Origin of the sequence: Pseudomonas sp. MOIL14HWK12:I1 (genome assembly GCF_000510705.1) — a bacterium.
Lineage (GTDB): Bacteria > Pseudomonadota > Gammaproteobacteria > Pseudomonadales > Pseudomonadaceae > Chryseomonas > Chryseomonas oryzihabitans.
The window spans coordinates 388,764-445,061 of sequence record NZ_KI783307.1 but is presented as its reverse complement, the minus strand read 5'-3'; the positions used below and the strand labels follow the sequence as shown (position 1 = coordinate 445,061).

Sequence of the window (56,298 nt, the reverse complement as noted above, 5' to 3'; positions counted from 1 at the left end):
GACCGTTCCGTGCAGCTGTGCGCCATCACCCAGCAGAAGGACAGCGCCAAGGGTCAGCGCATGCTGGTCACCGAGCTGCGTCCCAATCGGGAAGGCGTGGACGGCATTCTGGTGCTGCCCTTCGGCGTGGCGGTGACCAAGCCGATCTCGCTGCAGATCGACAAGCGCAGCCTGGAGAATCGGCCCTTCCACACCTGCATCCCCCAGGGCTGCGTGGTGCCGGTGGAATTCGTCGGTGACGTCTTCAAGCAGCTGCAGCGCGGCGGTCGCCTGACCGTGACCACCCCGGTCGCCAATGGCGAGACCGCCAGCGAAAGCCTGTCGCTCAAGGGCTTCTCCAAGGCCTACGACCGCGCCAAGGAACTGACCAAGCCGCTGTAAGGCCCGCTCAGGGCGCTGCCGGCTGCTGCGCAGTGCCGCTGGCGGCGGCGCGCTCCACTCTCGACTCTAGGGGACGCCTGGTCGAAGGCGCTACTGCACCGGCAGGAAATTGATGAACAGCAGACTCTGGGCGTAGTTGACGCCGATGCGCCGATAGCGCTCGTCCAGCAACTGGGCGAGCAGGTCCAGGCGGGCGACGATCTTGCCGAATTCGGTGGCGAAGCTGAGGTTGCTGCCCTCCTCCGAGATCTCGTTGGCGAACAGCAGGGGTTCGCCCGCGGCGTTCTTGCGCTGGCCGAGCAGCCAGGTGGCCTTCTCGATGTTGCGCGCGGCGTTGTTGACGAAGCGCGCATCCACCACGTCGGTGATATAGAACTCGGTGCGATTGCCGTGGGCGGCGATGATCATGCTGCCGATGGCATAGATGAAGGCGCCGACGCGATCACCGCGGTAGTCATCACCCAGCACGTAGCTCAGGGCCGCCACGTCCTTGCGTCCGTCCAGCGCCGGCAGGCTGCGCCGCTGTTCGATGGCCATACGGATTTCGCGCTCGGCACTGGCCGCATCGGGCAGCCCGGTCTTTTTCCATTCGGCCGGATTGCGCAGATAGAGCTTGTTCATCAGCAGATAGAGGCTCTGCAGATTGGCCTGCATGGCGAGGGTGGCCATGCGGTCGGAGCTGGTCTGCAGGAATTCGCTGGGGCGGGTCTTGCCGAATTGCCGGGCGATGTCCTGGGCGGACTGACTGGTGCAACCGGTCAGGCTCGCGAGCAGCAGGCCAATCACACACCCGAGACGGGCGACGGCTGTGAAGGGGGTGGCAGACATGGGGACTTCGGCGGCTGGGGGCAGCCGAAGGGTAAAGCCTTCCCTGGCCGGCCTGCTGTGCGGCAGGCCAAGGAATGGGCTTTTCTAGCGGTCAGCCGTTGCTGGGAAAGGCAAACTGCGAAGCCTCCTGGGCCTCGCGCTGCGGCCAGCGCTGGGTGATGGTCTTGCGCCGGGTGTAGAAGCGCACACCGTCGGGGCCATAGGCATGGAGGTCGCCGAACAGCGAGCGTTTCCAGCCGCCGAAGCTGTGGTAGGCCACCGGCACCGGCAGGGGTACGTTGATGCCGACCATGCCCACTTCGATCTGATCGGCGAACAGCCGTGCCGCTTCGCCGTCGCGGGTGAAGATGCAGGTGCCGTTGCCGTATTCGTGGGCGTTGATCAGGGCGATGCCCTCTGCAAGGCTCTTGACCCGCACCACGCAGAGCACCGGGCCAAAGATCTCTTCCTTGTAGATGCGCATCTCCGGGGTGACCTGATCGAACAGGCAGCCGCCGAGGAAGAAGCCGTCTTCATGGTCGGCGACCTTGAGGCTGCGGCCGTCCACTACCAGCTTGGCGCCCGCGGCGACGCCGTCGACGACATAGCCGGTGACCTTGTCCAGGTGCGCGCCGGTGACCAGCGGCCCCATGTCCAGGCCGCACTGAGTGCCCGGGCCGACTTTGAGTTTTTCGATCTCCGGCACCAGCCGGGCAATCAGGGCATCGGCGACCTGGTCACCGACGCAGACCGCCACCGAGATGGCCATGCAGCGTTCGCCACAGGAACCGTAGGCGGCGCCCATCAGCGCATTCACGGTATTGCCGAGGTCGGCGTCGGGCATGACCACCGCATGGTTCTTGGCGCCGCCCAGGGCCTGGACGCGCTTGCCCTTGGCGGTACCACGGGCATAGATGTATTCGGCGATGGGGGTGGAGCCGACGAAGCTCAGCGCCTTGACCTCGGGGGCGTCGATCAGGCCGTCCACGGCTTCCTTGTCGCCATGCACCACGTTGAGCACGCCCTTGGGCAGACCGGCTTCCTCGAACAGCTGGGCAATGGCCAGGGTGGAGCTGGGATCGCGCTCGCTGGGCTTCAGGATGAAGGTGTTGCCGCAGGCGATGGCCAGCGGATACATCCACAGCGGCACCATGGCCGGGAAGTTGAAGGGGGTGATGCCGGCCACCACGCCCAGGGGCTGGAAGTCGGACCAGGTGTCGATGCTCGGACCGGCATTGCGGTTGTATTCGCCCTTTAGCAATTCGGGTGCGGCGGTGGCGTATTCGACGTTCTCGATGCCACGGCGCAATTCGCCGGCGGCGTCTTCCAGGGTCTTGCCGTGCTCTTCGCTGATCAGCTGCACCAGGCGCGCTTCGTTGCTTTCCAGCAGTTGCTTGAAGCGGAACAGCACCTGGGCACGCTTGGCCGGCGGGGTGTTGCGCCAGGCCGGAAAGGCGGCCTGGGCGGCATCGATGGCCTGTTGCAGGGTGGCGGCATCGGCCAGGGGCACTTCGCGGATCACCGCGCCGGTGGAGGGGTTGTAGACCGGTGCTCGGCGGCTGCCGCCGTCGACCAGTTGGCCGCCGATGAGATGCTTGAGGCTCATGAGGGACTCCTTGTACAAGAGGTGGGCGCTCCGCGGCGGGAGCGCCGGAAAGGGGATCAGTCGAGGCGATTGAGGACGTCGCCGACCGCGGCGAAGACGCGGTCCAGGTCCTCGATCTTGGCGTTGAAGGTGGGCCCGAATTGCAGGGTGTCGCCGCCGAAGCGGACATAGAAACCGGCCTTCCACAGGGCGATGCCGGCCTCGAACGGGCGGATCACCGCATCGCCATCGCGCGGGGCGAGTTGCAGGGCGCCAGCCAGGCCGCAGTTGCGGATGTCCACCACGTGCTTGGCGCCCTTGAGGCCATGCAGCGAAGCTTCGAACTTGGGCGCCAGCTCGGCCGCCTGTTGCACCAGGTTCTCCCGCTCCATCAGCTCCAGCGCGGCCAGGCCGGCGGCGCAGGCCACCGGATGGGCCGAGTAGGTGTAGCCATGGGGGAATTCCACCATGTGTTCGGGCGTGGCCTGGTTCATGAAGGTGTCGTAGATGGCACTGCTGGCGATCACCGCGCCCAGGGGCACGGCGCCGTTGGTGACCTGCTTGGCCACGTTCATGAGGTCCGGCGTCACGCCGAAGAACTCGGCGCCGGTGTGGCGGCCCATGCGGCCAAAGGCGGTGATGACCTCGTCGAAGATCAGCAGGATGTCGTGCTGGGTGCAGATCTCGCGCAGGCGCTGCAGATAGCCCACCGGCGGCACGATCACCCCGGCCGAACCGGACATGGGCTCGACGATGACCGCGGCGATGTTGGAGGCATCGTGCAGCTCGATCAGCTTGAGCAGTTCGTTGGCCAGCTCCACGCCGCCGGTCTCGGCCATGCCCCTGGTAAACGCCAGGCCCGGTTGCAGGGTGTGCGGCAGGTGGTCGACGTCCATGAAGGAGCCGTACAGCTTCCGGTTGCCGCCGATGCCACCCAGGCTGGTGCCGGCGATGTTGACGCCGTGATAACCGCGGGCCCGGCCGATCAGCTTGGTCTTGGCCGGCTGGCCCTTGATGCGCCAGTAGGCGCGGGCCAGCTTGACCGAGGTATCAGCGCTCTCGGAGCCCGAACCGGTGAAGAAGACATGATCGAGACCGGCCGGGGTCAGCTCGGTCATCTTTTCCGCCAGCTGGAAGGACAGCGGATGGCCGTACTGGAAGCCCGGCGAATAGTCGAGGGTGCCCAGCTGCCGTGCCACGGCCTCCTGGATCTCCTTGCGCGAGTGACCGGCGCCGCAGGTCCAGAGGCCGGAGAGACTGTCATAGATGCGTCGTCCCTGGTCATCCGTCAGCCAGCTGCCTTCGGCGGCCACCACGATGCGCGGGTCCTTCTGGAAGGCGCGATTGGCGGTGAAGGGCATCCAGTGGGCGCGCAGGTTGAGCGAGGCAGCGACGGGCGGGGAAACGGTCAGCAACTGGTTCATGACAGGGTCTCGGGCGGTGAAGTCGAGTCTGCAGAGTGCGCCCGGTTTTGCGTGAGTTAAAGGGTTTTTTTCTCGCGCTTGGATATCTTGAAACTCACCTTATTGGCGAGAGTCCTCAACCAATCGAGACTTTCTTGCAGGGGAAAACGTCTCTCATTAGTCGGATACTGGAATGGATGAAACCCCCTTTCCAGAGGCGATCATCCGTGCCAACTCTGCACCGCCGAAACATCTTGAAACCAAGAAAATTGATTAGTAATCAGTGACTTGCCTGAAACACTTTAAGCTGGCCGCCTGCCACCGTAGTCCCGTGGCGCCGAGGCCCCCTAGCCTCACCTCTTTTCCCGGCGCGTAGTCCTGCCGGGCGCGGTAGCCTGTCCGCCGTCTCTACCGCGCATTCAATCTTCCGCTTTCGCTAACCCGTGCCCCTCTCCCGAGGCAGAGCGCGTGGTTTACCTATTCCCCAAGGAAACCTCTCCCATGCTGATTCAGCTCAACTGGATCCGCGGCCTGGCGGCCGTTCTCATCGTTTTCCACCACATGACCGTGGGCAGCTACCAGACCACCGAACACCAGCAGATCGCCCTGAATCTGCTGTCGCTGGAAACCACCTGCATCTTCGTCACCCTGTCCGGCTTCTTCTTTCGCTACAACCTCGGCAAATACAGCTACCAGGTCTACCTGAGCAAGAAGCTGCAGAACGTCATCCTGCCCTACCTGCTGATCTCGATCCCCGCCGTGCTGCTCTATGTCTCCGGACTCAAGCAGGAGCACGAGTGGATCGACATGAACGCCTTCCATGACTGGCCGCCCTTCGCCCAGACCGCCCTGCTGCTGGCCACCGGCGCCCACCTCGGTCCGCTGTGGTTCATTCCGGCACTGACCTTGATCTTCCTGCTCGCGCCGGTCCTTGAATGGATCGTCAAGCGTGGCCTGCTGCCCGCGGCGACCATGGTCGGCCTGCTGTATTTCCTGGTGTCCGACCGTCCGGCCAACGATGCCGATCCGCTGCTGGCGGCGCTGCATTTCCTGCCGATCTACCTCTGCGGCATGCTGGCCTGCGAACAGCGCGAGCGCCTGCAACGACCCCAGGCGCGCTACTGGCTGCTGGCGGCCCTGGTGCTGCTGAGTGGCGCGGCGGTGCTCGACAGCGCCTTCTACGGCCTGCAGAAACTGGTGCTGTGCCTGCTGCTGTTCGCCGTCTTCAGCCAGCGGGTCAAGACGCCGGAACGTGCCGACAGCCGCCTGACCAGGGGCATGGCCCTGCTCGGCGCCTACAGCTTCGCCATCTACTTCCTGCACGGCTACCTGGCTGGCGCCTACCGGGTGTTGGGGCGCCTGCTGGGTGAGCAGAATTTCGCCCAGTACCTGGGGACCCGCCTGTGCCTGACGCTGATCACCCTGCTCTGCTGCATCGCCGCGGTCTGGGTGGTCAAGCAGGTCACCCAGCAGCGCAGCCGGGTGCTGATCGGCGCCTGAAGCCGGTCGCTGGCGCCGCTCCCGACGGCGCCTTATGCTGTCCCGCATTTGCGGTGGCAGCCATGAAGACGACGCGCAAGGCCCTGCTCGCCCAGGTCGGCGATTTCGAGATCCGCCTGCTGCGACTGTTCAAGACCGTGGTGGAATGCGGCAGCTTCACCGCCGCCGAAGGCCGGCTGGGCATCACCCGCTCGGCCATCAGCCTGCACATGAACGATCTGGAAAAACGCCTGGGCATGCGCCTCTGCCAGCGCGGGCGCGCCGGTTTCTCCCTGACCGACGAAGGCCGCGAGGTGCTCAAGGCGAGCCAGTCGCTGTTCGCCGCCCTGGAAGGCTTTCGCAGCGAGGTCAACCAGCTGCACCAGCACCTGCGCGGCGAGCTGAACCTGGGCATCATCAACAACCTGGTAACCCAGCCGCGCATGCGCATCACCCATGCCCTGGCCGCGCTCAAGCGCGCCGCGCCGGGGGTGGTGGTCAACATCGGCATGACCCTGCCCGGCGAGATCGAGACCGGCGTGCTCGACGGCCATCTGCACCTGGGCGTGCTACCGCTGATCAATGCCCTGGCCGGGCTGGACTATCTGCCGCTCTACGAAGAGCGCGCCCTGCTCTATTGCAGCCGGGCCCATCCACTGTTCGCGGTGGCCGATGTGGCGCTGGACGAAAGCGTCCTGGCCGCCCAGGACGCGGTCGGCCCCAACCATCTGCTCAACCAGGACGGCCACGAGCGCCATGCCGCGCTGAATTGCACGGCGCGGGCCTCGGATCGCGAAGGCGTAGCCTTCCTTATCCTCACCGGCTGCTACATCGGCTACCTGCCCGACCACGTCGCCCAGCCCTGGGTGGTGCAAGGCCAGCTACGAGCCCTCAACCCCGAACGCTTCCATTTCGACACCACCCTGGCCGCCGTCACCCGCAAGGGTCGGCGGCCGAATCTGGTGCTGGAGCGCTTTCTCGAAGCCCTGGCCGAAACGGTCTAGTTGGCGCTGCGCGTCGGGCGGACGACGATCTCGTTGACGTCCACGTCGTCCGGCTGCTCGATGGCGTAGCGCACCGCGCGGCCGATGGCATCGGGTTGCAGGGCGATGGCGCGGTAGCTGTCCATCATCGCCTGGGCGGCGGGATCGGTGATGGTGGAAGCCAGCTCGCTTTCCACCACGCCCGGATGGATGCAGGTGACCCGCAGATCGTCACGTTCCTGGCGTAATCCCTCGGAGATCGCCCGCACCGCATGCTTGGTGGCGCAATAGACCGCCGCCGTGGGCACCACCGACAGGGCGCCGATGGAGCCCAGGTTGATGATGTGTCCAGCGCCGCGGGCGGTGAATTCCGGCAGCACCGCGGCGATGCCGTTGAGCACGCCCTTGATGTTGACGTCGACCATCTGCATCCACTCTGCGGTCTTGAGCGAGGCCAGGGGCGACAGCGGCATGATGCCGGCGTTGTTGACGATGACGTCCACCCGGCCCCAGCGTTCGCGCGCCGCTTGGGCGAAGGCGGCCACGTCGGCGCTGTCGGTGACGTCCAGTCGGCGGCAGGCGGCCTCGCCGCCCGCAGCGTTGATCTCGGCCGCCAGGGCTTCCAGCCGCTCACTGCGGCGGGCACCGAGCAGGAGCTTGCAGCCGGCCGCGCCCAGTTCGCGCGCGATGCCCGCACCTATGCCACTGGAAGCGCCGGTGATGAGTACGACCTTGTCGATAGCCATGGAGTGTTCCTCTCGAAATGGGATGGTTTGCCCGGACGATCTGCTCGTCAGCTGCCTGCCCTGTCGGCACGGCGCCCTTACAGGCTTGCCACCACCTTAGCGAGGGGTCATTGTCGTGGTAACTCCCCCTTCCCTGACTGCCATGGTTAGCTGGACTTACCAATGCCTAATGATCTGAATCTGCTCAAGGTCTTCACCGTGGTGGCCACGGCCGAGAATTTTCGTGTGGCGGCCGATCGCCTGGGCGTTAGTCGCTCGGCGGTCAGCCAGGCCATTCGCCGTCTGGAAGACGAATTGGGCAGTTCACTGGTCCAGCGCACCACCCGCAGCGTGCGTCTTACCGAAGCGGGCGAACGCCTGCAGCGACAGGTCGCCGGGCCCCTGGCCGGGCTGCTGGGTGCCCTGGAAGACGCCAGTCACGCCGGCCCACCGCGGGGGTTGTTGCGGGTCGCGGTCACCTCCATCGCCGAGCGCTTTCTCGACGGGCCGCTGCTGGCCAGCTTCGTCGAGGCCTATCCGGAGGTGACCCTGGACATCACTGTCACCGACGAGGAATTCGATATCGTCGCGCGGGGTTTCGATGCCGGCGTGCGACTGGGCGAGGTGATCGAGCAGGACATGATCGCCATCCCGGTGACCGGGGCGCAGCGCGAGGTGGCGGTGGCGACGCCGGCCTACTTCGCCCGCCACGGGCGGCCGCGGCACCCGCGCGACCTGGCGGACCACCGCTGCATCGGCTGGCGTCCGGCTCCGGAGGTGGCGCCCTGGCGCTGGGAATTCAGCGAGGACGGCCGCGCCTTCGACGTGGCCGTTTCGCCGCGGATCACCACCAACGACATGCTGCTGATGGTGCGCACCGCCCTGGCCGGCGGCGGCATCACCTTTGGCATGGAGGACACCTTCCGGCCCTATCTGGCACGTGGTGAACTGGAGCGGGTGCTGGACGACTATCTGCCGCCCTTTCCCGGCTTCTACCTCTACTATCCGAACCGCCACAACCTGGCGCCCAAGCTGCGGGCACTGGTGGAGCATGTGCGGGGGTTCAGGGAGCAGAAGGAGGGGTAGCGCGGGGTTTGGGCTACCCTCACCCCGGCCCTCTCCCGGAGGGAGAGGGGGCGCCCGCCTGATACCGCGTAGCGTGGAAAGCGGCGCCGCCTTTTCCACCTGTGCTAAGGCCAACCCTGTTGGGCCTCGGCGATGGAGCCGCCGCAACCCGACCTACGCACCCTTTAGGTTGGGTTGAGCAAAGCGAAGCCCAACCTCACCCATCAGGCCGTAGTGTGGAAAACGGCGCAGCCCTTTCCACCTGGAGCTAATTCAGACCTGTTGGGCTTCGACGGTGGAGCTGTCTCAACCCAACCTACAGGACAAGCAGGTTGGGTTGAGCGCAGCGAAGCCCAACCTCACCAACCAGCCATCAGGTCCCCAGGATCCACTGATCGATGGCCTGGGCCAGGCCATCTTCCTGGTTGCTGGCCGTCACCCGGTCGGCTGCTTCGCGCACCACCGCCCCGGCCTGGCCCATGGCGATGGCCAGGCCCGCCTGGCGGAACATGGGCACGTCGTTGCTGCCATCGCCAATGGCCGCGGTGCGCGCCACGGGTACGCCCGCGGCCTGGGCCAGTTCGATCAGGGCGTCGCCCTTGTTGGCCTTGGGATGGGTGATGTCCAGGTAATAGAGCTGGGAGCGCAGCACCGTGGCGCCCTCGCCCAACCGCTCACCCAACTCGCCTTCCAGGGCTTCCAGGCCGGCGTGATCGCTGCCGGCGGCAACGATCTTGTCGACGCGATCCAGGTAGGGTTCGAAGGAGTCCACCACGGTCGGTCCATAACCCAGTGCCCGGGTCTCGCGGGGGACGTAGGGCCCCTCCCCGTCGCGGGTCAGCCAGAGGTCGTCGGCGAACAGCCAGACCTCGAAGGCCTCGCGGTCCAGGCGCTCCAGCACCTGGCGCGTCACCTGCTCGGCGAGGCGATGAGCGCGGATCAGGGTGCCGTCCGCTTCCACCAGATTGCCGCCGTTGAAACCGGCCACCGCTTGGTCAATGCCCAGTTGCCGCACCAGCGGCAGCAACGCCCGCGGCGGGCGGCTGCTGATCAGGGTAATGGCCTTGCCGGCCGCCTGCAGGCGCTTTACCGCGGCGATCACCGCCTCGCTCAGGCTTTTGTCGTCACGCACCAGGGTGCCGTCGATATCCGACACCAGCAGGTCGATGGGGATCAGGTCAGCGGATGCCATGAGCGGCCGTCCTTCTGCAGGAGTTCATCGGCACCGGCGGGACCGGCACTGCCCGCGGCGTAGCTTTCCACTGCGCCGCCCTGTTGCCAGGCGTCGAGGAAGGGTTGCACGGCGCGCCAGCCGTTCTCGATGTTGTCGGCGCGCTGGAACAGGGTCTGGTCGCCGATCAGTGAGTCGTAGATCAGGGTTTCGTAGCCGGTGGAGGGCTGCATCTCGAAGAAATCGCTATAGGCGAAGCCCATGCGGATGTTCTCCAGTTCCACCAGGGGTCCCGGGCGCTTGGCGTGGAAATCGAACCACATGCCTTCGTCGGGCTGGATCTGGATGATCAGGTAGTTGGGCCGCATCCGGTCGATCTTGGTGTCGCGGAACTGGGCATAGGGCGCGTGCTTGAAGCAGATGGCGATCTCGGTATCACGCGCGGTCAGGCGCTTGCCAGTGCGCAGGTAGAAAGGCACCCCGGCCCAGCGCCAGTTGTCGACGAACAGCTTGAGCGCCACATAGGTCTCGGTCTGGCTCTCGGGATCGACCCGCTCTTCCTCGCGATAGCCTTTGACGGGCTTGTCGTTCATCGTCCCGGCGGCGTACTGGCCACGCACCGAGTTGGCCAGGGCCTCCTCGGTGGTCTGGGGACGGATGGCGCCGACCACCTTGGCCTTCTCGTCGCGCACCGAGGTGGCGTTGAAGGAGGCCGGCGGCTCCATGGCGACCATGGCCAGCAGCTGGAACAGGTGGTTGGGTACCATGTCCCTGAGGGTACCGGTCTTCTCGTAGAAATCGCCCCGCGACTCCACGCCCACGGTCTCGGCCGCGGTGATCTGCACATGGTCGATGTAGTGGTTGTTCCAGAACGACTCGAACAGGGCGTTGGAGAACCGGCTGACCAGGATGTTCTGCACCGTCTCCTTACCCAGGTAGTGGTCGATTCTATAGATCTGCTTTTCCTCCATGTTCGCCAGCAGGCGCTGGTTGAGCGCCTGGGCGCTCGCCAGGTCGGCGCCAAAGGGCTTTTCCACCACCAGCCGGCGGTAGGCGTCTTCACGCTCTTCCAGCAGCCCGGCCTTGCCCAGACGCTCGGCAACGTCGCCGAAGAAGCGCGCGGCGGTAGCCAGGTAGAAGACGGCATTGTCGGTGTCGGCCTGGGCGATGCGCTCGCCCACCGCCTGGTAGGTGGCGTCTTCGAGGAAGTCGCCCTGCAGATAGCGGATGCGCCCGCGCAGCTGGCCCCAGAGATCGGCATCCAGCGCCTCGTCCCGGGACTTGCCCTTGGCTTCGGCCTGGTCGCGGATGAAGGCTTCCAGCCGGTCGGCGAAACCTTCGTCGGTGTTGGGGTTGTGATCGACGCCGATGATCTGGGTGCGGTCGTCGAGCAGACCGTCACGCAGGAGGTTGTACAGCGAGGGGATCAGCAGTCGCTTGACCAGGTCGCCATTGGCGCCGAACAGAAAGAGCGTGGCCGGCGGTGCGGTGGGCGCCTTGGTGCAGGAGCGGCGCTCTTGGGCGGCGGTGCTGGGGGTGACAACAGGAGAATCGGTCATGACAGGGCCTTATCCGCGAGGGCGGCTGATGCCGTCCCCCGGGACGCGGCCCGTGGCCGCTCCACAGGGGAACGGCCGGGGTTTTATTGCGGGATTTCGACGTGGCCGCCGAAGCCGAATCTCATGGCCGACAGCAGCTTGTCGGCGTAGGTGGCTTGCTGGCGGGAGCGGAAACGCGCATAGAGGGCGGCGGACAGGACGTTGACCGGTACCGCTTCCTCAATGGCCGCCTCGATGGTCCAGCGACCTTCGCCGCTGTCGGCCACAGAGCCGGAGAATTTCTCTAGGGCGACGTCACCGGCCAGGGCCTGGGCGGTCAGGTCCAGCAGCCAGGAGGACACCACGCTGCCACGGCGCCAGACCTCGGCGATGTCGGCCAGGTCCAGGTCGAAACGCTCGTCTTCCGGCAGCTTGTCGCTGTTCTTCATCTTGAGGATGTCGAAGCCTTCGGCATAGGCCTGCATCAGGCCGTATTCGATGCCGTTGTGCACCATCTTGACGAAGTGACCGGAACCGGCCGGACCGGTGAAGATGAAGCCGCGCTCGGCACGCTCGTCCGGGGCGTTGCGGCCACGGGTACGCTCGATGCTGCCATAACCGGGGGCCAGGGCTTCGAAGATGGGCTCCAGGCGCTCGACGGCTTCGGACTTGCCGCCGATCATCATGCAGTAGCCGCGCTCCAGGCCCCAGACGCCACCGGAGGTGCCGACGTCGACGTAGTCGATGCCCTTCTCGGCCAGGGTCTTGGCGCGACGGATGTCGTCCTTGTAGTAGGTGTTGCCACCGTCGATGATGACGTCGCCGGGAGCCAGGCGGTCGGCCAGCTCGGCGATGGTCTGCTCGGTCGGCTCGCCGGCCGGCAGCATGACCCAGATGGCCCGCGGCTGAGCCAGGGCGGCGATGACACCGTCCAGGCTATCGGCGGTGACGGCGCCTTCCTTGCCGAGGCCGGCCACGGTTTCGGCACTGCGGTCATAGACCGCGACTTCATGCCCATGCTTCATCAAACGCCGTGCGATGTTGCCGCCCATGCGGCCCAGTCCGATGATTCCCAATTGCATGCTGATGACTCCTTGAGGTCAGGCGACCGCCGCCTCGACCAGTTCGACGATTTGTTGCAGGCCGGCGTCGATGTCGCCGCCCTTGATATGCACGCGCAGGTAGCGCCGTCCCCGTTCGGCCAGCACCTCGAGGTCGCCCTTGGCCTGGGCGGCCTCGACGACACCAAAGCTCAGACTCCGCCCTGGAATCTCCAGGTCGTTCTGGGCATCGGCGGTAATCTGGATGAACACACCCGAGTTCGGACCGCCCTTGTAGGCCTGTCCGGTGGAGTGCAGAAAGCGGGGGCCGAAGCCGCCGACGGTCGCTACGCGCTTGCTGTCGCGAATGCTATCACGCATGGCGCTCAAGGCCTCCTCATGCACGGCATTGCGCTCGAGATAGGCCAGCACGGCGAGATAGTCGCCGGGCTGCAGGCGCGCCAGGTGCGCCCTGATCGCCGCGCGGGCGGTGTCCTGCCCCTGCAGGTCGGCATCGCCGAACAGGGCCAGGGTACCCTCCTCCAGCAACGGCTCGTCGCCGGCAAGACGCCCTTCGCGTTCGTAGCCGTCGGTAAGGGCGCGGGTCTTGATCTTGCTGGCTTCCACGTCGGGCTGATCGAAGGGATTGATGCCGATGACGGCACCGGCCACCTCGGTCGCCACCTCCCAGCGGAAGAATTCCTGGCCGATCAGTTCGGCGCGGGCGAGACGGATGTCCACCACCGGATGCCCGGCTGCGGCCAGGGCTTGCAGGCGACGGTCGCGCTCGGCGTCTTCTTCGCCCGCCAGCACCAGGCTGACGAACACCCGATCCGCCCCATAGACGGCTGGCTCGCCGAGCGGCTCCAGGTCCACCGGGATGATGCCCTTGCCCTGCTTGCCGGTGCTCTCGGCGAGCAACTGCTCCAGCCAGGCGCCCAGGCTGGCGACACCCGGCGAGGCGATCAGGGTGACCTTGTCGCGTCCGGCACGCACCGCCTCGCCCAGGACCACGCCCAGGCGGATGCCGGGATTGATGGCCGGTGGCGCACTGGGGCTGCAGGCCAGCACCATGGGCTGGGTCACCTGGAAGAAATCGGCCACCGAATGGCCGAGCAGCGCCAGGGGCACCATGCCAAATACCGACAGCACCGAATAGCGTCCACCGATATGGGGATCGCCCTGGAAAATAGCCCGGTAGCCCTCGGCCGTGGCACTGGCTTCGAGCTTGGAGCCGGGATCGGTAATGGCGACGAAGCGCCGCTGGGCTGCTTCCGCACCCAGGGCCTGCTCGACAGCCTTATGGAAATAGGCGCGCAGGATTTCCGGCTCCAAGGTCGAGCCGGATTTGCTCGACACCAGGAACAGCGTCCGGTGCAGGTCCAGTTGCTCTTCCAGGGCGGCGATCTGCGCCGGATCGGTGGAATCGAGCACCTTGAGCGTGAGCCCGCCTGGCGCGGTGCCCAGGGTATTGGCCAGCACCTCCGGACCCAGGCTCGAACCGCCCATGCCCAGCAGCACCACGGTATCCAGGCCCTCTTGCCGGGCCGCTTCAGCCAGGGCTGCCAAGGCTTTGGGGTCAGCCTGACGGCCCTGGGCCGCGGCCAGCCAGCCGACCCACTGGTCTTCGTCGCGACCGGTCCAGAGCGAGGCATCGCCCTGCCACAGCCTACGGGACCAGCCTTCACGGCGTGCCTCGTCGAGACGCTTTTCCACCGCTTCATTCAGCGCATCGGGCAGGCGATAGTCCGCGGTATTCAGGCGCTCACCCAGGAAATCGAGGCGCTTCTGGCCGACCGCGCCCAGCAGCGCATCGGCGGCGTCCTCGAACTGGCGGGCACCGTCCTTGACCAGCCGCTTGGCCACGCCATCCAGGTCCAGCCCGAAACGGGCCGTCGCATCCACCACGCGCTGCGCGGCTTCGATGTCGGTGCTCAGCATGGGAGCCGCCGTGCCATGGTCACGGAAGGCATCCATGGTTTTCGGCGGCATGGTGTTGACGGTATCCGGACCGATCAGCTGATCGACATAGAGGGTGTCTGGATAGGCCGGATCCTTGGAGCCGGTGGAGGCCCACAGCAGACGCTGCGGGCGCGCCCCCTTGGCTTCCAGGACCTTCCAGCGCGGCGACTGGATCAACCGCAGGTAGTCCTGATAGGCCAGCTTGGCGTTGGCGATGGTGACCTTGCCACGCAGCCCGCCCAGCTCGGCGTCCTCGCCCTTGCGCTCGTCGATCAGCTTGTCCAGCACGCCATCGACCCGGCTGATGAAGAAGCTCGCCACGCTGGCGAGACGGGAGATGTCTTCACCGCGATGCAAGCGGGCTTCCAGACCGGCGATATAGGCTTCCGCTACCGCCATATAGGCGTTGCGATCGAACAGCAGGGTCACATTGACGTTGATCCCCTCTTCGATCAGCTTGCGGATGGCCACGGCACCCTCGGGCGTACCCGGCACCTTGACCATGAGGTTGGGTCGGTCCACCGCCTGCCAGAGCCGGCGCGCCTCTTCCAGGGTGGCACGGGTATCCAGCGCCAGATAGGGCGAGACCTCCAGGCTCACGTAGCCATCGCGGCCTTCGAGGCGATCGTAGACCGGCCGCAGGATGTCGGCGGCCTGCTGGATGTCCTCGATCGCCAGATGCTCATAGACATCCACCGGCTCGGCATCGGCCTTTTCCAGAAAGGCCTCGAGGCTGGCGTCATAGTCACTGCCATGCCCCATGGCCTTCTCGAAGATCGACGGGTTGGAGGTGACGCCGGTGAGGCCGTCACGCTCGATCAGCTTTTGCAGTTCACCCTTGGCGAGGAACTCGCGGCTGACGAAATCGAGCCAGACCGCCTGGCCCTGCTCCGTCAGCTGTTTGAGTGGATTGCTCATTTGGCACTCCCGGAGCGTTGTGCCTGTTCCTTGGCCAGCTTGACCACGTTGTCCACAGTGTAGCCGTATTTGGCCTGCAGCTTGCCGATGGGCGCCGAGGCCCCGAAGGTGCTCATGGTCACCGAGGCACCCTTGCGCCCGATATAGCGCTCCCAGCCGAGGGGACCGGCCTGCTCGATGGCGACGCGCCCCAGCACCTCGTCGGGCAGCACGGACTGCTTGTAGGCCTCGTCCTGCTCTTCGAACAATTCCCAGCAGGGCATGGAAACCACCCGTGCCTTGACCCCTTCGCCCTTGAGCTGCTCATAAGCCTGCATCGCCAGGCCCAATTCACTGCCGGTAGCCATAAGGATGACCTGGGGCTTACCACCCTCGGCATCGGCCACCACGTAGGCACCCTGAGCGACCCCTTCGGCACTGGCGTACTTCGAACGATCCAGGGTCGGCAGCGGCTGGCGCGACAGCACCATGCAGGAGGGTCTGTTGGTCTGCTGCAGGGCGATCTTCCAGGCCTGCACGGCTTCGTTGGCATCGCCCGGACGCAGGGTCAGCAGGCCCGGGGTGGCGCGCAGTTGCGCCAGGTGCTCGATGGGCTGGTGGGTCGGGCCGTCTTCGCCAACGCCGATGGAGTCGTGGGTGAAGACGAACACCACGGGCAATTCCATGATCGACGCCAGGCGGATCGGCGGCTTCATGTAGTCGCTGAACACCAGGAAGGTGGCGGTGAAGCTGCGCAGGTAGCAGAGCGCCATGCCGTTGGCGATGGAGCCCATGGCATGCTCGCGAATGCCGAAGTGCATGTTGCGCCCCGCAGGCTCCCGCGCGGAGAAGCTGCCGGCGCCGTCGAACTTGAGGTTGGTCTTGGTGGACGGCGCCAGGTCGGCGGCGCCCCCGACCAGCCAGGGGATCTGCTCGGCGAAGGCGTTGAGCGCCTTACCGCCGGATTCGCGGGAGGCCACGCCCTTGGCGTCGGCGTCGAAGCTGGGCAGCTTGGCGTCCCAGCCCTCGGGCATCTCGCCAGCGCGCATGCGCTGGAGTTCGTCGGCACGACGCGGATCGTCCTGGCGCAGGCGGTCGAAGGCGCGATTCCAGTCTTCGTAGAGGCCGCTGGCCCGTTCCAGCAGGGCATCCCGCAGGTGATGACGGGCTTCGTCGGGCACCAGGAAGTCGGCATCTTCCGGCCAGCCATAGGCCTTCTTCGCCAGCTTGATCTCGTCCGCGCCCAACGGCTCGCCGTGGGCCGCCGCGGTGTTCTGCTTGTTGGGCGCGCCATAGCCGATCAGGCTGTCGACCACGATCAGGGTCGGCTTGCCGGTGTTGCCCTTGAAGCGATGCAGGGCGGCGGCCAGGGCCTCGGCGTCGTTGGCATCCTTGACGTGCAGGGTGTGCCAGCCATAGCCACGGAAGCGCTCGGCCACGTCTTCGCTGAAGGCCAGCTCGGTGTGGCCCTCGATGCTGATGGTGTTGTTGTCATAGATCCAGCAGAGGTTGTCCAGCCCCAGGTGGCCGGCCATGGACGCTGCCTCGCCGGTGACCCCTTCCATCATGTCGCCGTCGCCGCAGAGGACGTAGACGTCATAGTCGAACAGGGTCACGCCCGGCTGATTGAAACGCGCCGCCAGCCACTTCTGCGCCAGTGCCATGCCGACGCTGTTGCCGCAGCCCTGCCCCAGCGGACCGGTGGTGGTCTCGATGCCGGTGGTCATGCGGTACTCGGGGTGGCCCGGGGTCTTGGAATCCAGCTGGCGGAATTGCTTGATGTCCTCCAGGCTGACCGCTTCCTTGCCGGTCGCGGTGCCGTGCTCGTCGATCTCCTTGACGCCTGCGAGATGCAGCAGCGAATAGAGCAGCATGGAGGCATGGCCGACCGATAGCACGAAGCGGTCGCGGTTGGGCCAGTCCGGATGCTCGGGGTGATAGCGGAGGAAGCGGCTCCACAGCGTATGACCGACCGGGGCCAGGGCCATCGGCGTACCAGGGTGGCCGGAATTGGCCTTCTGTACCGCATCCATGGACAGGGTACGGATGGTATTGATGGTCAATAGGTCGGCGTTGGAGCTGGAAGGTGCGGTGGAACCCATGGCAAGCGTCCTCGTGCTGGCAGGCGCGCCACCCGCGGCAAAAACGGCAAGCACCGTCCATGAAACCGTTTTCAGCACAAGCAGCGCCTAGGAGAAGAAAGCAAAGCGGCCGGACGGGGTCCGGGACGGCGGGGGCAAGCTTCCTCTGCGACCCCACGCCGCAGTCGCGATCCTTTCTCTAGAACAGCGCCTTAGACGGTTGGTTCCCTCTGGGTAGATAGCCGGCTATCGACTTGCGCGCTCAGCAACCGGCGAGCAATTCCTGCTCCACGTCCAGCCCGGCATCACGCATCTGCGCCAGCTTGTACCTGAGGGTGCGAGCACTGATGCACAGGCGCTCGGCGGTCTCCTTGCGGCGGCCGCGTTCGGCCTTCAGGGTATCGAGGATCACCTGGAATTCCCGATCGCGCAGATCGGCGTCCAATGGACGCATGGCTTCGGCCACGCCTGACGTCGGTACGGGCGCTGCGACAGGCGTCTGGGAGACACCGGTCGCCAGCCAGTGCAGTCCGAAATCCTCGGCCTGGAGCTGGTGGCCCGGTTGCAGGATCAGCGCCCGCTGCACGGCATTGTCCAGTTCGCGCACATTGCCCGGCCAGGGATGCTCGGCCAGGGCCTGGCACGCGGCGGCGCTCAGGGCCGGTACCGGACGATTCATCCGCGCGGCCTGGACAGCCAGCAGCCGTTCGGCCAGGGGCACGATGTCGGCCGGTCGTTCGCGCAGCGGCAGCCAGGCCAGCGGAAAGACCGACAGGCGATAGAAGAGGTCTTCACGGAAGCGCCCGGCGGCCACCTCCTCCGCCAGCCTGCGGTTGCTGGTGGCCACCACGCGGATGTCCAGCGCCAGCGGCTTGCGCGCCCCGACCCGCTCCACCTCGCGCTCCTGCAGGACCCGCAGCAGCTTGGCCTGCAACCCCAGCGGCATCTCGGAGATCTCGTCCAGGAGCAGGGTACCGCCCTGGGCCAGTTCGAACTTGCCCGGCTGGGCGGCGATGGCGCCGGTGAAGGCGCCCTTCTCGTGCCCGAAGAGGATGGCTTCCAATAGGTGATCGGGGATAGCGGCGCAGTTGACCGCCACGAAGGGGCCGTCCGCCCGCGCCGATTGGTCGTGGATGAAGCGCGCCAGCACCTCCTTGCCGGTGCCCGATTCACCGGTGATGAGCACCGTGGCCTCGCTCCGGGCGACCCGGCTGGCCAGCTCCAGCAGTTGCCGACTCTGGGGATCGGCTGCCACTGGCTGCCGCGCACCGGGCGCGCGGCGCCCCTGGGGGCAGCAGCGCGCCAGTGTGTCCAGCAGCAGGCGCGGCTCGAAGGGCTTGACCAGATAGTCCGCCGCCCCGCCGCGCATGGCCTCGACGGCGCGTTCGATGCTGCCGAAGGCGGTCATAAGCAGCACCGGCAGCGCCGGATCGCGCAGCCGGATACTGGCCAGCAATTGATGACCGTCGATGCCGGGCATGTTGACGTCGCTGATCACCAGGCCGAAGGGCTCCTCGGCCAGCGCCAGCAATGCCGCCTCGCCGCTGTCCACGGCGCGATAGCGGTAACCGCCGAGCTCCAGGGTATCGGCCAGGGCTTCGCGCAGGGCGCGGTCGTCTTCCACCAGCAGGATGGGCAGGGTCATGCCGAGGTCTCCTCGCTCGCCAGCAGGGGCAGGATGAAGGTCACCACCGTGCCACGCCCCACCCGCGAGCGCACGGTCAGCCGGCCGCCGTGGGCCTTGGCCATCGCCAGGGCGACCGGCAGGCCGAGACCGGTGCCGGTGGTCTTGGTGCTGAGAAAGGGCTCGCCCAGGCGCTGCTGGACCGCCAGCGGAATGCCGGGACCGCTGTCGCTGATCGCCAGGCGCAACTCGCCGTCACGGCGATGGAGATGCACCTTGAGTCGCGCCGAGCCAGCGCTGCCCGCCATGGCCTGCAGGGCGTTGTGGATGAGGTTCAGGGCGGCGCCTACCAGCATGTCGCGGTTGCAGGCGAGCAGCCCGCCCTGGGCATCCAGTTGCCAACGCACGGGGCAGTGGCCGAGATGAGGGGTCGCCGCTTCGCGCAAGGCAGTGAACAGCGCGCTGGGCGTCAGTCGATCCGCCAGGGGCAATTCGCCGCGAGCGAATACCAGCATGTCGCGGACCTGGTTTTCCAGTTCGTGCAGCCGCTCCTTGAGCCGGCTGGCGAAGCGTTGTTGCTGCGCCAGGGCCAGGCCGCCCTCCTCCAGATGGCTGGCATAAAGCAGCGCTGCGGTCAGCGGGGTACGGATCTGATGCGCCAGCGAGGCCATGGTCCGACCCAGCGCCGACAGCCGTTCATGCCGCGCCAGTTCGCCCTGCAGGTGACGGGTTTCGGTGAGGTCGTTGAGCAGCACCAGCTGTCCCGGCTCGCCATCCAGGGAGCGGATGGCGATAGACAGCCGCCGGCCGTCGCGCAGGGACACCTCGTGGCCGTCGTCATGACGCGGGGCAAAGGCCCGGGCGATCACCGTACGCCACAGCTCGCCTGTCAGAGGCTCACCGAGCAGGGCCTGGGCCACGGGGTTGGCATCACGCACGCGCCCGGCGCCGTCCAGCACCACGATGCCGGCGGGCAAGACGTCGAGCAGATTCTGCAGCCGACTGGCCAGGCGCTCCTTTTCCGCCAGCTCCTGCAGACGCTGGGCAGACACCCATTCCAGTTCGCCCTGCAACGAATTCATCCGGGCTTCGAGCAACTGGAAGGATTCGCTCAGCTGGCGCGACATCTGCCCCAGGGCTTCACGGGCCTGCGCGGAGGCGGAAGCCTCCACGGCAGCGTCGGCAGGGACAGCGGAAGAAAGGGCTTGCGCAGGCATCGGCTGGGGCTCGCGACGGACAATTGACATTGTCCAGGCTGGAGCAAGACCCATGCCGCCCTGGCGCCAAAGCGCCGTAGCGTGGAAAACGGCATGGCCTTTTCCACTTGCCACGCTAAAAAAGAAGGTGGATGAGGCTGCGCCGTCATCCACCCTACGTTGACCCATTCAGCGCTACCGAAGGATCGCTAGATCTCTTCGTCGAACTCGTCGTCGCGACGGCCCATGCCGTACTTGCGCATCTTCTCGACCAGGGTGGTCCGGCGGATGCGCAGTCGCTCGGCGGCACGTGCCACCACGCCACCGGCATCGTCCAGCGCCTGCTGGATAAAGCTCTTTTCCAGGTTGGCCAGGTAGTCCTTGAGATCCAGGCCTTCGCTCGGCAGCAGCGCCGAGGACGACACCTCGACCGTCCCGATCCCGGCCATGGCTTCGCGCTCCTGCAATTCCTCGCGAAGAGACTCCACCATGGGATCGGCTTCATCTTCCACGTAGCGGAACTTGAGCGGCAACTCGGCCACGCCGATGACGCCATAGGGATGCATGATCGCCATGCGTTCCACAAGGTTCGCCAGTTCGCGGACATTGCCCGGCCACTCGTGGCGGCACAGCGACATGATGGCCGCCGAGTTGAAGCGGATGGAGCCCCGCTTCTCGTGTTCCATCCGCGCGATCAGTTCGTTGATCAGCAGCGGGATGTCTTCACCCCGTTCGCGCAGGGGCGCCATGTCGATGGGGAAGACATTGAGGCGGTAGTAGAGGTCTTCGCGGAAGGTGCCCGCGGCGATCATCTGCTCCAGGTTCTTGTGGGTCGCCGCGATGATGCGCACGTCCACGCTCTGGGTCTTGTTGCTGCCTACCCGCTCGTAGGTCCGTTCCTGCAGCACGCGCAGGAGCTTGACCTGCATGGGCAGCGGCATGTCGCCGATCTCGTCGAGAAACAGGGTGCCGGTGTTGGCCAATTCGAAACGACCGGCGCGACTGGTGATGGCGCCGGTGAAGGCGCCCTTCTCGTGGCCGAACAGCTCGCTTTCCAGCAACTCGGCCGGAATGGCGCCGCAGTTGACCGGCACGAAGGGCGCCTCGCGGCGCTTGGAATGGAAGTGCAGGTTGCGCGCCACCACCTCCTTGCCGGTACCGGATTCACCGAGGATGAGTACCGTGGCCTCGGTATCGGCCACCTGCTGCATCATCTTGCGTACGCCCTGGATGGCGCGGCTGGTACCCACCAGGCTGCGGAACAGCTCGGGCTCGCGCTGACGCCCGCGATCCCGAGCCTGGTCGTACATCTCGCGATAGACCTGGGCACGGTGCAGGGAATCCAGCAGCTTGTTGTAGGCCAGCGGGTATTCGAGGGAGACCAGCACGCGGCGGCGGACCTCGTCCGGCCATTCCGGCTGCGCCGCTTCGCCGAGCAATAGCAGCGGGACCATCTCGTCCCAGGCCACCACCTGCTTGAGCAGCTCGACGCTGTTGCCACGGCTGTCGACGCGACCGACCAGCACACAGCTGACCTGCCGACTGCTGTCGAGCGCCTCGAGGGTGGCCTGCCAATCGGAACTGGTGCAGGCGAGATGAGCTTCGCCGAGAAAATCGAGAATGACCGAGACCGCCTTGCGCCGCTCGGCTTCATCGTCGATCAGAAGGATCTTGGTTTCACGCCACATGTCCCTGCCCCAATTCGGCTTGTCGGTTCGCTACGCGCAGGTGTCGCCTGCATCCAAGTGCCAACTGGTCGGCATCTTGCGCAAGTTAAGACAAATTGTGATGCGGGGTCAATTTTATGGCGGCGAAATATCCAAACTTTGAATTACCGTCCAACAGATGACAGTCAACCGAACAGTTGATAGACCTTGGCGGCCTGATTCGACTTGTTGAGCTTGGTCAACTCTTGGGCGGTAGCGTCCCGCTCTGCCTTGCAGCTCTGCAGCAAGGAGGCATAGAGCGCCAGCAGGCGCTCGAGGCTGGCACGCAGGGCTACGGCCTCGTCCCCCGTGGCATACATGGCTTCGTCGACGAACAGCCGGCAATCCAGATCCAGCTCGGCGATCCGCGTCCAGTCTCCGGCCTTGAGCGCAGCGGCCATCTGCTCATAGACGAGCTCGACGCGTTCCACCGGGGTCTTTTGCATGGCGACGTTCATCGGTCGACTCCAGATCAGGGGGCAATGGCATCCCAGCCGGATTTGATCTCGCGGATCAGGCCGGATACTTCTTCAAGGATAACAGGATCATTGTTGCGGTTGGCTTCGCTGAGCCGGCGGATCATATAGTCGTACAGACGATCCAGGTTGGTGGCGATCTCACCACCCTGCTCGAAATCGAGGACGTCCTTGAGACCGGCGATAATGGAGACGGTCTTGCCGATCAGCTCACCCTTCTCCGGCAGCCAACCACGCTCCAGGGCACCTTGCGCCTTGGCCAGACGATCCAGCGCGCCCTGCATGAGCATCTGGATCAGCTGATGAGGGCTGGCTTCAAACACCTGCGCCTGCAGGCCGACCTGCTGGTATTGGCGCATGGCTGTCATTGCGTTCATGTCACGACCTCTGTGTGTTTCCGATAGCTATTTATCGGTCGTCACCGGCAGAACTTGACGCTGGGTTAGGCAAATTCTCTCGCGTCACGAGCTTTTCGTGGCGAAGGGCATGGCTGCCAGGGAAGAGGCCAACTGGGACGCCGTATTGGATAGCTGCGAATAGGTCGAGTCCATGGCGTTGTACTGTTTGTAGAGGCGCTCCTGAAGCGAGGTCATCCGAAGGTTCAGAGCCGTTTGCTGCTCAGCGACCTTTTTGCGTACATCAGTTAGAGCCGATGTCCGCTGCTCTAGAACACCGCCAGATTGAGTATAGACGTCGAGTTTGCCCTTCATCCGTGCGGCCAAACCATTGTCACCGGTGAAGAAGCTGGCGAGATCGGAGAAGTTGCCGCTGACCATCGAGCTCAGCTTGGTGTCGTCAATCGCAAGCGTTCCATCTTTCTGGGTAGTGATACCCAGGTCAGCAAGCGCCTTGATCGAACCAGTGCCCTGCATATTCACCAGTTCGTTGCGGATGGTACTGGTCAGGGTCCGGGTAGTGGCATCGCCTACCAGCGCGCCGGTAATGGGCGCGCTGTTCTCGCCAACGCTCGTGACAGCCGTCTGAGTCTTGATGACCCCCATGAGCTTGTTGTAGGCATCGACGAATTTCTTGACGTTGCCCTTTACTCCCGATTCGTCCTGGCTTACTCCCACAGTCATGGGAGCGTCCTTGTCCGTCTTGGCCTTGAGAGTAAAGCTGACACCTTCGATGGCATCATTGACGGTGTTGGTCTTGCTGGAAACCTGCAAGCCATCGACTGTCATGAGCGCACTCTGGGCTCGCGTCAGCATACGTGCGGCAGCTGGATCGCTTGGCGTGGGCGGGTCCGTCACACTGCTATCGGTAGGCTTGGCAGAGGGCGTGAATGCTAACTTGGAAAGACTTTGGCTGCCGCTGCCATCGTCGTTTGCCACTGACACCGCAATATCGTTGCCATCGCCGGATTGATTGCTGCTAAGAACCAGACGCGCGCCCTGGGTATCGCTGACGATGGTAGCGCTTAGTCCCTGAGATTTGCCTGCAGCGTTGATGGCATCGCGGACGCCTGAAAGGGTGTTGTTGGTGGAGTCAATGGTGATGCCAGGGATAGAGGTATCCCCTACCTTGATATTCAAGGTGCCCTTGCTAAAGGCTCCCGAAGCGCTCACGGCCGCAAGAGCGACCTTACTGCCAACGGCCAGTTGCTTGACCTCAACCTGATAGCTGCCAAGACCGGCGCTTTGGCTGGCAGTTGCCGTCAGCACATCCGACTTGGAGGTGCTGACGGAGCGCGCTAGGAAACTGGAGGGACTATTGAGCGTGGACAGAGCGCTCTGGAACTCACTGATGGCGCCCTTAAGCGAGCCCACTGCCGTAAGCTGCGCTACGGCCGTGTTTTCGGTTTTCGTAAGCTGATTTTGCTTTGGCGCTTTTTCCGCCGACACCATCGTCTTGACGATCGTATCGATGTCGAGCCCCGAGCCACCAATGCCAGATATGCCTGCCATGTTTTCAATCCCTCCCCGCCAACGTTTCGTCGTTGTGGATCTCTATCTACAAGATCCGTGCCGATCAGGCTTTGGCCTCGAACATCAAACTTCGAAAGTCATCAAGCTGTTTGGAAAGCTTCAAGACTTCCTCGGTCGGAATCTGTCGCACGAGCTTGCCTGAGTCGCCGTCGATCACCTTGACAACTACCTCACCGGTAGAATTGTCGACGCTAAAATCTAGATTGCGATGATCGTTCTGTAGCTTCGATTTCAATCCAGAGACAGCACTTTCCACATCATCCTGCTTGACATCCGCAGACGATGTTTGGGCTTTATCCTGCTCAGTCGCCGCTGCTTTCTCCGGTGACGAAACGGCAGCCACCCCGTTTCCGCCCAGATTTACGCCAGAGGCGGGCACCGCGGCAAAACCCGATGTTTTGACGATGTCCATGTTTTGTCCTCACAACGGATGAAAGGGAGAAGAGGCGTCCCTCTTCTCCCTGCCTTACCTAGCCAGCTACTGGCCTTACTGGAGCAGGCTGAGTACCGACTGGGGCAGCTGCTTGGCCTGGGCCAGAATCGCAGTACCGGCCTGTTGCAGCACCTGGTTCTTCGACAGGTTGGCAGTTTCCGCGGCGTAGTCAGTATCCTTGATACGGCTACGAGCAGAGGTAGCGTTCTCAGCGATGTTGGTCAGGTTGCTAATGGTGTTATCGAAGCGGTTCTGCACCGCACCGAGGTCTGCACGCTGGCTGTCGATGCCATTGAGCGCCTGATCGATAACGGCGATGGCCTTCTGCGCACCGTCGGCAGTGGAGATATCTACTTTATCGACGGAGTTGAGCTTGCCAGCGGTTTGGCCGAACAGCGTTGTAGCCCCAGAGACGGAGTATTGACTCGAAGAGTCCAGCTGAACGTAGCCCGTGATGGTGCTGGTACCAGTGCCCAAAGCAGCAGGGGTAGTCACATTTTTACCATCTGCCCCTTGAACGCCAACGGTAAGCTTGTCCGGGTTGGTACCTGCAATTTCTACGTTTTCACCGGTGGAGGAACTAACAGTCAAGTTGCCTTTATTGTCCAAGTTAGCGGTGATACCGAGCTTGGACGAGTTGGCATTGAGCTGGTTCGCCAGATCTGCGGTGGAGGTCACGCCAGCGAGAGTTACTGCATCCCGACCGCCTACTTTGAAGCTGACAGAAATGGGAGAAGTGCTGGCAGAGCCGGACACGGCAACCGAGAAAACAGTTCGCGCAGTGGCAGTCAGGCCTTGGACCGAACCATCAAGTGCTTTCGCTGCGTCCTTGGCACTGAGAGCCGCGGTGAGGTCTACCTTCTTACTTTGACCGCCACCCGTTACAGTGACAGCGCCCGAAGTGGCAGCAAAACGATTAGCAGCCGCAACGCCTCCGGAGACTTTAGCCGAGACACTGCCAGCCGCAGAACCAGAAGCCGGCGCCATTTGATAGGAGCCAATGGCAGTTGCAGAGGTGTTCTTCAAGCTTACATCAATGGTTTCATAAGCATTGGAGCCTACCTGGAAGCTGGACGTACCAAAGGAGCCATCGAGCAGCTTGCGGCCACCGAACGTGGTGGTTTCAGCGATACGGGTGAGTTCCGATTGCTGCGCGGACACTTCTTTCTGCAGGGCGGCGCGGTCAGCATCGCTGTTGGAACCGTTGGCGGACTGCACTGCCAGATCGCGAATACGCTGCAGGATGTTGGTGGACTGCTGCATGGCGCCTTCAGCGGTCTGCGACAGCGAGATACCGTCATTGGCGTTACGAGTCGCCTGGTTCAAACCGTTGATCTGGTTGGTCAGACGGTTGGAGATCTGCAGACCGGCGGCGTCATCCTTGGCGCTGTTGATGCGGCTACCGGTGGACAGGCGCTGCATAGAGGTAGATAGGGCATTCGACGAGGATTGCAGGTTACGCTGGGTGTTCAGAGAAGCAATGTTGGTATTGACGGTAAGGGCCATGGTGGCGTCCTCCAGTAGAACCTTGTGTGCCTGAGCATGCGAACGGGGCCTGCTTGCTCAGGCGCCCCTGTATTTCGCATTCGTAAAGGCTATCGGCGCTACTGGAAAAAGCTTTAGAAAAAAGATGGCCCCCTGTTGCTTTGCACCTAGCTAACGTGCCTACCGGCAGAAAGCGGCAATCAGGCCACCAGAAGCCCTTGAGCCTCTAGCAGCCTGGCGTCAGGTTCAATCCGGCAGCCAGACGCCTTGCCACCTCAGCAGATTTTCCCCCTCCAGCATCCAGTGTCGATGCACGACCTGTTGTAGCAGGTCACCCTGCCGCTCCGCGGCATCCAAATCGGACAGGTGCAAGCGGATGGCATCAATCCAGTCACGGTAGCGGTTTTTTACGCGTGTAACCGGCAGGTCTCCCCGATAACACAGGACATCGCTGCAGATGACTGGAAGCCCCAAAGCCCCATACTCCAACAATCGCAGGTTGCTCTTGCAGTCGTTGAATTTATTTTGCTCCAAAGGAGCAAGGGCAAGATCAAGATTCAGCGCTGCAAGTCGTTTGGGATACTGATCAATAGGCACGCCATAGTGATACTCGTGGACATAAGGCAGCAGTTGATCAGGACACATGCCAAAAAATACCCACTCCACCTCATCTACCAAGTCGCGAACGACATCGGCAATCAGCTCTAAATCTCCTGCATGGCCGGCGCCACCGGCCCAACCCACTCGTGGCTTTCTACCCGCGCGACGTTGCCCTTCTAGCCCACTCCACCAACGTGTAGGCAAGAAATTGGGCGCGATTCGGATGTCATCATGCAAATCAGCAAAGGCTTCGGCCAGAGGCGCCGTGGAGACGACAAATCGATCAGTCAGACTCAATGCGCGACGAAGGGAGCGGAGAATGTCTTTCGGCATGTCCGCCCGGTGATAACTTTTGAGCGGTACGCCAGGCAAATAGTCATCCAATTCGTAAATGCGGAAGGCGCGATTAAACGCCTTCATACTCGCCATGGAGTCGAGCTGCTCAGTCGTAATCTGCCTTTGTAGAACGATGACATCGGGGTCAAGCCGAGCCAACTCTACAGGAGAAAGAAAATTCTCACTGATGAGGCCTTCCGCCAATTCTGCCTTTTGCAGACTGTTGAATGGCTCACGAACACGATAGTGGCCGCACCCAGAATCATCTGCCGGACAGCATAGAAAACGTGGCAACAGCGACTGAGTGAACGGCTGCCAAGCGGCAGCCTTGCCAGGATCAACGCCAAATCCTGCACCGTTCAGATCCAAATGACTATTATAGGCTGGATCGCGTGCCAACAAAGGCAGCCAACGCTTATACATGACATCTTGTTCACCTTTGAAGCGTTTCCGCTTGGCTTCCGCAGGTGTCATATCAACGTTATTTTGACTTACGCTACCCTCATGCAGCAGCAATGAATAAGGTGTCCATACCGTAAGATAACCTGCCTGACCGACCTTTAAACACAAATCAACGTCATTATAGGAGACTTTAAAATCCCCTTCGTCCATACCACCAACACCATCGTAGACAGACTTGCGAATCAGTAAGCAGGCTGCAGTTACGGCGGAATAGTTTTGATCCACCATCAGTCGATGCATGTAACCGGAAGCATCACCAGGCTCACCAATAAAAGGGTGATCCGCAGGCCCATCCAGACCCAACACCACCCCCCCATGTTGAAGTCGTCCATCCGGGTACAAAAGCTTGGCGCCGACGATACCCACTTCTGGTCGCAGCGCATGGTTCAATAGATTATCCAGCCACTCGGGCTGAATAACAGCGGTATCGTTATTCAATAACAGCAAATACTCACCACGGGCCTCACGCGCGGCAAGGTTGTTGATTGCTGAGTAATTGAAGGCGTGCGGATAGCGCAATACCCTCACTTGATCACTACCTAAGGCTTCCAAACCCTGAAGCCAAGTACGGGCATCCAAAGATTCGCTATTGTTATCAACGATCAGAATTTCATATCGTTGATACAAGGTCTTTTCGAGTAGGCTTTCCACACATCGCTGCAACATCGACAGCTGATCTTTGGAGGGTATGATAATTGAAACAAGTGGCCGACTGTCTGACAGGTAAAGAATGCGGTTGAAAAATGGCAAGGTGCCTTGGTGAGTTTCATGCGCCACTTGCAGTCGATCCAAATGCGCCGTTACCAGTGCGGCACATCTCCCCCCCACATCTGGATTCGCTAACCATGTACCGAAAGAGATTCCTGCATGGACAATGACCTCATCCAAGTGCCCAATGCTGCCCAGACCAAAGGCCTCAGCTGAGCGAAATACGAGGTCGTGTGGAGCTAATTCACCAAACGTCGCGTTTAAGCCACCTATCTCCAAGGTACGGCGCCGCTCGAAAGCTAGACTCCGACCAACGTAGGGATAGCTACGCATCATATCGAGATTGAAATCTGGCTTGAACAGTGGACCTTGATAAATATCATTGCAGAGCTGATCTTCATCGCCATAGTAGACGACGATGTTGCTATCTGCGCGAATTCGATCTGCGAGAAGTAGAAGCGCAAAAGGATCCAGCTGATCGCCCGCATGGAGCAACTGAATCCAGTCACCATCCATCTGTGCAATTGCTTCTGCCAACATCACCGACCAGTGGTCACTGGCACTCAACCACTGAATGCCTTCATCGATTCCATGAGGAGCAGGACGGGATGAGAGTACATACACCTGTGCGGGGGGATACAGCTGCTTTGATTGAGATCTCAGCGACTGTAGCACTTCACCTTCGAAATCAGCATCGTCAATGATTACCAAGACAAACGATAGCGGCGTACCCCAAGAATCTACTCGCTCTTGCAGAGCCTTTAGGCTGGTTACGTTGCGCTCGCGCATCCACTGTGAATAGTTGAAGTTTATATCACTCTCACCATCGGAGTCCTGATAGCGATAGCGGTCTGCCCTCCAACGGCCTCCTTCAAACTGGACGAGCCCCGTTTGCGCATTAAGCTGACCTGCCTTAGTCATCCATTTTTCGGAATATTCAATATCCAGCTGCTGGCAAAGCTCAAGTACGCGGCTTTCTACATTTGCAGCAGGTAACGCCTCTGCAAGATCAATGGCGATAACTACAAGCGAACGGAAAACCACTAGCTCCAGGGGTAAGGGTTGACTGTAATGCCATTCTCGATCAATCAGGTGACAGCGTCCATGCTCATCAAGAATCAAATTGGCAGGAATGGCATCGAGCCAGTCCGGTGGCAAAAAATTATCCACAGCATTGTCGCGCAGCGTCTGAAGCCAACATTTGAGCAGGCGAAAAGCACGAGGGCGCTGGCCTTTAAAGAACGCCTGCTTGATTTGAGCTCCCAGATTGGACCCACTGACATACTGCTCGTGCGTCATTACCTGACGTATTACGCTACGATGTGAATTTTCCTTGGCAGCAGGCATCATCTTTTTCTTGACGACGCTGATGCCTGAGGCCTCTTGCTCAACAAACTCAGTCACACAGTTGTAAGCAGGGGCTCGATTATCAGTAAATTTCTGGGCAAGCAAATTGGAACGAACGAAACGCTCGCCGTCATCTAGCCTAGCGCAGATCAGGAAGGAGTTTGCCAATTCACCGAGTAGTCCTTCAGCACCCAAAGTCTTCCACGCCAACGGCAAGCTGAACTGCGGCTGCCCAACGCCAAAGTAATCCCGATTTTCGAGAGACCCGATCAAGTCACTGGCATTAAAATCCTCATGAACAACAGCACGTTCCGAAAGGATAACTTCGGGCATCTTGTAATCGGGATAGGGATAACTGAAGTCTATATACCTGAAGCCAGCCTTCTGCAAACGCTTACGGAGTTGCCGTTTACCAAAGGTGGTAGCCTCGTGAACGCCATAACGATCTTCCACTCCATAATAGGGTATGGCGCAGTGATCCTCACTCAGTCCGGCGAGGTACTTCAATCCCACCTTATTCTCAATCGCAAACACCAGCAGACCGCCGGGCTTGAGTGCCCCTGCTGCCATTTTAAGCCCGGCAACGAATGGGTCTTCAGCATTAAGATAAACGGGAGAATACTCCAAAACACCAATCAGAGTTACAATATCGTACAGCGGCTCAAACTCAATATCTTGAAAGTTCGAGTGGAATACTTTGACGCCCTCATGATTGCGTACGCGCTGAGCGGCAATGCTGGCGCGCCGCGGAGATCCTTCCACTGCATCTATCTGACATCCCGCTTCGGCTAGAGCCTTCGTGATGGCGCCACAGCCACAGCCCAGCTCGAGCACTCTTGCTGTGCTGTCCAGACTATCCAGCCAGCGCATGAGATTAGCTCGTCGAGGCGAGAAGTGATACTCGCTTGGCCAGTCGTCGATCTGCTCAATCAGCTCCTGGGAAAAGACATCGACATTGTCCGCGTTAGCCACGATGCGACCAATCTTTTGCTCGGTGGCATCGCCATCAGAATAGCCAAAATGAGTCTGGTGACCAGCACTCCATACTCCGCTTTCGCTATCTTGAACAAACTCCGACAGCTTTAAACGCTTTGACGCCGCTCGCAGATCCATCTGCCCCTCGGCAGTAGACAACGGCTCTTGCGGTAGCGGCTCACCGGCCAATGCGGCCTGCAGCACATCCATAATCAAGGACGCGCTCTTGCCCAAATGAGCAAAATGGCGATCGCGCAATGCTCGTGCATTCCGCTTTGCTTGCAGAGGATCGGCAAGTAGCTGCTCAACAGTGCTGCGCAGACCTGCACGCGTGGACTTGAGTACCAGATCGAAGGGCACGCAAGCTGGACGCGGCGGGTCACGGTCAGGAATCATCCAGTCGCTGATCGATACAGCAGGGACATCCAGCAGCGCCGCTTCGATCAGCACACTGGACTCATCGGAAACCAGGACATCAGCAAGCCCGAGACAATAGAGAATACTGACTTTGGGATCGACAATATGAACATTGCTGGCGATGCCCTGGTGCAAGGCATTCATGGCATTAATGTTGTCCCATACCTGCTTGTAATCAGGTGACCAGGGCGCTTGTTTGAGTAGCAAATTGACTGGTAGATCGATCAACGCTTTGACAAAGTCGTCTTGCTTAGCATCGTTCTCCCAACTAGGCGCATAGAGCACCGTCTGAGGATGCTCCAGTCCAAGGCTGTCACTTAGTTTGGCGGCTTCCACAGCAAAGCGCGCCTTATCTTGGTAGACCAGATCGGCCTTCGGCCAGCCGACGTTGAAAACACCCAGCTTTGGCCAGGCAGTCCGCTGATCGGCCTGACTGCTCCAACGTTCTGCCCAGGCCGGACCTGGCACTAGACCTATATCAAAGTGGTGCCATGGCTCCGTTTGCCAAAACTCTGGCCATATGTCATGCCGCTGCGCGAGATCATGCAGCATTATGATGGAAAAGTCGGCATTGGGCCGGCAGGCGTGCTGGCAATAAACACCGATTTGTACGCGCTCGGTAAGATCGGAACTAAAATTGACAGCGAAGCCCCGCCGGGCAGCCTCTTCGGCAATCGGCAAAACAGCCTGGCGCTCGCAATCATCGCTGTGAAAGAAGGTAATGCTGTTTAGAATTCTGGACATGATCAATCCGCTACAGTCGCGCAGTGCCTGAGTGACGGGTCAGCGCAAGGTCGATATTCGGTGTAAAGAAGCAGTTGAAACGGTAGCTGTTCTGAGCGTAGTGGGGAATAAATTGCTCAGTGATCTCACAGCCGTAGCCATGCCGACGGCCTTGCTCGACGAACCAGTCACGGTTGAAATAGAGGTGCTCATATCCACGATATTTGCGCTCGTATTCTTCCTCACTTAGGAGGTCGCGACGAATGCGTTCAGCTCTTTCGCGATGGGCCTGATCTGGCACCTCCAGTACCGCCACCGCGCCCCTGGATTTGGCGAACATGATGCGCAGCACCTGCTCGGCATAACTCAAATCCGGAAAGTAGTGGAACACGCTGTTGGCGAGCACTCGATCATAGTGCGGCTTGACCGCTACCTGGTTAGCCTCTACCACGTCGAAACAGCCAGTCGGAATGGCAAGGCGCGCCTGGGCCACCAGGCTATGGGCATAGTCCGCGCCCCCCACCTGCATACCGCGTTGAGACAAAGGATAGAGCAAGGCTGCGGCTCCGCAGCCAATTTCGTAGACGTGCTGCCCTGCGCTCATCGCTAAACGCTCGCAGATTCGTTCGACATAGATAAGCCAGTCGGACGCGGTGATACGCCCTGCCCCGCTGTCGAACCCATCCAGGTCAATAAGACCCTGCAAGATGTCGTCAGCCTGCCCTAGCTGACGGCGGTTCCAGACGTCAAGCCAGCTCATATATGGCCCTGTTCGCTGATACCGCCTCGTTTCGCCATTATCCGAGGATAGATGCGTTCCTGGACCCTGGCACGATGTTCCTCGGTGTCTATTTCAGACCAGACAAGATCATCGATGAGCAGACAATGCACGGCGGATTGTTGCGCGGCAGCTACTAGTGCTTGCTCGTATTCCAGATGCAGGGTCTGTTCGAATACGCGTTCCGCATGACAACACATCAACTTAAAACAGCGCTGGTCCAAGCGGGTAATCCCGACTAGTTCGCCAATCACGCTGCCTTTGAGTTCGTTTCTCCGCTTGGAAAGGTTGGTGAGCTGTACGCCTTGGGCTTCCACATAGACTTCGTCGTTGGATCCTGTCGCGCCCGACACCAGCACCAGGCTGGATTCCGCCGCAGCGAGCACGGCTCGTAGTGCACGTGGCTCGTAGACCAAGTCGGACTCGAGGAGTAGAAAATCCTCTTGGATATTGCTGCGTGCCCGATACAGCGAGTTCATACTGCCGGATATGGCATAGTCCGGGTTGTGTACCAGCTCGATGATGCCCGGGTAGCGCACGGCCAAATCTTCGTAAAAGCTCGCGAGATGCCCCACTACCAGAATGATGCGCCTGATACCCGTCTGCAGAAGGCTGTCGACGGATTCCTCGATAATGGGCTTGGTACCAAACTGGATAAAGCCCTTGGGCTTTTCCAGGCCAGCGCCACCCAGTCGGCTTCCCCGCCCGGCTGCCAAGACAACGGCAAGTTCGATCACATTATTCATATAGCCGACTGCCCTAGAAGACTTTGAAAAACCTCGCAGCAACGTTCAACATCCGCATCCCCGAGGTCGCCCATCGTCGCTATCCGAAAGACCCGGGACGCAAGTTGGCCTTGCCCGGCGTAGATGGTGAAGCCTGCCTGCTTAAGTCCGGTATGCAGCTCGGGGTAACTGCATCCAGGCGGCAGATGGTAGGCCGTGAGCATACTGGCACTGGACTGCCGATCAAGAAATGCACGTACTCCCAAATCCGCCAGTACCCCACGCAGACGATCAGTGATCTGTTGATAGCGTTCGCGCCGGCGTTGCCATCCGCCTTGCTCGTCAAGTTCGCGCAGGGCTTCATCCAACGCATAGTAGCCTTGCACAGACTGGGTAAAGGGCGACCAGCCATCGCGTTGTAAGTCGACATAACGCTCGAGGTCCAAATACAGGGACGGTGAATTACCACGCGGGGTAGCCAGAAAATCGCGTCGACCGAGTACGAAAGCGACGCCAGGTATGCCATGCAGACACTTGTTCGCGGTCGCCGCAACCGCCAGCGGACGCCAACGATGAAAGTCGATACGTTCTCCGCCAAAGCTGCTCACTGCATCGATCAGCAATCCGACGTTACGGTTGCTGCAAAGCGCGGCCAGCTCATCGAGATCGTTCAAACGCCCCGTTGTCGTCTCGTGGTGTACCACGGCCACACAGGCAATGTCTGCATGGGCATCAAGCAGCTGACTTACCGCAGTCAGATCTGGAGCCGCGCCCCACGCCTGACGTGACTCAAAGAAGGGTTTGCCCTGGCAATCGAGCATCAGGGCCATACGCTCGCCATACACGCCATTGCTGATCACAAGGGTGGCGGCCTCACGCGGCGCAAAGGTCGCAAGCATGGCTTCTACGGCACAACTTCCCGAGCCGGTCAGGAGGACCGCAAGGTGTTCCGTGGCGTCATAGAGAGTTTCCAACGATGTTCGTAGCCCCAGGCTAAGAGTCGCGAACTCAGCCTCTCGATGGCATAGATCGTCTTTTTGCAGCGCCGCTCGTACTCGCGCAGACAGAGTAACCGGGCCAGGATTCAGCAAAATCATGACGCGCTCCTAAAATCGCTACCAGTCACTGCAATGCACTTATGGCTGTAGAGGGGAAAGGCCTTCGACGTGCACCCGCAGCCGCTGGGTAACCTCTGCGGGCGAGATGGTGGGCCGTGGTAGATCGCCTGGAACGCCTGGAACGAGATAAGCCCGGACAAAGGAAGCGCCTACCAGCGGTCTGCTCAGTAGCTCGAATAACTGCTCAGGTCTCGCCACATCCAGATACTGCGCATAACCCGCGCAGGCGGCCATCCCGCTCCAGTTTAAAGCATGACTGATAGTGCCTTGCCCGCCGGTCGATTCGTGCATCCCATTATCCAGCAGGAGGTGCAGCACATTTGGCGGGCACTGGAAACCGAGGGTGGCCATGGCACCCATTCGCATCAGTAGCGCTCCGTCGCCATCCAACACTATGACGCGCCGCTCCGGGCAGGCCAAGGCTAGACCAAGACCGACACTCGAGGCACAACCCATGGCACCCACAAGGTACAGTTGATTGGCCCTATCCCCGAGCGCATAGAGTTCACGGCTGCTGTAGCCCGTAGTCGCCACCAATAGGTCGAACTCAGTGGTCGCATCCTGCACGGCCTCGAGCATCTGGCGGCGGCTCACCACGGGGGTGATTTCCGGCGACGCGAATAGCGAAGGCCGTGGCGGTGCTTGGAGTAAGGGCAAGGCCGGTGCGGGACAATCGGCCACGCTGCCCTTGCGCATCACCAGGCAATAGGGCCGGCTACTACTTTCCATATGCTGTACGGCAGCATCCAGACTAGGCCCGATGTCATGCTCATCACGCGGAAACCAGGCCCAGGGGATTTCCATCAGGTCCAACATCGCCTGGGTGATGCGACCCATCAAGCCGTGTTGAGGCTCGTCGGTGCCCCCTTCGGGATCACCGCGCAAGGTAACGATCAACAGGCAAGGAATTTGGTGAGTATGGAGTAACGACGTTAACGGATTGACTGCGTTACCCAAGCCTGAATTCTGCATCATCACAACCGAGGAGATCCCCCCGATGTAGGCGCCTGCGGCGATGGCAACCGCATCCCCTTCGTTGGCTGCGCCTACATAGGTGAGGGTTTCATCGTTGATCACCCCGTTGATGAGGGGTTGCAGGAAGGAACAGGGGACGCCGGTCCATAGTCCGAACCCCCTCGCCTGAGCGGCGGCAATAAAAGACTGGGAAGCTATCATAGAAAATCTTCTGCGTTCTGCAGGTCATCAGGACTGTCTATATCCAGCCAGTGCCCGGTCAGATAAACCACGCGCACCTTGATTCCGGACGCTACCAGACCATTGAGCAGCGCGGTCATCTTGGCGCTAGGATCGGCGGCGATCAACTTTTCTCCGAGCTCAAGCACCGCTTCCAACTGGCCAGCCAAAATCTTGAAGAAACCCATCCATTCGCCATGGATGGCATCGGCATCCAGATGCTTATCCACCCGCTTCAAAAAGGATGGACTTCCATAATTCCGTCGTGAATAGGCGAGACTTGCATTGACATAATCAGCGTCGCGATGACGGTTGGCACTGTCCTGCCATGCGGTATCTACCACCATCACCAAGTCGCCAGGCGTCTCGCACAGCACCTCGACGATATGCCGACGAAACAGAACGTCGCCATAGGATACGATCACCCCGTCCGGCTTGGGCCCCATCGCAGTCAAGCCCTTGCAGAATGAATACAGCTCCCCTGTACTGGCATAGTCGTCATTGTCGATACAGCGGACGCCAGAAATATCGACGGCCTCCTTGCGATAACCCCGGACCACGTTGATGTCCTTGATACCACTACGGTTAAATTCGGACACCATATGACCTAGCAAAGGCTTTCGACCTATGGTCAGCATGGCTTTTGGCCGAGACTCAGTCAAAGCCCCCAGCTCGCTGCCACGAGAAGCCGCCAGTACCAATGCCGCCGGCATGCGCGTATCACCCGGCAAATAGCGCTTCTCGGCTTCCTCCAGGGCATCCGCACCCTGTAATCGGAAAACTTCGCTAACACTCGCAATGGTCGACTCCACCTGAACAAGGGATTGCTCCCTTACCAGAATCGACGCAGCCTGCTGCATCGCCTGAATGCTGCTGCGAAGAATATGGTTGGCCCAGATGGCCATCGAGATTCCATGCTCACGAAAGACTTCGGTGGGCGTCGCATAGTATTTGGTGGGCACGATGACGACCGGACAGCGGTCGCCCCACTCGCGCTTGAAGGAGAGGATTTCGCTCGGTACGGCAAGAGCGCTATGGATGAGAATGGCGTCGGCCCCGGCGGCGTGGTAGGCCTCTGCCCGAATGAGGGCCTCCTGCAGCCCCCACCCTGCGATAAAGGCTTCCACTCGCGCAACGATGCTGAAATCGTCATCCGATTGTGCATCCTTGCCGGCCTTGATCTTGCCGCAGAATTCATCGATTTTCGCCAGTGGCTGTTGATGGCCACCAATGAAGCTATTGGTCTTGGGGAAGATCTTGTCTTCCAGGCATACGGCGGCAATATCGCGTTGCTCGAGCTTTTTCACCAGACGCTGGACATTGTTGAAGTTACCGTAGCCGGTGTCTCCATCCAACATGATGGGGATACGCGCCGCGTCAGACATGAACTCCAGCATGTCCAACACCTGCGTCCAGCTAGCCTCGTTGTTGTCACGCACGCCGTATTGTGCCGACAGACTCAACCCACTCGCCCAGATACCTTTGAAACCTGCCTCTTCGACGATCCTGGCGCTAAGGCCGTTGTGCGCCTCACAGATGAACTCCAGATCACTGGACTTCAACAACTGCCTGAACTGCGTGGTTCTATTCATATCCTCATCCTTAAAGCGCAATGATTGCAGCGAGTCTGATCAGGCAGTCATGCATACCAATGTCAAAATGGGAGGAGCTCAAAAGCAGGTTGTCGCTTGAGTTTCCCGCACTCCACCGCCTGAATCTCAACCGGCGGAAGGTTCGTTCCAGGTAACCCGGCAGCAGCACTCGTCGTGGCGACCTGAACCGGCAAGGATGAAGCATGAAAAATACAGACTGGCCGGCCCCTCTCGCGAATCGCGACTCTTTCAACAGCAAAGTGTAGCCAATCAATGACGAGCTGCTGACCGACCTTGTAATAAGATCCAGATGCAAAGCCGTCAACTCAGATAATTGAACAGACTCAGCTGGGAAACTTTCACGAAGCTCTGCTGCGTCGCCTGTAGTACGGTGTTCTGCAGCGCATAGCGGGACAAAGCCTCAGCATAGTCCAGATCTTGAAGATCCGATTGCACCGACTTGTTGACCAGGCTGACGTCGGCGATGAAGTCGCTTGTTGAATCGATGACGTTGAGGCGTGCGCCGACCTTGCCGCGGATGCCGTCGACCTGGGTGTAAGCCGTGTCCAGGTTGCTCAGAGCGACAGCGGCGCTATCGCGCACCTTGTAGACACCTTCGGTACTGCCGTCACCGCTCTCCAAGGCCTTGCGCAAGTCGGATACCACGTTGAGCAGACTGCGCTTCTCGTTGGCGGTGTCGCGGGTGATCTTGAACTCGTCACCGGCTGCCGGTACCCCATCGATCTGCACCTTGACGCCTCTAAAGCGGATGAAGTCGCTGGTGGAGGGATTGCCATCGACGCTGTCCGCCTTGAGCTGGCCAGCCGGCGGATTGGCCGGGTCGTAGGCCGCCCATTCGGCGGCGGTAGGCGCCTTGGACAGGTCGTAGATGACGTACTTCTTGTCATCGAGGAAATGGATGCCGACGCCATCGGTAGCGACCGGCGGATTGCTGGCGGGAAAAGTGGAATCGTAGGCTATCTTGTCATCCACCAGGCCGAGGGAGATGCGCCCGGTACCCGTGTTGCCAGCCACCGGCGTGGTATCCACGCGATTGGCGTTGAAGTTGTTCTCGAAGGCGTCCTTGCCGCTGTCGCTGATGGGCACGAAGGTGGAGCTGGCGATCTGCACGCTGCGCTGGCCTTCGTCGCCGTTGTAGCTGTAGGTACCGTCGGCATTGCGCACATAGGGCTGGGTGTCGCCCATGGAGCCGGAGAACAGGTATTTGCCACTGGCATCCTTGCTGTTCATCAGGTTCATCAGCTCGTCTTCGCGCTGACCGACCTCCTTGGCCAGGGACGCGCGATCGGTTGGATCCAGGGCACCGTTGCCGGCCTGGACGGCGATCTCGCGGATGCGCGTCAGCACGGTTTCCACCGAGGTCAGCATGGACTCCTCGGTGTTGAGGCTGTTCTTGGCGGCGGTCATGCCGGTGTTGTACTGACCGTTGAGCGCCTCTTCCTGGCTGATCTGCAACAGCTTGACCGAGGCCACCGGATCGTCCGCCGGGGTCAGGATCTTCTTGCCCGTGCTGATCTCTTCCTGAGTCCGGGTGACGCTGCCGTAGTTGTTCTGCAGGCCGCTGATGCCGTTGTTGAATGCCTGGACGGTAGAGATGCGCATGGGCGGGTTCCTTATCTGAAGGCGCCGAGCAGGGTATCGAACAGCGACTGGGCGATCTTGATGACCTGCGCCGAGGCACCGTAGTACTGCTGGAACTGGACGAGTTTGGCGGCTTCCTCGTCGAGGTTGACGGCCGACAGGGAGTCACGATTGTCCTGGGACTGCTTGAGCACGGTTTCGCTGGCGGCCGAATCCACTCGTACCTGGGCGGCCAGGGTACCGACACGCTCCACCAAGCCGCCGTAGGCGTTGTTGTAGGTGGTGCCGGTGTTGCCATAGCCACCCATGGTGGGCTTGGTCTGCAAGGCCACCAGGTTCAGCGCATTGCGGTTGTCCGAAACCGCGCCCTTGTTGGTTCCCAGGGTGAAGCTGTCACCGGATTGGGGCACGCCGCTGATATTGAAATCGTAGGTGTAGCTGTTGTTGGTGGTCGGATCGGTGTAGGTGAGGCGAACGGCGTTGGTCTGACCATTGGTGAGACCCGTCGTCGAAGGCGACACGTAGCTGAGCGTCGCGCCGGTCGGCAGGGTGCCATCCAGCTGGTTGGTAGTACTGTTGAAGCTCAGCTTCAGGCCATCGGCTCCGAACAGCCGCCCGAAGTCGGCGGTATTGACCGGCGACACCGTGCTGGTCAGCGCCGGCTGGGTGATGGCTCCCGTACCGCGGTTGTTGGTCGTGGCCGCGGCCTTGGCGGTGCCAGCGAAACCCAGCTGATCGGCTTGCGCCAGATCCACCTTGAGTTGGGACGCGCCGCGACGTGTCGGCTGCAGGCTGAAGACGTCGCCGGCCTGGGCCTTGGCGAGCTCGGCGGCACTGAATTGCACCTTGAAGCCCTGATCGTTGCCATTGGCATCCGTCAGCGTCAGGGTGACCGGATCGGTACCGCTCTTGTTGACCGTGAGCGCCGCGTTGTCACTCGCGCGACGCGCCGTGAAGCCGGTGCCGTTGTAATCGAGGCGGTAGTCGCTGGGCGAGAGCTTGCTGGTATCGGTGATGCTCAGGGTCGCGCTGGCCGAGCCGGTGTTGGAGGCCCGCCCCATCACCCGTAGACCGATGCTCTGGGTGTCGTTGATATCACCGAACAGTGCCGAGCCGGCATTGCCGGACAGGTCCAGGCCCTGCCCCAGCTGCTTGTTGACGGTATCCGCCAGGGTCAGGGACAACTGGCCCAGGCTGTTGTAGGCATGGTCCAGCGCCGTGTCGCGATAGGACAGCAGGCCGCCCATCTCGCCGCCGCTCAACTGACTGGTGACGTTCTGTTCGGTGGAGCCGGAGGTCAGGACGATCTGGAAACGCGAGGGATCGTCGGTGCCGGGCTTGGCCGTCATGCTGGACACGGTATTGCCCACCACCAGCGGCTGGCCGGTGCCAACGAACAGGTTCAGCGCGCCGTCGTCCTGCTCCACCACCTGCAGCCCGACCATGCCGGACAGCTGCTTGATCGCCTGCTCACGGGAGTCGATGAGATCGTTGGGCGCACCACCGGCAGCCTTGGAACGGGCGATGGCGTCGTTGAGACTGCCAACGCTCTTGGCCAGGGCATTGACCTGGTTGGTCAGCGCCGACAGCTGATCGTTGATCTGGCCGTTCTGCTTGTCGATCTGGTCGTACAGGGTGTTGAACGACTTGGCCATGCCCTGGGCCTGGGCCAGCACGGCCTCCCGCGCCGGGATCGATGAAGGATCCTGGGCAGCGGTCTGCAGGGTGGCAAAAAACTTCTGCATGGCCGGGGTGATACCCGTCGTGCTGTCGGACAGCAGGCCGTCGAGCTGAGAGATCTGGCTCTTGAAGGTCTGCAGCTCGCTGTTCTGGCTGTTGGCCGAGCGCACCTGGCTGGTGAGGAAATCACTGGCGAGGCGACGCACATCCACCGTCTGGGAGCCGGAACCGACATAGCCCGAGCCATTGTACTGGGCGATGTTGGTCTGCTGGATGGTCTCCTGCCGCGAATAGCCGGGCGTGTTGACGTTGGCGATGTTGTGGCCGGTGGTGGTCAGGGCGTTTTGCGTGGACCTCAGGCCCGACAGACCAATGGAAAGTAGATCAGCCATGGCTCACCTCAACCGCGGGACGGACTGGTGCCCAGGGAGGCGACCGTCTGATAGGTGTTCATGTTGCGAGCGATCTGGATCACCTTGCGTGCGTAGTGCGGATCGGTGGCGTAGCCGGCCTGCTGCAGGCCCTGCATGAAGCGCTCGGAGTTGCCGTTGGTGGACAGCGCCTTGTCATAGCGGTCGTTGCTCTGCAGGAAGTTCACGTAGTCGTGGAAGCTGTCCGCGAAGGAATCGTAGGTGCGGAACTTGGCGGTCTCGGTCACGGCCTTGCCATTGACGAATTCCTGGGTCACCGCGGGGGCGCTGCCGCCGTCCCAGCCGTGGGATTTGATGCCGAACAGGTTGTTGCTGTTGCTGCCATCGGCCTGCTTGACCATGTGCTTGCCCCAGCCGGTTTCCAGCGCCGCCTGGGCGACCAGGTACTTGGGATCCACGCCCAGACGCTTCGCCGCGGCTTCGGCCATGGGCATCATGGTGTCGACGAATTCCTGACGGGTGCGGAAACGGGTCTTGCCGGTGGCAGCGGCGCCGTCCACGCTGGCGACGGCCTCGGTCGCGGCGGCCGGCTTGCTGCCGGGTTGCGTGGCCTGCTGGCGCCAGGCGCTCTGGGCGGCCGCGACGTCCTGGAAGCTCTGCTTGAGGGTGGCGCCCTGCTCGGCCGCCCCGGAAATATTGGCGGCGGTACGCTCGGCCAGACGCCCGGGCAGCGCCAGCCGTCGGGAATTCAGCGCGCTGGAATCGTCACGCCCGGACGCTACGGTAGTGGCCGGCTTGAGGCCGTGGCTCGCCACGTCGTTGAGCTTGGCGTTGCGACCGGCGGCCAGCTGGCCTTCGGTGGGCGCAGCCTGGCCAACCTGGGCGAAGGGATTGGGGCGGCTCGACGGCTGGGCGGTCTTGCTCAGCTGACGTTCCAGCACGTTGGCCAGGCCGATACCGCCGCCATCCCGGGACAGGGAGACGGCCAGCTGCTGGTCGTACATGTCCTGGTACTGCTTGGTGGTCTCGCTGGAAAAGGGGCTGTCCTTGTCCGCCAGCGCCTGATTGGCGCTGCGCATGGACTTGAGCATCTGGCTCAGGAACAGCGACTCGAATTCGCCGGCGACCTTCTTGACGTTTTCCGAGCTGTCGCGGTCCTTACCCTTCATCTGGGCCAACCGATTCAGGTCGGTGAAGGCCCCCGAATCCTTGACGTTGCCGTAGTTGCCACCCAGACGAGATTCCATCGCCCGTTCTCCTTAGATAACGATCAGATCGGCCTGCAAGGCGCCGGCCTGTTTCAACGCTTCGAGAATGGCGACCAGGTCGCTGGGCGCAGCGCCCACCTGATTCACCGCTCTCACGATCTCGTCCAACGTGGTACCCGGACCGAACTTGAACATCGGCTTGGCCTCCTGCTTGGCCTTGACGGTCGACTGGGGAGTCACCACCGTCTGCCCACCCGACAAGGGATTGGGCTGGCTCACCTGGGGGTCCTCGCTGATGGTCACGGTCAGGCTGCCCTGGGTCACCGCCGCCGGCGAGACCTTGACGTTCTGGCCGATGACGATGGTCCCGGTACGGGAGTTGACGATGACCTTGGCCACCGCCTGTCCCGGATCCACTTCCATGTTCTCCAGGATCGAGATGTAGTCGACGCGCTGGCTGGGATCCACCGGCGCCGTGACGCGAATCGATCCGGCATCAACAGCAGATGCAACACCCGCGCCAAGTGTCTCGTTGATCTTGTCGACGATGCGCTTGGCGGTGGTGAAGTCGCTGCGATTGAGGTCCAGCGTGATGCTGTTGCCCTGGTCGAAGCCGCTCGGCACCGGCCGCTCGACGGTGGCGCCATTGGGAATGCGGCCGGACGACGGAACGTTGACGGTGATCTTCGAGCCATCGCGACCTTCGGCGTCAAAACCACCCACCACCAGGTTGCCCTGGGCGATGGCGTAGATCTGGCCATCGATCCCCTTGAGCGGCGAGAGCAGCAGGCTGCCGCCTCTCAGGCTCTTGGAGTTGCCGATGGAGGACACCGTGATGTCGATGGTCTGGCCGGGCTTGGCGAAGGCCGGCAGATCGGCATGGATGGACACCGCGGCGACGTTCTTCAGCTGCGCGGTGGTACCCGGCGGTACCTTAATGCCGAACTGGGCCAGCATGTTGTTGAAGGTCTGCACGGTGAAGGGCGTCTGGGTGGTCTGGTCGCCGGTACCGGGCAGACCCACCACCAGGCCGTAGCCGATCAGCTGGTTGGTCCGCACGCCCTGGATGCTGGCGATGTCCTTCAGCCGATCCGCCTGGGCCAGGGGCATGACCAGGGCCAGGGCGGCAGCGGCGATGAGGGTCTTGAACATGGCGCTCATCCTCAGAAGGGCATCAGCGGGCTGCCGAAGAACTGGCTCAGCCAGCCCGGCTGACTGGCATCGGCGAAGGCGCCGGTGCCCGAATAGGTGATCCGCGCATCGGCCACGCGGGTGGACGACACGGTGTTGTCGGTGGCGATGTCATCGGCGCGGACCATGCCCTGGATGCGCATGAGTTCGTTGCCGGTGTTGAGCGTCAGCCACTTCTCGCCGCGGACCACCAGGATGCCGTTGGGCAGTACCTCGGCGATGGTCACGGTCAGCGAACCGGACAGGCTGTTGCCCTGGGCCGCCGTGGACTTGCCGGTGTTGGAGCGATTGCCGGAGAAGCCGGCGTCCAGGCTCAGGTCGCCGTCGGCCAGGGGATTGGGGATCTTCGGCTTGGCCCCGAACAGCGAGGTCAGCCCGAGGGTCGCCTTGCTGTTCTTGGCGACGTCGGAACTGGCGTTCTTGCTGGCCTGGGTCTTCTCCTGCAGGGTGACGGTGATGATGTCGCCCACGCGGAAGGCCTTGCGGTCGGTATAGAGATTCTGTTCGAACCCCGACTGGAAGATGGCGCCGTTGTTCTGCGCCGCCGGCACCGGCGTGCGCGGCAACACCGGAGCGTAATAGGGATCGTCCGGCTTGGCGGCCGGGGCTACGCATCCTGCGAGTACGAGCGCTCCCAGGAGCGGGGCGACGGCGAACAGAGGTTTCATGGAGCGCGTCCTCACAGGGGATTAGAGCTGTTGACTGACGAAGCCGAGCATGTCGTCGGCCGCTTTGATGACCTTGGAATTCATCTCGTAGGCGCGCTGGGTGGTGATCATGTTCACCAGCTCCTCCACCGTGCTCACGTTGGAGTTTTCCAGGGTGCTCTGTAGGACGGTGCCGAGGCCGTTCAAACCCGGGGTGCCAACCTGGGGCGCGCCGCTGGAGGCGGTCTCGCTGAACAGGTTCTGGCCCACGGCCTGGAGACCGCCCGGGTTGACGAACTGGGCGATCTGCAGGTTGCCGATGACCTGGGGCGCGGCCTGGCCGGCGGTGGTGACCGACACGGTGCCGTCTTCGCCGACGGTAAAGGTCTTGGTATCGGCCGGCAGCACGATGGCGGGCTGCAGGGCGAAGCCGTTGGCGGTGACGAGCTGGCCATCGGCATTCAGGTGGAAGGTGCCGTCACGGGTGTAGTTGATGGTCCCGTCGGGCATGGTCACCTGGAAGAAGCCGTCGCCGTTGATGGCCATGTCCAGCGGCTGGTCGGTGGTCTGCAGCGAACCCTCGGTGAAGTTCTTCTGGGTGCCGACGATGCGCACACCGGTACCCAGCTGCAGGCCGGAAGGCAGCTGATTGTCCTGGGTGGACTGGGCACCCGGCTGGCGCCGGATCTGGTACAGCAGGTCCTGGAATTCGGCGCGGTCGCGCTTGAAGCCTGTGGTGGACACGTTGGCCAGGTTGTTGGAAATGGTGGTGAGGTTCATGTCCTGGGCGGACAGACCGGTCTTGGCGACCCACAGTGACGACATCATGATGGTATTCCTCGAAGTGCCGGTTTTACGTCGGCGCTAGCCTTGATCAGGAGAATTGCAAAACCTTTGCCAGCGCCGCGTCGTTGTCTTCGGCGCTGCGCATCATCTTCACCTGCAGTTCGAACTGGCGGGACAGCGACAGGATCGAGGTCATCTCCTCCGCCGCATTGACGTTGCTCGACTCGACGAAGCCGGATACCAGGGACACGTTGGCATCCATGGGCGGCGCCGCCTGGCCCTGCTTCATGTGCAGCAGGCCGTCGAGCCCCTTTTCCATATGCTTGGTGTCGGGGTTGACCAGCTTGATGCGATCGACCTGGGCCAGGGCATTGGCCGCCTGACCGGAGCCGCGAATGGTGATGCTGCCGTCCTGACCGATTTCCACCTTGGAAGCGGGCGGCACGGCGATGGGTCCGCCATTGCCGAGCACCGGCATACCACTGCCGGTCCGCAGCATGCCGAGGGGGTCGATCTGCAGGCTGGAGGTACGCACATAGGCCTCCTTGCCGGAGGGATCCTGGACCGCGACGAAACCCGGCCCCTGGATGGCCACGTCCAGATCACGCCCGGTTTCCTGCAGCGCGCCGGGCGTGAAGTCCGTCGCCGGCCGTTCGCTCATGGAATAGACGCGCGACGGCATGGTCTCGCCGAACACCTGCATCGAGCGCGCCTGCTCGAGATCCTTGCGGAATCCCGAGGTCGAGACGTTGGCCAGGTTGTTGGCATGGGCGCGCTGGGCCATTTCGTTCTGGCTGGCGCCGGTCATGGCGACGTACAGCAGCTTGTCCATCTGATCCTCCGACGGCGGCAGATTGCCGCCAAGCTTGCGTTCGGAGGTTCTTTAGCAAGGCCCGTTCCAGAAAACGAAAAACCTGCTGAATCAAGGGCTTGAAAATAGAAAAGCCTCCCGAAGGAGGCTTTTCCTGACGTCTGAGCGGCAAGCCGTCAGAGAAACGACATCAACGCAGGTTGATGATGGTCTGGGTGATGGCGTTTTCGGTCTCGATCGTCTTGGCGTTCGCCTGGTAGTTGCGCTGCGCCACGATCATGTTGACCAGTTGCGTGGAGATGTCCACGTTGGAGGCCTCCAGCGCACCGGATTGCAGGGCCCCCAGGGTGCCGGCCCGCGGGGTGCCCACCACCGGCTGGCCCGATTCGGAAGATTCGGTCCAGGAGGTCTTGCCCATGGGCGTAAGGCCCTGGACGTTGGCGAAGTTCGCCAGCACGACCTGGCCCTGCACCTTGGACTGACCATTGGTATAGCGCGCGAAGATCTGGCCAGTGTCATCGATCTCGAGGCCCGACAGCTGGCCGGTGGTGTAGCCGTCCTGGTTGACGCTGGTCACGGCAAAGGCGCTGCTGTACTGGGTCGAGCCACGCATGTCCAGGGTGATGCCAGCCGGATTGGCCACGGCGCCGTTGGAGGACCAGGTCGCCGGGGTGCCGCCGTTGGAAATGGCCGGTACCCAGTTGTCCAGCTTGAGCACGCCCTCGAAGGTGTTGGTGGTGGCGTTATTGACCTGCTTGAGATCGGTCGAGGCCACATTGGCACCGTCGAGCGCACCACTGCTGGTGAACGGCAGAGTCACGGTATAGGGGGTGGCGACCTTGGTGGTCGCATCCTCCTTGGTGGGGTCGCCCGGATTGCGGCCGTCGATCAGCACGTTCATGGTCCAGGAGTTGTTCGCGCCCTTGACGAAATACTGCGACAGGACGTGGGCGTTGCCCTGGCTGTCGTAGATGTTCACCGAGGTCGAGGAGTTGTAGCTGGTCGGATCGGACGGATTGAACGGGGTGGTGGTCGGCGTCGTCTGGGTCGAATTCAGATTGACCGTCTGCTTGATCGAGCTGGACGCCTTGGGCGCCTGACTGGCGGTCTCGATGCGCAGGTCGCTGCGCACGCCCGGCTGCAGCAGGCCCTGGTCGTTGGTGGTATAGCCCTGCAGCCTGTAGCCGTTGTTGTCGACAATGAAGCCTTGCTTGTCGGTGCCGAAGTAACCGGCACGGGTGTACTGGATAGCACCATTGTTGCTGGTGACGAAGAAGCCGTTGCCGTTGATGCCCATGTCCAGCGCGTTCTGCGTTGAATCGATGGTGCCCTGGTTGAACAGCTGGCCGACGTTACCCAGCAGCACGCCGCTGCCCTGGGCATTCTTGCCGGTGCCCAATACCGAGGCGGCATAGAGATCCTGGAACTCCGCCCGCGATTGCTTGAAGCCGACGGTGCTGGCGTTGGCGATGTTGTTGCCGGTGATATTGAGGTCACTGGACGCGGCCTTGATGCCGCTCAAACCGATATTGAAAGACATGCTGGATTCCTCTCGTGTGCCGCGCCTTACTGGCCGACCGCCTGGACTTTGGAGATGCCGATGCTGCCGACGCCGGCAAGGTTGAGTGTCATTTCGCCGCCGTTCTGCCCCAGCGTCACGCTGTCGACGTTGGCCGGCAGACTGGTCTTCATGGCCGTGGTGGTGTCGTTCACGTTCGCCTGGGCCTCGAAGCGGTAGGTGCCGGCATCCAGCTTCTTGCCGCTGGCGTCGGTGCCATCCCAGGTGAAGTTCACCAGGCCGCTGGACTGCTGCCCCAGATTCAGCCGATTCACCTGACTGCCCGCGTCGTTGTAGACGTTGACCCAGACGTTCGGACTGGACGCGGTCAGATTGAGCGCACCCTTGAAGTCCGCACTGGTATCCACCTTGACCTTGTCGGTATCGACGATCACCTTGCGGCCCACCAGGGTGGACGCCTGCAGCGCCTGGGAAGACTGACTGCCGGAGAGGATCGAGCTGACGCTGGTGTTGAGGTTGGTGATGCCCTCGACGGTACTGAACTGCGCCAGCTGCGCGATGAATTCGCCGTTGCCCTGGGGCTCCAGCGGATTCTGGTTGTTCATCTGGGCGACCATCAGCTTGAGGAATTCGTCCTTGCCGAGCTGGCTGCTCTTCTTGGTCTCGCTACCGCTGCTGTCACCCGTGGCACTCGTCTTGTTGACGGAGTACTTGTCGAGCACCGATTGAGCGGTGGAATTGGTCGTGCTTATGGCCATGGCGCCGGTTCCTTACTGACCGAGGGTCAGTACCTTCTGCATCATCTGTTTGGCGGTATTCATCATTTCCGCATTGGTCTGGAAGGCGCGACTGGCCGAAATCATGTCGGCCATCTCTTCCACCACGTTCACGTTGGGGTAGTAGACGTAGCCGTCCTTGTCCGCCATCGGGTGGTTGGGCTCATAGCGCTTCTGCACCTCGCTCTGGTCCTCGACGATGCCCTTGACCTCCACCCCGACCCCGGCCTGGCCCTGGTCGTCGAACAGCGAGGCGCCACCCTGGGCGTCGTTGAGCTGGGCGGCGAACACCGGATGCCGCGCCTTGTAGGTCTGGTCGACGCTGGAAGACACGGAATCGGCGTTGGCCATGTTGCTGGCCACGGTATTGAGGCGAACGTTCTGGGCGCTCATCCCGCTGCCGGCGATGTTGAACAGCGAACTCAGGGACATGGCTATTCTCCGCGCAGGGCCGACATCAGCCCCTTGAACTTGCTATTGAGCAGGGTGAAACTGGCCTGGAAATTCATCGCGTTCTCCGCGTAGTTGGCCTGCTCGACCTGCGCATCCACGGTGTTCTGGTCCACCGAGGGCTGAGTGGGGATGCGATATTTCAACGCTGAGTCGCCCATGCCCATGTCGAAGCCTTCGGCAGCGATATGGCGGCTGTTGGTGGTTTCCAGCTGATAGTGGCCGGAAGCCCCCGGCGCGCTCTTGGCCGCCTGCTCCGCCATCACGGCGCTGAAATCCAGATCCCGTGCCTTGTAGCCCGGGGTGTCGGCATTGGCGATGTTGTTGCCCAACACCTCGGCACGCTGCGAACGGAAGTTCAGCGCCTGCTCGTGCAACCCGAGTGCTTTGTCGAAACTGATGCTCATGTCGAGAGACCTTTGACGTGGCTTGCAAGCGATTTAGCAAGGCCCGTGCCAGTCTCCAGCATCCATCTAAATCAAGGGCTTAGCGCAAGGTGGCAGTCAGAACGACGGCAAGCGGCAAGGTTTTTCCGCCGTCCTTGCCGGGCCCCGAGGCCGGGGCGGCAAAACTTTGGCGCAAAAGAAAGGGCAGACCTGGGTCTGCCCTTGGGGTGTCCATCGACCGGCCTACTTGGCCTTGTAGATGATGCCCGGATTGCACTGCACCATCTGATAGAGATCCGGCAGGCCATTGAGGGCCTCGGAGGCGCCCAGGAACAGATAGCCGCCCGGCTTGAGGGTGCCGTGGATGCGCGTGAGGATGTCCTTCTTCACCTCGGCGGAGAAGTAGATCAGCACGTTGCGGCAGAACACCATGTCGAACTTGCCGAGGCTGGCATAGCTGTCCAGCAGATTCAGCGCACGGAATTCGATGCGGCTGCGAATCGCCGGCTTGACCGCCCAGCGCCCCGGCTGCTGCACGTCGAAGTAGCGCTGCAGGCGCTCCGGGGACAGCCCCCGACCGATCGCCAGCGAATCGTATTCGCCGGACTTGGCCGCGGTGAGAATGGCACCGGACAGGTCGGTCGCCACGATCTGCATGCCGCCACGCCCCTGCCCTGCCGCACTGCGCTCGAATTCGTCCATGGTCATGGACAGCGAATAGGGTTCCTGACCCGAGGAGCAGGCCGCCGACCAGACCCGCAGGCGCTGGCCGAAGGTGTTCTTGGTCAACTCCGGCAAGAGGCGGTTCTTGAGCACCTCGAAGGGATAGGTGTCGCGAAACCACAGGGTTTCGTTGGTCGTCATCGCATCGATGACCTTTTCCCGCAACCCGCCACGGGGCTGCATCTGGATGCGCTGCACCAACTCCGACAACGTCTTGATCCCTTCGGTCTCCATCAGCTTGTTGAGCCGACTGGAGACGAGGTACTGCTTGTTGTCACCGAGCAGGATCCCGCTGGATTTCTCGAGGAAATCACGAAAAAGCACAAAATCCGCGTTGACTGCTGACACTGCCGCTCCGCCTTCTGGATACCGGGATAGAGACGCCTTCACCTAGTGACTGTCGACCGCGTTGATGCGCTCGGCTACCCGGGAGGCAAGATCATCGGGGCGGAACTTGGCCAGGAAGTCGTCCGCACCGACCTTCTTGACCATCGCCTGGTTGAAGACGCCGGACAAGGAGGTATGCAGCAGTATATGCACTTTCTGCATCCGCGAATCATGACGGATTTCCGCCGTCAGGGTGTAGCCATCCATTTCCGGCATCTCGATGTCGGAAATAATCATCAGCAATTCCTCTTCCGGGCGCTTGCCTTCGGCCACCATGGCCTGGAGGTAATTCAGGGCCTGGCGGCCGTCGTTGAGGGAGATGACCTCTACCCCGACGGTTTCCAGGCAGCGACTCACCTGCTTGCGGGCCACCGAGGAGTCGTCGACGATCAGGACGCGCTTGGTGACGGCCTTGGCCTGTACCACTTCGCTGATGACGCCGGCCGACACGGTTTCGACGGACGGTGCGACTTCGGACAGGATCTTTTCCACGTCGATGATCTCGACGAGCTGGTTGTCGACCCGGGTGACGGCGGTTAGGTAGTGATCACGACCGGTGCCCTTGGGCGGCGGGTTGATGCCTTCCCAGTTCATGTTGACGATCCGCTCCACCGAGCGCACCAGGAAGCCCTGCACCTTGGTGTTGTACTCGGTGATGATCACGAAGCAGTTGTTGATGTCTTCCAGCCCACGGCGACCGGTGGCCATGGCCAGGTCGATGATGGGAAAGGTGCCGCCGCGAATGCTGGCCACGCCCCGTACCACCGGACTCGATTTCGGCATCACGGTGAGTTTGGGGCACTGCAGCACCTCCTTCACCTTGAAGACGTTGATGCCATAGAGCTGCGAGCCGTCCAGGCGGAACAGCAGCAGTTCCAGACGGTTCTGGCCCACCAGTTGGGTACGTTGGTTGACTGCGTCCAATACACCAGCCATTTGGCGACTCCTCTCGTTGCCACGGACCGGTTGGAAAACTCGGCACAGGGCTTGCTTAGATGTGACTCATGAAGATCGAAGCGACGTGTTTCCGACCTATGAAGACTTCTTGCCGCTGGGCTGCGAATCTTGTGCTGATCCTGACATGCCTGGGCGGAAAGGCCTATGCAGAAGGCGACTACACCTCATCTGACGAACTTATCGGCGCCGTCGAAAGTTTTCTTGAGGAGCGCGTGCAGGAATATTTGCTGGAGACCAATTCCAACGCGCGCCATGAAACCCAGATCAACTCGCTGGATTCCCGCCTGCGACTGGCCGCCTGCGACAAACCCCTGACGCTGTCGCAGCAGGGCAATCCAATGCCGGTGGGTCGGATCAACGTCAAGGTACGCTGCGAGGGCGGCAGTCCCTGGACGGTATTCGTGCCCGCGCAGGTCAAGCTGTATCGCCCAGTGGTGGTCACGCTGCAGCCCCTGTTGCGTGGCGCGGTGCTGGACAGCCAGAACGTGGCGCTGGTGGAGCGTGATGTCGGCACCCTGACCCAGGGCTACCTGACCAGCCTGGAGCAGGTGATAGGCACCCAGCTGAAGCGTCAGGTGGTCAGCGAGCAGGTCCTGGCGCCGTCCTTTATCGAGCAGGCCGAACTCATTCGCAAGGGCGAGCAGGTGGTCATCAATGCCCGCAGCGCCTCCTTCAGCATCCGCATGCAGGGCGAGGCCCTCAGCGCCGGCGCCAAGGACGAGGAGATCCGCGTACGCAACCTCAGCTCCAACCGGGTAATCCACGGTCGGGTCGTCGATCAGGGCCAGGTGGAGGTAGCCCTTTAGCGCAGGAGCCAAAAGAGGTACCTTGAACGTCCGCTTCCTGAACCTCTGCGCGTCATCCTGTCGAAGGATGTAACGGGGCGCACAGGTCTACGGCTAAAGTTTCGGCATTGCTCGCCGATAAGCCGGACATGCGAACGAGACGACACGAGGATCTCCACTCATGGCTCTAGATATCAATCGCCTGAATTCGTCCTCTACTGCGGGCATAGGCAATACCAAGGCGGCGTCCACCAAGGACGTGTCCGCGGCTCAGACCAGCGACGTCAAGGCTACCCAGAGCACCGCCTCCGGCGAGTCGGTCAGCTTGAGCGCTGAAGCCAAGCAACTGAGCTCCCTGACGGCAGGGCTAAAGGATCTGCCGGTGGTCGACAGCGACAAGGTCAGCCGCCTGAAACAGGCCATCGCCGATGGCTCTTACAAGGTCGACAGCCAGAAAGTGGCCGACAAACTGATGGCGTTCGAGTCCTGACGCCCGGTTCGGCACGGCCTTTCTGACGATCGTCTCTAACGTTCGAAAGGAAACCGTGCCATGCCCAATGCCACCTTGCTCGAAATCACCCGCCACGACATCGACCTGAGCGAGCAACTGCTGGCCCTGATCGAGCAGGAATTCCAGGCATTGAGCGAGCGTCAGCTCGATCGGCTGGAAGCCCTGCTGGGCACCAAGCAGATCCTGCTCAAGCAGCTCGACCAGCATGCCCAGCAGCGCACTGCCCTGCTCCAGGCCCACGGTCTGCGCGCGGATCTGCAGGGCTTGCAAGCCCTGGCTGCGCGGCTACCCGATGGGGAAGAACTGCTGGCGCTTTCCAGTCGGCTCGCGCAGCTCATGGAGCAGTGCAAGGCGCACAACGTCCGCAATGGCCAGATCATCCAGGCCAACCGCTTCGTGGTCGGCAAGCTGCTGAACGTGCTGCAGGGCACCTCGGCACCCACGCTGTACAACCGCCGCGGCAGCCAGACCGGTGGCGGTTATCAGCGTCCGCTGAGTTCGGCTTGAGCTCGAAGCTTTTCCCCCAACGCGTTTTTGCTGTACAGATGGCAGCTAGCCAGTATTCTTGCTGACCGCTGTTTACAGGAGTTTCCAGGTGCAAGGTTCTTCCGCTAGCGACAACGCCGCTCAGCCACCCCAGATCTATCGCTCCAAGGGCGAGATCCTGGCCTGCCTGCGGCCGGCGCAACAGCAGCACATTCCGCTGCGGATCACCTTCAATCGTCAGGGGCAGCAATTCCAGAGCTTCGTCGTCGAAATCGACGAAGCCAAGGGACTGATCGCGCTGGACGAGTTCATCCCACGCGAAGCCGAACGCCTGCTCGAACAGGGCCAGGCGTTTCGGGTGGACAGCTTCCACGAAGGCATAAAGGTCACCTGGCAGATCGATCGCCCGGTCGAGTTCAGCGAACTGGACGGCAATCGCTGCTATTGGATCGGCCTGCCCACTGAGCTCACCTATCACCAGCGGCGCAATGCCTATCGGGTCAAGCTGCTGCTGACCCAGCCGGCGACGGCCGAGTTGAGCCAGGGCAATAGCCAGATCCAGCTGCGTGGTCAACTGATCGACCTGTCGGCCACGGGCTGCAAGCTACGCTTTCCCGGCAACGTGACCCACTTGCTGCAACCCGGGCAGCGGGTCCAGAGCTTTACCGCCGAGTTGCCCATAGGCGCCATCAATACGCCGGTGACCATCCGCCACGTCGCCTGTCCGGACCGCCTGGAATACAGCGACGTGGGCGTCTGCTTCGACAACCTCAGTGGCGCAGCCCAGCGCCAGGTCGAGCGCTTCATCTACCAGCTGCAGCGAGAAAATCGCCGGTTCGAGTGACCGATCGGGCGCCCACGGCTGCTGGGCGCCCTCCTCCAACTATCAGGTCGCCTTGGATTCAGGCGGATTCTGGGGAAACTCGATCTCTTCCTGCAGAGGTGCCCCCTCCTCGGCGGGTTCCTCCTCCACGACCGGTTCAGTATGCATCTGGTCGTGTACCACCTGGCTATCGACCCGTGGATCCAGCGCGGCCGCCAGCGGCGAACTGGTCGACCCTTCGGGCATCTGCACATGGCTCAGCGGCGCCTCGTCGACCAGGTGCTTGCCGGTGACTGCATCCGGCCGGATGCGCCAGATCAGGATAGCCCCGCAGAGGACGACGAAGGCATAGAGCATATTGGGTCCGACCAGATTCATCAGCGCCCCCACCACCAGCGGACCGATACAGGCACCGATGCCAAAGGTCACCAGCAGCATGGCACTCAAGGAGACCCGGCGCTCCCCTTCGATATGGTCATTGGACAGCGCCACCGCCAGCGGATACAGCACGAACTGCAGCAGGCTGGCGATGAGGCCGAGGGGTAGCAGCACCACTGGCGGCACATGGGGCAGCACGGCCAACGGCAGGGCGGCGAGAGTCAGGGCGATGGCGACCACGCGGATCAGCCAGCTGCGATCGTGCCGATCCGAAAGCCAGCCGATCGGCCACTGGGCGATCAGACCGGCGAAGATGCAGCAGGCCATGAACAGGCCGATGCGCTCGGTGGGCAGGCCCTGGGCGCTGGCATAGAGCGGCGCCAGGCCATAGAAGGAGCCGATCACCAGTCCGGCGACCAGGGTCGTCGTCAACGACTGCGGAATCCGCTGGATGAAGAACGTGGGCTCGAGCGGCGCCGGCTTGAGCGGCGCCGGGTGGATCTTGCCGGTGACCGCGACTGGCACCAGGCACAGGGCATAGCAGATGGCGACCAGCATCAGCTTGTCGACGCCGAGATCGGGCGAGAGCACCAGCACCACCTGCCCCAGCGCCAGGCCAAGGTAGGAGGCGGTCATGTAGCCGGAAAAGACCTTGCCCCGCTCGCCAGGCCCAGCCTGCTCGTTGAGCCAGCTTTCCAGCACCATGTACTGGCACATCATGCCCATGCCGATCAGTACCCTGAGCGCCAGCCACACCGGCAACCAGGGCAGCAGGCCGATGCCCAGCACCGCGGCGCCGACCACCCCGGCGCAGGTCACATAGGCGCGGATATGGCCAACCTTGGCGATCAGCCGATGCCCCAGCTTGCCGCCTATCACCAGTCCCGCGTAATAGGCGGCGGTCAGAGCGCCGACCCAGAGTCCCTGCACCTGATCGGCGGCCAGTCGCAGGCCTAGATAGGTACTCAGCAGACCGGTCCCGATCAACATCAACAGCGTCGCGAAATAGAGCCCGCGAAACGCCGACAGCACACGCACCATTGCCTACTCCATCGTCTCTTGCGCATCAGGCGAGCGCGACGGGATCAGCTTCGTCGTTGCGCTGCCAACTGGGCATCCTCGCCCAGGCGTGGGTTGTAGTGGCCTGCACAGGCCTTCATCAGTACCTGCAACACCGACAGATTACCTCTGACGCTGCTGATCTTGGTGGGTACCTCGCCCTTCGGATAGCGCCGCACGGTGGGGAGTTCCACGCAGCGATAGCCCAATTTCGGTACCCGGTAGGACAGATAGGCCAGCAACTCGTAGGTGGTGAACTCGTCGCGGAACGGTGCCACGCGCGGATCCAGCAGCATGGCCCGGCTGTAGGCGCGGAAACCCTGGGTGGTGTCGGTCCAGTGGAAACCCGAGGCCAGGCTCAGCATGGGGGCATGGATGAAGCGAATGGCGAAGTCGCGGGACTTGGGGGTGTTCTCCGCCACGCCGCCAGCCAGAAAGCGCGAGGCCTGGACGAAATCGTAACCCTGCTCGATGGCTTCAATGAAGCGCGGAATGGCGTCCGGGTCGTCCTTGTCGTTGCCGTCGATGGTCACGATGCCGGTGTAACCCTCGTCGAGGACGAAGGCATAGGCGCAGCGCAGCTGGGCGCTCAGCTTGCCCGGCGCGGTCTTGACCAGCAGCCCGCGGACGCCCAGTTCCTGCAGCCGTTGCGGCTCCAGCGAGCCATCGGTGCTGCCGCCGTCGACGATGATGACATCGGCGATGTCGGCGATCCTGACCGCCGCCATGCGCCGCAGGAGATTGAGAATGCGCTCGCCTTCGTTGATGACCGGAATCACCACGCAGTGCGGGCGGCTACGGCCGTTCCAGAAGGTCGTCGAATAGCTGGGCACCTGCCAGAGGGCGCGCTCGGTGGCGGGAATTGCAGTAGTCATAGGTCCTCCAGGTTCAACCGACACGGGCCGTGATGAGGGCGACGCCGGCAATGATCAGGACGATGCCTGCCGCCGTGGTCCAGGGAAAGGCTTCGCGAAAGATCACCACCGACAGCAACGCGACGCTGGCGATGGCGCCGGCCGTCAGCACCGGATGCGCCACGTTCAGCGGCAGCTTGGCGAGGGCGGCGGCATACAGCAGAAAGGCCAGGCCATACATGAACAGCCCGAGCCAGAACGGCCAGTTGGCCAGCGCAGCCATGGGATCGCTCAGGCTGGGAAAACGCCGCGGCGGCAGCATGGCCAGTTTCACCAGCACGCTCGCCGAGGCGTTGGACGCGATGCCCAGGATCAGGATCAGCCACTTCATGCGGCAGCCTCCGGCAGGTCTCGATAGGCCTTGACCGCGACCTGGACGCCACGCTCCAGCGCGGCCAGGTTGGAGCCCTGCTTGGCCGGCAGCATCTCGATGCTGACGACCTGCTCCGGCAAGCGGCGGGTCAGGGCGAAGGCGATGCCATCGTGGTTGGTACCGCCCTCCCCCAGGGTCACCAGGTCCGGCTCGCTGGCATGGACGTGACCGATCAGCTCCGCATGCTCTTCGAGCACGCGAGCGGCATCTTCCTCGTTGATGGTCAGGGCGCCGGTATCGAGTTGCATGCGGATCGCCGGATGCTCGACCGCCCGCACCACGGCGGCGGTGGAATCGCTGTCGATCATGAAGTTAGCGCCATAGCGGGGCGGATTCGGCTCCAGACAGATCTGCACGCCATGGGTAGCGGCCACATCGCCCAGACGGCGGAAGAAATCCCGTGCCTGTGCCAGGGTCTGGTCGTCACTCAAGCCCGAGCGATCGCGATTGCGCGGCGAGCCGAACACCAGGCGCGTCGCGCCCAGTCCCTCGGCGACCCGGCAGACGCCCTCCAGCTGCGCCAGCAGCGCGCGCT

At 62.1% G+C, this 56,298-nt stretch carries 48 protein-coding genes (2 of these 48 running past the window's edge); 8 read left to right on the top strand and 40 right to left on the bottom strand.

Translation table 11 applies throughout. The features are described 5' to 3' along the window. Positions 1-381: the 3' portion of an invasion associated locus B family protein gene (locus tag PSEK12I1_RS0112025; protein ID WP_007160408.1), read on the top strand. 162 nt of this gene lie to the left of the window's left edge; 381 of the gene's 543 nt are visible here — the last part of the coding sequence; its start codon lies beyond the left edge, outside the window; its stop codon occupies positions 379-381. Between the two features lie 90 nt (positions 382-471). Here PSEK12I1_RS0112025 and PSEK12I1_RS0112020 read toward each other — a convergent pair whose 3' ends face one another. The 3 genes from PSEK12I1_RS0112020 to PSEK12I1_RS0112010 form a co-directional block, all read right to left on the bottom strand. Then, the gene (locus tag PSEK12I1_RS0112020) at positions 472-1,209 is read right to left on the bottom strand and encodes a hypothetical protein (RefSeq protein ID WP_027601674.1); all 738 of its coding nucleotides are present in this window, start codon (positions 1,207-1,209) and stop codon (positions 472-474) included. Positions 1,210-1,300: 91 nt separating this feature from the next. After that, positions 1,301-2,794 (bottom strand): CoA-acylating methylmalonate-semialdehyde dehydrogenase, encoded by a 1,494-nt coding sequence (locus PSEK12I1_RS0112015; protein WP_027601673.1) that lies wholly within the window; start codon positions 2,792-2,794, stop codon positions 1,301-1,303. A 56-nt stretch (positions 2,795-2,850) separates the two neighbouring features. Then, entirely contained in the window at positions 2,851-4,197 is a 1,347-nt protein-coding gene (locus PSEK12I1_RS0112010; protein ID WP_027601672.1) for an aspartate aminotransferase family protein, read from the bottom strand. A gap of 480 nt (positions 4,198-4,677) precedes the next feature. Here PSEK12I1_RS0112010 and PSEK12I1_RS0112005 point away from each other — a divergent pair, with 480 nt between their 5' ends. Next, positions 4,678-5,676, top strand: coding sequence for an acyltransferase (locus PSEK12I1_RS0112005; RefSeq protein ID WP_027601671.1), 999 nt, complete (start codon positions 4,678-4,680; stop codon positions 5,674-5,676). A gap of 62 nt (positions 5,677-5,738) precedes the next feature. Continuing rightward, on the top strand, positions 5,739-6,659 hold the full coding sequence (locus tag PSEK12I1_RS0112000; RefSeq protein WP_027601670.1) for a LysR family transcriptional regulator: 921 nt from the start codon (positions 5,739-5,741) through the stop codon (positions 6,657-6,659). Here the strand turns inward: PSEK12I1_RS0112000 and PSEK12I1_RS0111995 are convergent. Continuing rightward, complete coding sequence (locus PSEK12I1_RS0111995; protein ID WP_027601669.1) at positions 6,656-7,384, bottom strand: SDR family oxidoreductase; 729 nt, start codon at positions 7,382-7,384, stop codon at positions 6,656-6,658. The two genes, PSEK12I1_RS0112000 and PSEK12I1_RS0111995, sit on opposite strands and share 4 nt — an antisense overlap. 162 nt (positions 7,385-7,546) lie before the next feature. On the opposite strand from PSEK12I1_RS0111995, the gene PSEK12I1_RS0111990 reads away from it, so the two are divergent. Then, positions 7,547-8,449 (top strand): LysR family transcriptional regulator, encoded by a 903-nt coding sequence (locus PSEK12I1_RS0111990; protein ID WP_027601668.1) that lies wholly within the window; start codon positions 7,547-7,549, stop codon positions 8,447-8,449. Positions 8,450-8,801: 352 nt separating this feature from the next. Here PSEK12I1_RS0111990 and PSEK12I1_RS0111985 read toward each other — a convergent pair whose 3' ends face one another. From PSEK12I1_RS0111985 to PSEK12I1_RS0111795, 32 genes are all read right to left on the bottom strand, one after another. Then, on the bottom strand, positions 8,802-9,620 hold the full coding sequence (locus PSEK12I1_RS0111985; RefSeq protein WP_027601667.1) for a Cof-type HAD-IIB family hydrolase: 819 nt from the start codon (positions 9,618-9,620) through the stop codon (positions 8,802-8,804). Further along, positions 9,602-11,158 carry a glucose-6-phosphate dehydrogenase gene (gene zwf / locus PSEK12I1_RS0111980; RefSeq protein WP_027601666.1) on the bottom strand — a complete coding sequence of 519 codons (1,557 nt, stop codon included), beginning with the start codon at positions 11,156-11,158 and terminating at the stop codon, positions 9,602-9,604. Before zwf ends, PSEK12I1_RS0111985 begins: the two co-directional genes overlap by 19 nt. Positions 11,159-11,241: 83 nt before the next feature. Next, complete coding sequence (gene gnd / locus PSEK12I1_RS0111975; protein ID WP_007160419.1) at positions 11,242-12,219, bottom strand: phosphogluconate dehydrogenase (NAD(+)-dependent, decarboxylating); 978 nt, start codon at positions 12,217-12,219, stop codon at positions 11,242-11,244. 18 nt (positions 12,220-12,237) lie between these two features. Further along, complete coding sequence (locus PSEK12I1_RS0111970) at positions 12,238-15,057, bottom strand: bifunctional transaldolase/phosoglucose isomerase (protein WP_027601665.1); 2,820 nt, start codon at positions 15,055-15,057, stop codon at positions 12,238-12,240. Further along, entirely contained in the window at positions 15,054-17,138 is a 2,085-nt protein-coding gene (tkt, locus tag PSEK12I1_RS0111965) for a transketolase (RefSeq protein WP_027601664.1), read from the bottom strand. The genes PSEK12I1_RS0111970 and tkt overlap by 4 nt, the downstream gene beginning before the upstream one ends. A 241-nt stretch (positions 17,139-17,379) precedes the next feature. Then, positions 17,380-18,762: a sigma-54 dependent transcriptional regulator gene (locus PSEK12I1_RS0111960; protein ID WP_027601663.1), complete on the bottom strand. Its 1,383-nt coding sequence runs from the start codon at positions 18,760-18,762 to the stop codon at positions 17,380-17,382. After that, positions 18,759-19,958, bottom strand: coding sequence for an ATP-binding protein (locus tag PSEK12I1_RS0111955; protein WP_027601662.1), 1,200 nt, complete (start codon positions 19,956-19,958; stop codon positions 18,759-18,761). The genes PSEK12I1_RS0111960 and PSEK12I1_RS0111955 overlap by 4 nt, the downstream gene beginning before the upstream one ends. Positions 19,959-20,146: 188 nt before the next feature. Continuing rightward, positions 20,147-21,625: a sigma-54 dependent transcriptional regulator gene (locus PSEK12I1_RS0111950; RefSeq protein WP_027601661.1), complete on the bottom strand. Its 1,479-nt coding sequence runs from the start codon at positions 21,623-21,625 to the stop codon at positions 20,147-20,149. 164 nt (positions 21,626-21,789) lie between these two features. Then, positions 21,790-22,101: a flagellar protein FliT gene (locus PSEK12I1_RS0111945; protein ID WP_027598011.1), complete on the bottom strand. Its 312-nt coding sequence runs from the start codon at positions 22,099-22,101 to the stop codon at positions 21,790-21,792. A gap of 14 nt (positions 22,102-22,115) precedes the next feature. Then, positions 22,116-22,496, bottom strand: coding sequence for a flagellar export chaperone FliS (gene fliS / locus PSEK12I1_RS0111940; RefSeq protein ID WP_027601660.1), 381 nt, complete (start codon positions 22,494-22,496; stop codon positions 22,116-22,118). An 84-nt stretch (positions 22,497-22,580) separates the two neighbouring features. Next, positions 22,581-24,026 (bottom strand): flagellar filament capping protein FliD, encoded by a 1,446-nt coding sequence (gene fliD / locus PSEK12I1_RS0111935; RefSeq protein ID WP_027601659.1) that lies wholly within the window; start codon positions 24,024-24,026, stop codon positions 22,581-22,583. Between the two features lie 64 nt (positions 24,027-24,090). After that, positions 24,091-24,459 carry a flagellar protein FlaG gene (locus tag PSEK12I1_RS0111930; protein WP_081737480.1) on the bottom strand — a complete coding sequence of 123 codons (369 nt, stop codon included), beginning with the start codon at positions 24,457-24,459 and terminating at the stop codon, positions 24,091-24,093. Positions 24,460-24,534: 75 nt separating this feature from the next. Further along, complete coding sequence (locus PSEK12I1_RS0111925; protein ID WP_027601657.1) at positions 24,535-25,986, bottom strand: flagellin; 1,452 nt, start codon at positions 25,984-25,986, stop codon at positions 24,535-24,537. A gap of 225 nt (positions 25,987-26,211) precedes the next feature. Beyond that, positions 26,212-31,554 (bottom strand): glycosyltransferase, encoded by a 5,343-nt coding sequence (locus PSEK12I1_RS24355; RefSeq protein ID WP_081737479.1) that lies wholly within the window; start codon positions 31,552-31,554, stop codon positions 26,212-26,214. 10 nt (positions 31,555-31,564) lie between these two features. After that, positions 31,565-32,293: a bifunctional 2-polyprenyl-6-hydroxyphenol methylase/3-demethylubiquinol 3-O-methyltransferase UbiG gene (locus tag PSEK12I1_RS23700; protein ID WP_051399098.1), complete on the bottom strand. Its 729-nt coding sequence runs from the start codon at positions 32,291-32,293 to the stop codon at positions 31,565-31,567. Then, positions 32,290-33,057, bottom strand: a complete 768-nt coding sequence (locus PSEK12I1_RS23695; protein WP_037006951.1) for an NTP transferase domain-containing protein — start codon at positions 33,055-33,057, stop codon at positions 32,290-32,292. Before PSEK12I1_RS23695 ends, PSEK12I1_RS23700 begins: the two co-directional genes overlap by 4 nt. Continuing rightward, complete coding sequence (locus PSEK12I1_RS0111870) at positions 33,054-34,133, bottom strand: aminotransferase class V-fold PLP-dependent enzyme (RefSeq protein ID WP_027601651.1); 1,080 nt, start codon at positions 34,131-34,133, stop codon at positions 33,054-33,056. The genes PSEK12I1_RS23695 and PSEK12I1_RS0111870 overlap by 4 nt, the downstream gene beginning before the upstream one ends. Positions 34,134-34,172: 39 nt before the next feature. Next, entirely contained in the window at positions 34,173-35,330 is a 1,158-nt protein-coding gene (aepY, locus tag PSEK12I1_RS0111865) for a phosphonopyruvate decarboxylase (protein WP_027601650.1), read from the bottom strand. Further along, the gene (gene aepX, locus PSEK12I1_RS0111860; protein ID WP_027601649.1) at positions 35,327-36,940 is read right to left on the bottom strand and encodes a phosphoenolpyruvate mutase; all 1,614 of its coding nucleotides are present in this window, start codon (positions 36,938-36,940) and stop codon (positions 35,327-35,329) included. The genes aepY and aepX overlap by 4 nt, the downstream gene beginning before the upstream one ends. Before the next feature lie 321 nt (positions 36,941-37,261). Next, the gene (flgL, locus tag PSEK12I1_RS0111855) at positions 37,262-38,563 is read right to left on the bottom strand and encodes a flagellar hook-associated protein FlgL (protein ID WP_027601648.1); all 1,302 of its coding nucleotides are present in this window, start codon (positions 38,561-38,563) and stop codon (positions 37,262-37,264) included. An 11-nt stretch (positions 38,564-38,574) separates the two neighbouring features. Continuing rightward, positions 38,575-40,614 carry a flagellar hook-associated protein FlgK gene (gene flgK / locus PSEK12I1_RS0111850; protein WP_027601647.1) on the bottom strand — a complete coding sequence of 680 codons (2,040 nt, stop codon included), beginning with the start codon at positions 40,612-40,614 and terminating at the stop codon, positions 38,575-38,577. Positions 40,615-40,622: 8 nt separating this feature from the next. Further along, positions 40,623-41,840 (bottom strand): flagellar assembly peptidoglycan hydrolase FlgJ, encoded by a 1,218-nt coding sequence (gene flgJ / locus PSEK12I1_RS0111845; RefSeq protein ID WP_027601646.1) that lies wholly within the window; start codon positions 41,838-41,840, stop codon positions 40,623-40,625. 12 nt (positions 41,841-41,852) lie between these two features. Then, positions 41,853-42,953, bottom strand: coding sequence for a flagellar basal body P-ring protein FlgI (locus PSEK12I1_RS0111840; protein WP_007160438.1), 1,101 nt, complete (start codon positions 42,951-42,953; stop codon positions 41,853-41,855). A gap of 11 nt (positions 42,954-42,964) precedes the next feature. After that, entirely contained in the window at positions 42,965-43,660 is a 696-nt protein-coding gene (gene flgH / locus PSEK12I1_RS0111835; protein ID WP_027601645.1) for a flagellar basal body L-ring protein FlgH, read from the bottom strand. Positions 43,661-43,681: 21 nt separating this feature from the next. Next, positions 43,682-44,467: a flagellar basal-body rod protein FlgG gene (gene flgG / locus PSEK12I1_RS0111830; RefSeq protein ID WP_027598031.1), complete on the bottom strand. Its 786-nt coding sequence runs from the start codon at positions 44,465-44,467 to the stop codon at positions 43,682-43,684. Between the two features lie 46 nt (positions 44,468-44,513). After that, complete coding sequence (locus PSEK12I1_RS0111825) at positions 44,514-45,257, bottom strand: flagellar basal body rod protein FlgF (protein ID WP_027601644.1); 744 nt, start codon at positions 45,255-45,257, stop codon at positions 44,514-44,516. A 169-nt stretch (positions 45,258-45,426) separates the two neighbouring features. Continuing rightward, positions 45,427-46,776 (bottom strand): flagellar hook protein FlgE, encoded by a 1,350-nt coding sequence (gene flgE, locus PSEK12I1_RS0111820; protein ID WP_027601643.1) that lies wholly within the window; start codon positions 46,774-46,776, stop codon positions 45,427-45,429. Between the two features lie 26 nt (positions 46,777-46,802). Then, positions 46,803-47,513: a flagellar hook assembly protein FlgD gene (locus PSEK12I1_RS0111815; RefSeq protein WP_027601642.1), complete on the bottom strand. Its 711-nt coding sequence runs from the start codon at positions 47,511-47,513 to the stop codon at positions 46,803-46,805. A gap of 12 nt (positions 47,514-47,525) precedes the next feature. After that, a complete protein-coding gene (gene flgC, locus PSEK12I1_RS0111810) occupies positions 47,526-47,963 on the bottom strand; it encodes a flagellar basal body rod protein FlgC (RefSeq protein WP_027601641.1) in 438 nt (145 codons plus the stop codon). A 2-nt stretch (positions 47,964-47,965) separates the two neighbouring features. Continuing rightward, positions 47,966-48,388 carry a flagellar basal body rod protein FlgB gene (flgB, locus tag PSEK12I1_RS0111805; protein ID WP_017642008.1) on the bottom strand — a complete coding sequence of 141 codons (423 nt, stop codon included), beginning with the start codon at positions 48,386-48,388 and terminating at the stop codon, positions 47,966-47,968. A gap of 222 nt (positions 48,389-48,610) precedes the next feature. Further along, positions 48,611-49,438: a protein-glutamate O-methyltransferase CheR gene (gene cheR, locus PSEK12I1_RS0111800; protein ID WP_027601640.1), complete on the bottom strand. Its 828-nt coding sequence runs from the start codon at positions 49,436-49,438 to the stop codon at positions 48,611-48,613. 42 nt (positions 49,439-49,480) lie between these two features. Further along, positions 49,481-50,413 carry a chemotaxis protein CheV gene (locus tag PSEK12I1_RS0111795; protein WP_007160449.1) on the bottom strand — a complete coding sequence of 311 codons (933 nt, stop codon included), beginning with the start codon at positions 50,411-50,413 and terminating at the stop codon, positions 49,481-49,483. Between the two features lie 98 nt (positions 50,414-50,511). On the opposite strand from PSEK12I1_RS0111795, the gene flgA reads away from it, so the two are divergent. The 4 genes from flgA to PSEK12I1_RS0111775 all read left to right on the top strand — a co-directional run bounded on the left by flgA (position 50,512) and on the right by PSEK12I1_RS0111775 (position 53,060). Continuing rightward, a complete protein-coding gene (flgA, locus tag PSEK12I1_RS0111790) occupies positions 50,512-51,240 on the top strand; it encodes a flagellar basal body P-ring formation chaperone FlgA (protein WP_081737478.1) in 729 nt (242 codons plus the stop codon). Positions 51,241-51,400: 160 nt separating this feature from the next. Next, positions 51,401-51,709: a flagellar biosynthesis anti-sigma factor FlgM gene (gene flgM, locus PSEK12I1_RS0111785; protein WP_027598038.1), complete on the top strand. Its 309-nt coding sequence runs from the start codon at positions 51,401-51,403 to the stop codon at positions 51,707-51,709. Between the two features lie 60 nt (positions 51,710-51,769). After that, a complete protein-coding gene (locus PSEK12I1_RS0111780; protein WP_027601638.1) occupies positions 51,770-52,237 on the top strand; it encodes a flagella synthesis protein FlgN in 468 nt (155 codons plus the stop codon). Between the two features lie 88 nt (positions 52,238-52,325). Next, positions 52,326-53,060 (top strand): flagellar brake protein, encoded by a 735-nt coding sequence (locus tag PSEK12I1_RS0111775; RefSeq protein WP_027601637.1) that lies wholly within the window; start codon positions 52,326-52,328, stop codon positions 53,058-53,060. Between the two features lie 42 nt (positions 53,061-53,102). On the opposite strand, the gene PSEK12I1_RS0111770 is transcribed toward PSEK12I1_RS0111775, so the two are convergent. The 4 genes in view from PSEK12I1_RS0111770 to PSEK12I1_RS0111755 are tightly spaced (at most 44 nt apart) and all read right to left on the bottom strand, a layout consistent with a single transcriptional unit that may run on beyond the window. Beyond that, entirely contained in the window at positions 53,103-54,458 is a 1,356-nt protein-coding gene (locus PSEK12I1_RS0111770) for an MFS transporter (protein WP_027601636.1), read from the bottom strand. 44 nt (positions 54,459-54,502) lie between these two features. Beyond that, positions 54,503-55,351: a glycosyltransferase family 2 protein gene (locus tag PSEK12I1_RS0111765; RefSeq protein ID WP_027598042.1), complete on the bottom strand. Its 849-nt coding sequence runs from the start codon at positions 55,349-55,351 to the stop codon at positions 54,503-54,505. 13 nt (positions 55,352-55,364) lie between these two features. Next, positions 55,365-55,721, bottom strand: coding sequence for an SMR family transporter (locus PSEK12I1_RS0111760; protein ID WP_027598043.1), 357 nt, complete (start codon positions 55,719-55,721; stop codon positions 55,365-55,367). Further along, on the bottom strand, positions 55,718-56,298 hold the 3' portion of the coding sequence (locus tag PSEK12I1_RS0111755; RefSeq protein ID WP_027601635.1) for a sugar phosphate isomerase/epimerase. It continues 253 nt past the right edge of the window; 581 of the gene's 834 nt are visible here — the last part of the coding sequence; its start codon lies off the right edge, out of view; its stop codon occupies positions 55,718-55,720. Before PSEK12I1_RS0111755 ends, PSEK12I1_RS0111760 begins: the two co-directional genes overlap by 4 nt.

What these genes read in the sequence shown, in the direction of transcription:
- PSEK12I1_RS0112020 (WP_027601674.1), bottom strand. Translation starts at nt 1,209, where the DNA reads ATGTCTGCCACCCCCTTCACAGCCGTCGCCCGTCTCGGGTGTGTGATT.
- PSEK12I1_RS0112015 (WP_027601673.1), bottom strand. Translation starts at nt 2,794, where the DNA reads ATGAGCCTCAAGCATCTCATCGGCGGCCAACTGGTCGACGGCGGCAGC.
- PSEK12I1_RS0112010 (WP_027601672.1), bottom strand. Translation starts at nt 4,197, where the DNA reads ATGAACCAGTTGCTGACCGTTTCCCCGCCCGTCGCTGCCTCGCTCAAC.
- PSEK12I1_RS0112005 (WP_027601671.1), top strand. Translation starts at nt 4,678, where the DNA reads ATGCTGATTCAGCTCAACTGGATCCGCGGCCTGGCGGCCGTTCTCATC.
- PSEK12I1_RS0112000 (WP_027601670.1), top strand. Translation starts at nt 5,739, where the DNA reads ATGAAGACGACGCGCAAGGCCCTGCTCGCCCAGGTCGGCGATTTCGAG.
- PSEK12I1_RS0111995 (WP_027601669.1), bottom strand. Translation starts at nt 7,384, where the DNA reads ATGGCTATCGACAAGGTCGTACTCATCACCGGCGCTTCCAGTGGCATA.
- PSEK12I1_RS0111990 (WP_027601668.1), top strand. Translation starts at nt 7,547, where the DNA reads ATGCCTAATGATCTGAATCTGCTCAAGGTCTTCACCGTGGTGGCCACG.
- PSEK12I1_RS0111985 (WP_027601667.1), bottom strand. Translation starts at nt 9,620, where the DNA reads ATGGCATCCGCTGACCTGATCCCCATCGACCTGCTGGTGTCGGATATC.
- zwf (WP_027601666.1), bottom strand. Translation starts at nt 11,158, where the DNA reads ATGACCGATTCTCCTGTTGTCACCCCCAGCACCGCCGCCCAAGAGCGC.
- gnd (WP_007160419.1), bottom strand. Translation starts at nt 12,219, where the DNA reads ATGCAATTGGGAATCATCGGACTGGGCCGCATGGGCGGCAACATCGCA.
- PSEK12I1_RS0111970 (WP_027601665.1), bottom strand. Translation starts at nt 15,057, where the DNA reads ATGAGCAATCCACTCAAACAGCTGACGGAGCAGGGCCAGGCGGTCTGG.
- tkt (WP_027601664.1), bottom strand. Translation starts at nt 17,138, where the DNA reads ATGGGTTCCACCGCACCTTCCAGCTCCAACGCCGACCTATTGACCATC.
- PSEK12I1_RS0111960 (WP_027601663.1), bottom strand. Translation starts at nt 18,762, where the DNA reads ATGACCCTGCCCATCCTGCTGGTGGAAGACGACCGCGCCCTGCGCGAA.
- PSEK12I1_RS0111955 (WP_027601662.1), bottom strand. Translation starts at nt 19,958, where the DNA reads ATGCCTGCGCAAGCCCTTTCTTCCGCTGTCCCTGCCGACGCTGCCGTG.
- PSEK12I1_RS0111950 (WP_027601661.1), bottom strand. Translation starts at nt 21,625, where the DNA reads ATGTGGCGTGAAACCAAGATCCTTCTGATCGACGATGAAGCCGAGCGG.
- PSEK12I1_RS0111945 (WP_027598011.1), bottom strand. Translation starts at nt 22,101, where the DNA reads ATGAACGTCGCCATGCAAAAGACCCCGGTGGAACGCGTCGAGCTCGTC.
- fliS (WP_027601660.1), bottom strand. Translation starts at nt 22,496, where the DNA reads ATGAACGCAATGACAGCCATGCGCCAATACCAGCAGGTCGGCCTGCAG.
- fliD (WP_027601659.1), bottom strand. Translation starts at nt 24,026, where the DNA reads ATGGCAGGCATATCTGGCATTGGTGGCTCGGGGCTCGACATCGATACG.
- PSEK12I1_RS0111930 (WP_081737480.1), bottom strand. Translation starts at nt 24,459, where the DNA reads ATGGACATCGTCAAAACATCGGGTTTTGCCGCGGTGCCCGCCTCTGGC.
- PSEK12I1_RS0111925 (WP_027601657.1), bottom strand. Translation starts at nt 25,986, where the DNA reads ATGGCCCTTACCGTCAATACCAACATTGCTTCTCTGAACACCCAGCGT.
- PSEK12I1_RS24355 (WP_081737479.1), bottom strand. Translation starts at nt 31,554, where the DNA reads ATGTCCAGAATTCTAAACAGCATTACCTTCTTTCACAGCGATGATTGC.
- PSEK12I1_RS23700 (WP_051399098.1), bottom strand. Translation starts at nt 32,293, where the DNA reads ATGAGCTGGCTTGACGTCTGGAACCGCCGTCAGCTAGGGCAGGCTGAC.
- PSEK12I1_RS23695 (WP_037006951.1), bottom strand. Translation starts at nt 33,057, where the DNA reads ATGAATAATGTGATCGAACTTGCCGTTGTCTTGGCAGCCGGGCGGGGA.
- PSEK12I1_RS0111870 (WP_027601651.1), bottom strand. Translation starts at nt 34,133, where the DNA reads ATGATTTTGCTGAATCCTGGCCCGGTTACTCTGTCTGCGCGAGTACGA.
- aepY (WP_027601650.1), bottom strand. Translation starts at nt 35,330, where the DNA reads ATGATAGCTTCCCAGTCTTTTATTGCCGCCGCTCAGGCGAGGGGGTTC.
- aepX (WP_027601649.1), bottom strand. Translation starts at nt 36,940, where the DNA reads ATGAATAGAACCACGCAGTTCAGGCAGTTGTTGAAGTCCAGTGATCTG.
- flgL (WP_027601648.1), bottom strand. Translation starts at nt 38,563, where the DNA reads ATGCGCATCTCTACCGTCCAGGCATTCAACAACGGCATCAGCGGCCTG.
- flgK (WP_027601647.1), bottom strand. Translation starts at nt 40,614, where the DNA reads ATGGCTGATCTACTTTCCATTGGTCTGTCGGGCCTGAGGTCCACGCAA.
- flgJ (WP_027601646.1), bottom strand. Translation starts at nt 41,840, where the DNA reads ATGGAATCTCGTCTGGGTGGCAACTACGGCAACGTCAAGGATTCGGGG.
- PSEK12I1_RS0111840 (WP_007160438.1), bottom strand. Translation starts at nt 42,953, where the DNA reads ATGTTCAAGACCCTCATCGCCGCTGCCGCCCTGGCCCTGGTCATGCCC.
- flgH (WP_027601645.1), bottom strand. Translation starts at nt 43,660, where the DNA reads ATGAAACCTCTGTTCGCCGTCGCCCCGCTCCTGGGAGCGCTCGTACTC.
- flgG (WP_027598031.1), bottom strand. Translation starts at nt 44,467, where the DNA reads ATGATGTCGTCACTGTGGGTCGCCAAGACCGGTCTGTCCGCCCAGGAC.
- PSEK12I1_RS0111825 (WP_027601644.1), bottom strand. Translation starts at nt 45,257, where the DNA reads ATGGACAAGCTGCTGTACGTCGCCATGACCGGCGCCAGCCAGAACGAA.
- flgE (WP_027601643.1), bottom strand. Translation starts at nt 46,776, where the DNA reads ATGTCTTTCAATATCGGTTTGAGCGGCATCAAGGCCGCGTCCAGTGAC.
- PSEK12I1_RS0111815 (WP_027601642.1), bottom strand. Translation starts at nt 47,513, where the DNA reads ATGGCCATAAGCACGACCAATTCCACCGCTCAATCGGTGCTCGACAAG.
- flgC (WP_027601641.1), bottom strand. Translation starts at nt 47,963, where the DNA reads ATGTCCCTGAGTTCGCTGTTCAACATCGCCGGCAGCGGGATGAGCGCC.
- flgB (WP_017642008.1), bottom strand. Translation starts at nt 48,388, where the DNA reads ATGAGCATCAGTTTCGACAAAGCACTCGGGTTGCACGAGCAGGCGCTG.
- PSEK12I1_RS0111795 (WP_007160449.1), bottom strand. Translation starts at nt 50,413, where the DNA reads ATGGCTGGTGTATTGGACGCAGTCAACCAACGTACCCAACTGGTGGGC.
- flgA (WP_081737478.1), top strand. Translation starts at nt 50,512, where the DNA reads ATGAAGACTTCTTGCCGCTGGGCTGCGAATCTTGTGCTGATCCTGACA.
- flgM (WP_027598038.1), top strand. Translation starts at nt 51,401, where the DNA reads ATGGCTCTAGATATCAATCGCCTGAATTCGTCCTCTACTGCGGGCATA.
- PSEK12I1_RS0111780 (WP_027601638.1), top strand. Translation starts at nt 51,770, where the DNA reads ATGCCCAATGCCACCTTGCTCGAAATCACCCGCCACGACATCGACCTG.
- PSEK12I1_RS0111770 (WP_027601636.1), bottom strand. Translation starts at nt 54,458, where the DNA reads ATGGTGCGTGTGCTGTCGGCGTTTCGCGGGCTCTATTTCGCGACGCTG.
- PSEK12I1_RS0111765 (WP_027598042.1), bottom strand. Translation starts at nt 55,351, where the DNA reads ATGACTACTGCAATTCCCGCCACCGAGCGCGCCCTCTGGCAGGTGCCC.
- PSEK12I1_RS0111760 (WP_027598043.1), bottom strand. Translation starts at nt 55,721, where the DNA reads ATGAAGTGGCTGATCCTGATCCTGGGCATCGCGTCCAACGCCTCGGCG.